The sequence below is a fragment of the Streptomyces graminilatus genome (assembly GCF_001418565.1).
Taxonomy (GTDB): Bacteria; Actinomycetota; Actinomycetes; order Streptomycetales; family Streptomycetaceae; genus Streptomyces; species Streptomyces graminilatus.
In genome coordinates this window covers 149-43,047 of sequence record NZ_LIQQ01000049.1, presented here as the reverse complement: position 1 = coordinate 43,047, position 42,899 = coordinate 149, and the positions used below count along the sequence as shown (strand labels likewise).

The 42,899-nt window shown below is 72.3% G+C and carries 32 protein-coding genes and 1 pseudogene; 15 read left to right on the top strand and 18 right to left on the bottom strand.

Translation table 11 applies throughout. The features are described from left to right. Nucleotides 1-385 precede the first annotated feature (385 nt). Nucleotides 386-835, top strand: a complete 450-nt coding sequence (locus AOK08_RS05725) for a PTS sugar transporter subunit IIA (RefSeq protein ID WP_055524261.1) — start codon at nucleotides 386-388, stop codon at nucleotides 833-835. A 77-nt stretch (nucleotides 836-912) separates the two neighbouring features. Beyond that, nucleotides 913-2,583, top strand: a complete 1,671-nt coding sequence (gene ptsP, locus AOK08_RS05720; RefSeq protein ID WP_055524259.1) for a phosphoenolpyruvate--protein phosphotransferase — start codon at nucleotides 913-915, stop codon at nucleotides 2,581-2,583. 104 nt (nucleotides 2,584-2,687) lie between these two features. Here ptsP and AOK08_RS05715 read toward each other — a convergent pair whose 3' ends face one another. Beyond that, the gene (locus AOK08_RS05715; RefSeq protein ID WP_055524257.1) at nucleotides 2,688-3,581 is read right to left on the bottom strand and encodes a hypothetical protein; all 894 of its coding nucleotides are present in this window, start codon (nucleotides 3,579-3,581) and stop codon (nucleotides 2,688-2,690) included. Nucleotides 3,582-3,650: 69 nt separating this feature from the next. Next, on the bottom strand, nucleotides 3,651-5,627 hold the full coding sequence (locus tag AOK08_RS05710) for an acetoacetate--CoA ligase (RefSeq protein WP_055524254.1): 1,977 nt from the start codon (nucleotides 5,625-5,627) through the stop codon (nucleotides 3,651-3,653). 181 nt (nucleotides 5,628-5,808) lie between these two features. Between AOK08_RS05710 and AOK08_RS05705 the strand changes: the two genes are divergently transcribed. Then, nucleotides 5,809-8,154, top strand: a complete 2,346-nt coding sequence (locus tag AOK08_RS05705; protein WP_055524252.1) for a glycoside hydrolase family 31 protein — start codon at nucleotides 5,809-5,811, stop codon at nucleotides 8,152-8,154. A gap of 18 nt (nucleotides 8,155-8,172) precedes the next feature. Here AOK08_RS05705 and AOK08_RS05700 read toward each other — a convergent pair whose 3' ends face one another. After that, nucleotides 8,173-8,706, bottom strand: a complete 534-nt coding sequence (locus AOK08_RS05700) for an NUDIX domain-containing protein (RefSeq protein ID WP_055524250.1) — start codon at nucleotides 8,704-8,706, stop codon at nucleotides 8,173-8,175. Between the two features lie 240 nt (nucleotides 8,707-8,946). Here AOK08_RS05700 and AOK08_RS05695 point away from each other — a divergent pair, with 240 nt between their 5' ends. The 4 genes from AOK08_RS05695 to glpK all read left to right on the top strand — a co-directional run bounded on the left by AOK08_RS05695 (nucleotide 8,947) and on the right by glpK (nucleotide 14,223). Further along, a complete protein-coding gene (locus AOK08_RS05695; RefSeq protein WP_055524248.1) occupies nucleotides 8,947-9,372 on the top strand; it encodes a Zn-ribbon domain-containing OB-fold protein in 426 nt (141 codons plus the stop codon). Continuing rightward, nucleotides 9,369-10,559, top strand: coding sequence for a lipid-transfer protein (locus tag AOK08_RS05690; RefSeq protein WP_055524246.1), 1,191 nt, complete (start codon nucleotides 9,369-9,371; stop codon nucleotides 10,557-10,559). Before AOK08_RS05695 ends, AOK08_RS05690 begins: the two co-directional genes overlap by 4 nt. A 134-nt stretch (nucleotides 10,560-10,693) precedes the next feature. After that, entirely contained in the window at nucleotides 10,694-12,319 is a 1,626-nt protein-coding gene (locus tag AOK08_RS05685; RefSeq protein WP_055524244.1) for a GGDEF domain-containing protein, read from the top strand. Nucleotides 12,320-12,711: 392 nt separating this feature from the next. Continuing rightward, a complete protein-coding gene (gene glpK / locus AOK08_RS05680; protein WP_055524243.1) occupies nucleotides 12,712-14,223 on the top strand; it encodes a glycerol kinase GlpK in 1,512 nt (503 codons plus the stop codon). 148 nt (nucleotides 14,224-14,371) lie between these two features. On the opposite strand, the gene AOK08_RS05675 is transcribed toward glpK, so the two are convergent. The 4 genes from AOK08_RS05675 to AOK08_RS05660 form a co-directional block, all read right to left on the bottom strand. Next, nucleotides 14,372-14,977 (bottom strand): GTP-binding protein, encoded by a 606-nt coding sequence (locus tag AOK08_RS05675; RefSeq protein WP_055524241.1) that lies wholly within the window; start codon nucleotides 14,975-14,977, stop codon nucleotides 14,372-14,374. A 206-nt stretch (nucleotides 14,978-15,183) separates the two neighbouring features. Continuing rightward, entirely contained in the window at nucleotides 15,184-15,579 is a 396-nt protein-coding gene (locus AOK08_RS05670) for a DUF742 domain-containing protein (protein ID WP_055524239.1), read from the bottom strand. Between the two features lie 9 nt (nucleotides 15,580-15,588). Next, a complete protein-coding gene (locus AOK08_RS05665) occupies nucleotides 15,589-16,029 on the bottom strand; it encodes a roadblock/LC7 domain-containing protein (RefSeq protein WP_055524237.1) in 441 nt (146 codons plus the stop codon). Continuing rightward, complete coding sequence (locus AOK08_RS05660; protein ID WP_055524265.1) at nucleotides 16,026-19,073, bottom strand: sensor histidine kinase; 3,048 nt, start codon at nucleotides 19,071-19,073, stop codon at nucleotides 16,026-16,028. The genes AOK08_RS05665 and AOK08_RS05660 overlap by 4 nt, the downstream gene beginning before the upstream one ends. Nucleotides 19,074-19,492: 419 nt before the next feature. Between AOK08_RS05660 and AOK08_RS05655 the strand changes: the two genes are divergently transcribed. The 3 genes from AOK08_RS05655 to AOK08_RS05645 all read left to right on the top strand — a co-directional run bounded on the left by AOK08_RS05655 (nucleotide 19,493) and on the right by AOK08_RS05645 (nucleotide 23,555). Further along, nucleotides 19,493-20,083 carry a hypothetical protein gene (locus tag AOK08_RS05655; protein ID WP_055524235.1) on the top strand — a complete coding sequence of 197 codons (591 nt, stop codon included), beginning with the start codon at nucleotides 19,493-19,495 and terminating at the stop codon, nucleotides 20,081-20,083. Nucleotides 20,084-20,350: 267 nt separating this feature from the next. Next, entirely contained in the window at nucleotides 20,351-21,811 is a 1,461-nt protein-coding gene (locus AOK08_RS05650; RefSeq protein WP_055524233.1) for an aldehyde dehydrogenase family protein, read from the top strand. Between the two features lie 169 nt (nucleotides 21,812-21,980). After that, nucleotides 21,981-23,555 carry an APC family permease gene (locus AOK08_RS05645; RefSeq protein ID WP_055524232.1) on the top strand — a complete coding sequence of 525 codons (1,575 nt, stop codon included), beginning with the start codon at nucleotides 21,981-21,983 and terminating at the stop codon, nucleotides 23,553-23,555. A gap of 31 nt (nucleotides 23,556-23,586) precedes the next feature. On the opposite strand, the gene AOK08_RS05640 is transcribed toward AOK08_RS05645, so the two are convergent. The 4 genes from AOK08_RS05640 to AOK08_RS05625 all read right to left on the bottom strand — a co-directional run bounded on the left by AOK08_RS05640 (nucleotide 23,587) and on the right by AOK08_RS05625 (nucleotide 31,733). After that, nucleotides 23,587-28,296 (bottom strand): hypothetical protein, encoded by a 4,710-nt coding sequence (locus tag AOK08_RS05640; RefSeq protein WP_055524230.1) that lies wholly within the window; start codon nucleotides 28,294-28,296, stop codon nucleotides 23,587-23,589. 63 nt (nucleotides 28,297-28,359) lie between these two features. Then, a complete protein-coding gene (locus tag AOK08_RS05635) occupies nucleotides 28,360-29,244 on the bottom strand; it encodes a hypothetical protein (RefSeq protein WP_055524227.1) in 885 nt (294 codons plus the stop codon). Nucleotides 29,245-29,386: 142 nt separating this feature from the next. Then, nucleotides 29,387-30,913, bottom strand: a complete 1,527-nt coding sequence (locus AOK08_RS05630) for a hypothetical protein (RefSeq protein WP_055524226.1) — start codon at nucleotides 30,911-30,913, stop codon at nucleotides 29,387-29,389. Nucleotides 30,914-31,037: 124 nt separating this feature from the next. After that, entirely contained in the window at nucleotides 31,038-31,733 is a 696-nt protein-coding gene (locus AOK08_RS05625; RefSeq protein WP_055524224.1) for a GntR family transcriptional regulator, read from the bottom strand. 131 nt (nucleotides 31,734-31,864) lie between these two features. Here AOK08_RS05625 and AOK08_RS05620 point away from each other — a divergent pair, with 131 nt between their 5' ends. From AOK08_RS05620 to AOK08_RS05610, 3 genes are all read left to right on the top strand, one after another. Then, entirely contained in the window at nucleotides 31,865-32,617 is a 753-nt protein-coding gene (locus AOK08_RS05620) for a LamB/YcsF family protein (protein WP_055524222.1), read from the top strand. A gap of 71 nt (nucleotides 32,618-32,688) precedes the next feature. Continuing rightward, nucleotides 32,689-33,306 carry a 5-oxoprolinase subunit B family protein gene (locus tag AOK08_RS05615; protein ID WP_055524220.1) on the top strand — a complete coding sequence of 206 codons (618 nt, stop codon included), beginning with the start codon at nucleotides 32,689-32,691 and terminating at the stop codon, nucleotides 33,304-33,306. Beyond that, nucleotides 33,303-34,172, top strand: a complete 870-nt coding sequence (locus tag AOK08_RS05610; protein WP_055524218.1) for a 5-oxoprolinase subunit C family protein — start codon at nucleotides 33,303-33,305, stop codon at nucleotides 34,170-34,172. Before AOK08_RS05615 ends, AOK08_RS05610 begins: the two co-directional genes overlap by 4 nt. A gap of 535 nt (nucleotides 34,173-34,707) precedes the next feature. Here the strand turns inward: AOK08_RS05610 and AOK08_RS48835 are convergent. The 7 genes and pseudogenes from AOK08_RS48835 to AOK08_RS05585 all read right to left on the bottom strand — a co-directional run bounded on the left by AOK08_RS48835 (nucleotide 34,708) and on the right by AOK08_RS05585 (nucleotide 40,840). Next, nucleotides 34,708-34,944, bottom strand: coding sequence for a hypothetical protein (locus tag AOK08_RS48835; RefSeq protein ID WP_422125724.1), 237 nt, complete (start codon nucleotides 34,942-34,944; stop codon nucleotides 34,708-34,710). A gap of 62 nt (nucleotides 34,945-35,006) precedes the next feature. Then, nucleotides 35,007-35,150: pseudogene (locus AOK08_RS48830) on the bottom strand (ankyrin repeat domain-containing protein); the annotation flags it as partial. 224 nt (nucleotides 35,151-35,374) lie between these two features. Further along, nucleotides 35,375-36,232 carry an SGNH/GDSL hydrolase family protein gene (locus AOK08_RS05605; protein WP_055524216.1) on the bottom strand — a complete coding sequence of 286 codons (858 nt, stop codon included), beginning with the start codon at nucleotides 36,230-36,232 and terminating at the stop codon, nucleotides 35,375-35,377. Further along, nucleotides 36,229-37,464 carry a glycosyltransferase gene (locus AOK08_RS05600; RefSeq protein WP_079053854.1) on the bottom strand — a complete coding sequence of 412 codons (1,236 nt, stop codon included), beginning with the start codon at nucleotides 37,462-37,464 and terminating at the stop codon, nucleotides 36,229-36,231. The genes AOK08_RS05605 and AOK08_RS05600 overlap by 4 nt, the downstream gene beginning before the upstream one ends. Further along, the gene (locus AOK08_RS05595) at nucleotides 37,461-38,585 is read right to left on the bottom strand and encodes a glycosyltransferase family 4 protein (protein WP_055524214.1); all 1,125 of its coding nucleotides are present in this window, start codon (nucleotides 38,583-38,585) and stop codon (nucleotides 37,461-37,463) included. Before AOK08_RS05595 ends, AOK08_RS05600 begins: the two co-directional genes overlap by 4 nt. A 128-nt stretch (nucleotides 38,586-38,713) precedes the next feature. Next, the gene (locus AOK08_RS05590; protein ID WP_055524212.1) at nucleotides 38,714-40,144 is read right to left on the bottom strand and encodes a HEAT repeat domain-containing protein; all 1,431 of its coding nucleotides are present in this window, start codon (nucleotides 40,142-40,144) and stop codon (nucleotides 38,714-38,716) included. A gap of 303 nt (nucleotides 40,145-40,447) precedes the next feature. Continuing rightward, on the bottom strand, nucleotides 40,448-40,840 hold the full coding sequence (locus AOK08_RS05585; RefSeq protein WP_055524211.1) for an ankyrin repeat domain-containing protein: 393 nt from the start codon (nucleotides 40,838-40,840) through the stop codon (nucleotides 40,448-40,450). A 237-nt stretch (nucleotides 40,841-41,077) separates the two neighbouring features. Between AOK08_RS05585 and AOK08_RS05580 the strand changes: the two genes are divergently transcribed. Both AOK08_RS05580 and AOK08_RS05575 read left to right on the top strand, forming a co-directional pair. Next, nucleotides 41,078-41,272: a hypothetical protein gene (locus AOK08_RS05580; RefSeq protein ID WP_055524209.1), complete on the top strand. Its 195-nt coding sequence runs from the start codon at nucleotides 41,078-41,080 to the stop codon at nucleotides 41,270-41,272. Nucleotides 41,273-41,307: 35 nt separating this feature from the next. After that, nucleotides 41,308-42,855: a P-loop NTPase family protein gene (locus AOK08_RS05575; RefSeq protein WP_055524208.1), complete on the top strand. Its 1,548-nt coding sequence runs from the start codon at nucleotides 41,308-41,310 to the stop codon at nucleotides 42,853-42,855. The last annotated feature ends 44 nt before the right edge of the window (nucleotides 42,856-42,899 follow it).

Below are 42,899 nucleotides of genomic sequence, written 5' to 3'. Positions count from 1 at the left end.
AGACCGTTTCCGGTTCCGATTCCCTCGGTGCTTTCCAGGTTTACGCTTTCGCGTTTCCCTTTCCGGCGGTTCCAACTCTATCAGCGTTTTTCCGTCCCCCTGACCACCATTCAGCAGGCATGCCGAAAAGGACCCCGGGATAGGATCTGACGAGTTGAATGCTGCCGGGCGAGGACACTTGATCGCGTCGCTCCGCCCCAGGCAGGAGAACGACTGTACACGGGCCGTCGGAGCGGACGCAAATCGATTGCGCGGCCCTCCAGGGACGCCAACCGACGTCTCTCATACGGAACCGTCACTTCATATGACATACGCTGCTCAACAGTGTGCCGTCCGGGAACAGGCAGCGACGGCCCGTTTGAATCTCCACCCCGGGAGGCTTCCCTTGACCACCGTGACGTCCCCTCTCGCAGGACGCGCCATCGGACTGGCCGCCGTGCCGGATCCGGTCTTCTCCGGGGCCATGGTCGGCCCCGGAACCGCGATCGACCCCGTCCGTGAGCCCTCGGAGGCCGTCGCCCCCGTGACCGGCGTCATCGTCTCGCTCCACCCGCATGCCTTTGTCGTCGTCGATGACGAAGGACACGGTGTACTCACCCATCTCGGTATCGACACCGTGCAGCTCAACGGTGAGGGCTTCGAGCTGCTCGTCAACAAGGGCGACACCGTGACGCGTGGTCAGGCCGTGGTGCGCTGGAACCCGGCCGCCGTGGAAGCCGCCGGTAAGTCCCCGGTGTGCCCGATCGTGGCACTCGAAGCCACCGTCGGTTCTCTCTCCGGCCTTGTGGAGAACGGCGACGTGAAGGCTGGTGACAGCCTCTTCGGCTGGCAGTGACCGCAGCCCCGGTCCAGGACCGTAAGCAGGAAGCCCAATGCGGCGGCGGGACCCGCCGCACTATCGGAGACGGTGAGATGGTGACAACGCTGCGAGGCGTCGGCGTGAGCCACGGTGTGGCGATCGGCGAAGTTCGGCACATGGGAACGGCGGTGCTCGAACCGCCTGCGAAGCAGATCCCGGCGGAGGACGCGGATCGCGAACAGGGGCGTGCCCGCCAGGCCGTGGACGCCGTGGCGGCGGACCTGAACGCACGCGGCAATCTGGCGGGCGGCGAGGCCCAGGCGGTGCTTGAGGCGCAGGCCATGATGGCCCAGGACCCTGAACTGATGGCGGACGTGGATCGGCGTATCGCGGTCGGCAGTACGGCAGAGCGCGCGGTGTACGACGCGTTCGCCGCGTATCGCGCTCTCCTGGCGGGTGCCGGCGAGTACCTCGCCGGCCGTGTGGCCGACCTGGACGACGTGCGGAATCGTATCGTCGCCCGGCTTCTCGGGGTCCCCATGCCCGGTGTCCCCGACAGTGACGAGCCGTACGTCCTTATCGCCCGCGATCTCGCCCCCGCCGATACCGCGCTGCTGGACCCGACTCTGGTGCTCGGCTTCGTCACCGAGGAAGGCGGGCCGACCAGCCACAGCGCGATCCTGGCGCGGGCTCTCGGTGTCCCCGCTGTGGTGGCGTTGCCCGGTGCGGGTGAGCTCGCCGAGGGCACGGTGATCGCGGTGGACGGCAGCACCGGGGAGATCTTCGTCGAACCCAGTGCGGAGAAGAAGGCCGAGTTGCGGGCGGCAGCGGCCGAGCGCAAGGCGGCGCTGGCAGCCTCGACCGGGCCGGGTGCCACCTCGGACGGTCACAAGGTGCCACTGCTGGCGAACGTCGGCGGGCCCGCGGACGTACCGGCCGCCGTCGAGGCGGGGGCCGAGGGTGTCGGCCTCTTCCGTACCGAGTTCCTCTTTCTGGACGACAGCAAGAACGCGCCGTCCGAGGCAAAGCAGATCGAGGCGTACCGGCAGGTTCTTGAGGCGTTCCCGGAGGGGCGTGTCGTGGTCCGGGTGCTCGACGCGGGCGCGGACAAGCCGCTGGACTTCCTGACGCCGGCCGACGAGCCGAACCCGGCTCTGGGCGTGCGCGGTCTTCGGACGCTGCTCGACCACCCCGATGTGCTGCGTACGCAACTGACGGCGCTCGCGAAGGCCGCGGAGGGGCTGCCCGTCCACCTTGAGGTCATGGCTCCGATGGTCGCGGACCGGGCCGATGCCAAGGCGTTCGCGGACGCTTGCCGCGAGGCCGGGCTCCGGGCGAAGTTCGGTGCCATGGTGGAGATTCCGTCAGCCGCGCTGCGGGCGCGCTCGATCCTGCGGGAGGTCGAGTTCCTGTCTCTGGGAACCAACGACCTCGCGCAGTACACCTTCGCCGCCGACCGTCAGGTGGGTGCGGTCTCCCGTCTGCAGGATCCGTGGCAGCCCGCGCTGCTCGACCTGGTCGCGTTGTCCGCCGAGGCGGCGCGGGCCGAGGGCAAGAGCTGTGGGGTCTGTGGTGAGGCGGCGTCGGACCCGTTGCTCGCGTGTGTGCTGATCGGTCTGGGTGTCACCTCTCTTTCCATGGGTGCGGCCTCGATTCCTTATGTGCGGGCGTCGCTGGCGAAGTACACGCTGGCGCAGTGCGAGCGGGCCGCCACTGCGGCCCGGGCGGCGGACAGCGCCGACGAGGCTCGCGACGCCGCTCAGGCGGTGCTGTCGGGCGAGTAGTCGGCCGACGACTGCCGGTCAGTCGTTCGGACGGGGTCGGTGTGGACCGTTCGTCGGGCGAGGGGTGTTCCACTTCTGGTGGGCGCCCCTCGCCCGTTTCTCGTTCAGTGCGGGTGGCCCGTCGTGGGTTGCTCTCCTCCCAGGCCGGGAGGTGTGCAGTAGTCGACGTCCGATTCCGGGGAGATGAGGTCGCCTGATTCGGCATCGGTGCAGTAGGCGTCGAAGACCTCGCCGGCCGTCAGTGGCTCGACGCCGTTGCCGCGCAGGCGCCAGCCGTAGACGCGGTCGGTGGTGCCGGGAGCGGTGGTGCGCATGACGAGACCGCCGGGGCTCCGGGTGGCGAGGCCGAGAGCGAGGACCGTGGTGAATTCGAGGGCCTCGGCCTCGTCGAGTTCTTTGGCGCCCGCGCTGTCGTCGTCCGCGTGGAGAACGGCGAGGAGTGTCTCGGCCGGTGTCGTGACACTGCAGACGAGGTGCCTGTTTCCCGGTGGAGCGGTGTCGAGGATGCGGGCAACGAGGTCGGAGGCGCGGGCGAAGGCCGCGTGTCCGATGTCCTCACCGCAGGACGCGCAGGCGCCGATCCGGGCCAGGAGTGTGGCGGCGTACTCCCAGGTCGCCTGTCGGACGGCTTCGTCGACCAGGTACGGAAGCAGTTCGGCGAGAGGCCGGCCGTCGTACGGAACGGTCGGGCCCGTGGTGGCGAGTTCCGCTGTGAAGCGGGTGCGGCTGGACGGGGCGTCCGGGTCGAGGCCGGAGGCGACGCAGAATTCGGCGTACTCCTCGGGGTCGAAGAGCGCGACGGTGGTGTGGCTGCCCTGGGCGGCGAGGCTCTTCAGGAGAGCCTCCACCTCGTTGAGGTATGCCGTGTGGTTCTGGAAGGTGAAGGTGCGGTAGCGGCGCATCGCCCGGAAGTCGTGCTCGTCGGTGAGCAGGCCGATGGTGCCCGCGATCTCTCGTCGCAGAACGCGCCGCATGGTCGAGTGGCCGGTGTTCGTCATGGTTCCCCCTGCGTGCTGTCGATCAATGCTCACTCACAGTAACGGTGGGCACTGACAACGGCCCTCGGGTCAGGCGCGCTTGCGGGCCAGCTCCTCGTAGAAGCGCAACAGGTCCAGGTTGTCGATGGAGCCGGGGTTGACGGCTTTCTCCAGAGGGCTGCCCTGGAGGAGGCGCTTGACCGGGACCTCGATGCGTTTGCCGGTGAGGGTGTGCGGGATTCCGGGGACCTCGATGACCTCGTCGGGGACGTGGCGCGGGGAGAGCTGTTCGCGGATGGTCCGCTTGACGCGGTTCAGGAGGGCCTCGTCGAGGACGGCTCCGGGGGCGAGGTGGACGAAGAGCGGCATCCAGTACCCGCCGTCGGGCTGTTCGACGCCGATGACGAGGGATTCCTTGATCTCGGGGAGCCGTTCGACGGCTTCGTAGATGTCGGCCGAACCCATGCGTACGCCCTGGCGGTTGAGCGTTGAGTCGGAGCGGCCGTGGATGATCACTGAGCCGCGCGCGGTGAGGGTGATCCAGTCGCCGTGGCGCCACACTCCGGGATAGGTGTCGAAGTAACTGTCGTGGTAGCGGCTGCCGTCGGGGTCGTTCCAGAAGTGGATGGGCATGGACGGCATCGGGTTGGTGACCACGAGTTCGCCGACCTCGTCCACGAGAGGTCTTCCATCCGGGTCCCAGGACTGGAGGTCGGTGCCAAGTCCGGGCGCCTGGAGTTCGCCGATGTGCACCGGAAGGGTCGGCACGGCTCCTGCGAAGCAGGAGCACACGTCCGTGCCGCCGCTGACCGAGGCGATCCACATCTCGGGCCCGTTCGCCGCGAACTCGTCGTGCAGCCAGCGGAATCCGTCGGGGGGCAGTGGCGATCCGGTCGTGGCGACGCACTGCACCTTGGACAGGTCGAAATCCCTGGCGGGGTGCACGTCGGCCTTGCGGCAGGCCATGACGTACGCGGCGGAGGTGCCGAAGAGGGTCGCCCCCGTGCGTTCGGCGATCCGCCACTGGGCCCCTGTGTCGGGGTACCCGGGGCTGCCGTCGTAGAGGACGATCGTCGTGCCCGTCAGGAGGCCGGAGACGAGGAAGTTCCACATCATCCAGCCGGTGGACGTGTACCAGAAGAAGCGGTCCTCGGGCCCCAGGTCGCAGTGCAGGCCGAGTTGCTTGAGGTGCTCGACGAGGATGCCGCCCTGGGACTGGACGATGGCCTTGGGGAGGCCCGTCGTGCCCGAGGAGTAGAGCACCCACAGGGGGTGGTCGAAGGGGACCTGCTCGTAGGCGGGGGCCACGTCCGCGCGCGTGAGGGCGGACCATTCCAGGGCGCCTTCGGGGGGCTCGGTGCCCAGCAGGGGGATGTGGACGACGGCGCGCAGGGTGGGCAGTTCGCGGCGGAGTTCGGCGACCGTGTCACGGCGGTCGTGCTCCTTGCCGCCGTAGCGGTAGCCGTCGACGGTGAACAGGACGACCGGTTCGATCTGCTGGAAGCGGTCGAGGACGCTGCGGGCGCCGAAGTCGGGGGCGCAGGACGTCCATACGCCGCCGACGGCGGCGGTGGCGAGCAGAGCGACCACGGCTTGGGGAACGTTCGGGAGATAGCCGCTCACGCGGTCTCCCGGGCGCACTCCGAGCGTACGCAGCTCGGCGGCGAGGGAGCCGACCTGGCGGCGCAGCTCGGACCAGGTGACCGGGCGGGGTTCGTGGGTCTCGTCGACGTGCAGGAGGGCCGGTTCGTCCGCGCGGGTGTCGGCGGCGCGCAGGGCGTGCTCGGCGTAGTTGAGTTTCGCGCCGGGGAACCATTGCGCGCCGGGCATCGAGCGTTCGCCCAGCACGCGCGCGTAGGGCGTCGAGAAGCGGACGTCGAACCACTCGGTGACGGCTTGCCAGAAGGTGTCGAGGTGGTCCACTGACCAGCGGTGCAGGGCCGCGTAGCCGCCGTCGGCGGGGGCTCCGTGCCGTTCGGCCGCCCACGCCTGGAACCTGGTGATCCGAGCCCGGGCGATGCGTTCCGGGTCGGGCTGCCAGAGAGGCGTGGGGTTCGTGGTGGACATGGGGCGGCTCCCGGACTGTGCGCGTGACACGACTGCCTCGGACCATGCCATCTGATCGACTCGGGCACCAGGGCGCGCCGCGCGGGGGCCGTGTCGTGGAGATGAAAATGTGCCCCCTACCAGGGTGAACGGCTGCTGAACAGTGCTCCTGTCGGGTGAAGTCGGTGGCAGGCTGAGCAGCATGGATGGTCGTGACCTGGTGCGTTCGGTGAAGGCGGTCGGTTCGGCGGGTGCGGCTCAGGGGCTGCGTACCGTGCGGGCCGCCTGGCGCCGCAGGCGTGTCGACGCCGCCGGGTTGCCGCCGCGGGGTACCGAGCGCGCGCGGGTTCCCGGGCCCGTCGAGAGCGTGGAGCCGGGTCCCGGTGGTGGTGTCGTCCGGTTCGCGAGATCCGAGCTGCGGATCGCTGTCGCCGTCAACGGGGCGGTCTTCTGGGGCTGGGACGGGGCCGGTCCCGAGCCGTCGTACGCGCTCGCCGGCAACGGTCCGGAGCCGGATCCCCGTGCCTCGCTGGAGCCGGACACGGACGGTGGCTGGCGGGTCGTGGCCGAGCGGGTGACGGTCGTGGTGTCGCGGCACGGTGCGGTGGAGGTGCTGACCCCCGGAGGGGTGAGTCTGCGGCGAGAGCTGCCGCCCCGCTGGTGGGAGCCCGTGGACGGTGGCACGAGCCGCTGGACGCAGCGTTCCGAGGTGGCCGCGGACGCGCGGTTCTTCGGGCTCGGCGGGCGCGCCTCGGGGCCCCGGCTGCGCGATGGGACGTACCGCCTGTGGAACACGGATCCCCGTCGCGCCTTCGGTCCCGGCGAGGATCCGCTGTCCATCACCATGCCGGTGCAGCTGGTGGTGGCCGACGCGGCGACCCATCTGGTGTTCCAGGACACCTCCTGGGACGGGACGGTGACGCTGCGGGAGGGTGAGGAGGGCGCGGGTTCGGGGCATGACCGGGCCGGCACGTCCGAGCTGCGGATGGACGGCGGGCCGCTGCGCTGCTGGATCATGGTGGGCACTCCCGCGCGCGTGCTGCACACCTGGGCCACGCTCACGGGTGCGCCCGCTCTGCCGCCCTCGTGGGCGCTGGGCCACCATCACGCGCGGCGGGGTCTCGGCGGCGAGCAGGAGGTGCGGCGGATCGTCGCCGGCCACCAGGAGCGCGATCTGCCGCTCGACGCTGTGCATCTCGGCTCCGGCCACTTCGACGGGCACCAGGTGTTCACCGTCGACGGGGAACGGTTTCCGAAGCTGCCGACGCTCGCCGAGGATCTGCGGCGCGACGGCATACGGCTGGTGTCGGTCGTCGAGCCCGCGGTCAGGGCCGAGGCGGGCAACAGCGTGTACGACAGCGGGAACGCCGAGGACGTCTTCGTACGGGACGCGTCGGGGCGGCTCGTACGGGGGGTCGCGGGGTCCGGGGAGTCGGTCCTTCCCGACTTCACGCACGCGCGTGTGCGTGCCTGGTGGGGCCGGCTGCACGAGGAGCGGCTCGGGCAGGGGTTCGCCGGTTTCTGGCACGACAGGGACGAGCCCACGTCCTTCACCGCGTTCGGGGAGCCGACCCTGCCGCGTTCGGCCCGCCATGTCCTGGAGGGGCCCGGTGGCGACCATCGCGAGGCGCACAACGTGTACGGCCTGTGCATGGCGCGGGCCGCCTACGAGGGGCTGCGTGAACTGGCCCCGGAGGAGCGGCCGTTCATATTCTCCCGCTCCGGCTGGGCCGGTATGCAGCGTTACGGAGGGGCGTGGTCGGGGACAGTGGCGACCGGCTGGCCGGGGCTGCGGGCGTCGTTGTCGCTGGTCATGGGCCTCGGGCTGTGCGGGGTGCCCTACTCGGGCACCGATGTGGGCGGCTCCGGCGGGAGCCCGTCGCCCGAGCTGTATCTGCGGTGGCTCCAACTGGGCGCCCACCTGCCGCTGTTCCGCACGCGTGGGGAGCCCTGGGAGTTCGGTGCGGACGTCCTGGCACACGCGCGCGTGGTGCTCGCCGAACGCCGGCGTCTGATGCCGTACTTCATGACGCTGGCGCATCAGGCGCGCCTCACCGGTGCGCCCTATGTGCGGCCGTTGTGGTGGGGTGCGCCCGAGGAGCGGTCGCTGCGCGAGTGCGAGGACGCCTTCCTGCTGGGTGACTGTCTTCTGGTGGCGCCGGTGCTCGGTCCGGGGGCGGACCGGCGTGCGGTGCGGCTGCCGCGCGGGCGCTGGTACGACACGGTGACGGAGCGGGCGTACGAGGGGCCCGGGCAGGTGTTGGTCGACGCCCCCTTGTCGCGGATTCCGGTTCTCGCGCGCGCGGGTGCCGTGGTGCCCGTGCGGGGCGACGACGGTGGCCTGGAGCTGGAGGTGTGGGCGCCCGCCCGCGGGCGTACCGGGGGCGGGCTGCTGGTGCTGGACGCGGGTGACGGGTGGGCGGAGCCGGAGGTCGAGCGGTATGTCACGCGTTGGGAGGGGCGCCGGGTGGTCGTGGAACGGGACGGGGAGGACGGCGTGGTCGAGCCGTCCCGCCCCGTGCGTGTGCGCGGGCTCGGCGGGTCCTGAGGCGGGTCCTGAGGCGGCTCAGTAGCGGCCCTCGAACCAGGCGCGTGCGGCCACCGTGTGCAGTGGGAAGGCCAGTTCCTCGGGCCTGCGCAGCAGATGCCAGCCGTCGGTCTCGTCGGTGGCCGCGGACTGCGGGAGTTGGTCGGCGGGGCGTTCGGGCAGGGTTCCGAAGAGCAGCAGGTGGCCGTCGGGCGAGCTCAGCGCGTCGACGAGCCGGACGTCACGGCTCGCGGCCTCGATGCCTGTCTCCTCCCTCAGTTCCCGGACGAGGGCCTGTCGCCAGTCCTCGCCGTGGTCGACGTATCCGCCGGGCAGGGCGGTGCCTCCGCGCGCGGGGGCGATGGTTCGGGTGATGACGACCAGGGCGGTGCCCTTGGTGTCGTAGACGGGCTGGAGTGCAACCGCGACGGGCAGCGGGTTGCGGTAGGCCACGGAGCCGCAGGAGGGGCAGGTGCGGGGCCAGCCGGAAACGCCCTCTCCGTAGGGCGCTCCGCAGCTCGAACAGTGGGAGCCCGGCGCGGAGTTGTCAGTTGATAGTTGTTTTACGGACACGCGGCGGACTGTATCCGATCATGCGGACGGAGGCCTTCCGGGGCACCCGGGACCCGAGTTGCGGTAGAGGCGGCCGGGACCACCCCCGTGGACCCCGGCCGCCTCTACCGATACGACGACGCACGAAGGGCGTGTTCGGTTCTGTGCGACGGCTGCCCAATTCGATGGGGCCGTGCCACACTTCTGACGTTCCGTCAGATCCGGGTTTCTGGAGGGGATGTGGCACGCGTCCGTACGCCTGTGGTCGCCGGGTGGTTCACGGAGGACGGGGACGGTTTCCGGCTCCTCGGCACCCGATGCTCGGCCTGCGCCTCGGTCTTCTTCCCCCGTGAGGACGTCCACTGCCGCAATCCGGGGTGCCCGGGCGGCGAGTTGGACGAGGTGCCGCTGTCCACGCGCGGGCGCGTCTGGTCGTACACCGACGGCCGGTACCGACCTCCGTCACCCTATGTGACGGATCCGGAACTTCCGTGGGAGCCGTACGCGTTGATCGCTGTGGAGCTGGAGTCCGAGCGGATGGTGGTGCTGGGACAGGCGGCTCCCGGGGTCACCGTCGCCGATCTGACGGTGGGCATGGAGGTGGAGGTCGTCCCGGGGGTGCTCCACGAGGACGCGGAGACGACCTGGACGACCTGGCACTGGCGGCCGACGGGGGCGGTGGGATGAGCGGAGATGTGGCGGTGCTGGGTGTGGGCATGCACCCCTGGGGCAAGTGGGGGCGCGGCTTCGCCGAGTACGGCGCGAGTGCCGCGCGCACGGCACTCGCCGACGCGGGGATCGACTGGCGGGCCGTCGACTCGGTCGTGGGCGCGGACACCGTGCGCGGTGGCTATCCCGGGTATGTTGCGGGGGCGACGTTCGCCAAGGCGCTGGGCTGGCAGGGTGCCCGGGTGACCAGCGTGTACGCGGCGTGCGCGTCCGGGGCGCAGGCGGTCGCCGTCGCACGCGCGCAGATCCTCGCCGGGCTTGCCGAGGTGGTGCTCGTCGTGGGCGCGGACTCGGCACCGAAGGGGTTCTTCCGGCCGGCCGGCGGGGACCGGTCCGACGATCCGGACTGGCTGCGGTTCCGGATCCTGGGGGCGACGAATCCGACGTACTTCGGGCTGTACGCGCGGCGGCGAATGGCCGTGCACGGTGACACTCTGGAGGACTTCGCGCAGGTCAAGGTGAAGAACGCCGCTCTGGGGGCCCTCAATCCGAACGCCCGCTACCGCAGACGCGTCACCGCCGACGAGGTCGCCGCGTCCGCGGTGGTCGCCGATCCGCTGCGGCTGCTCGACATCTGCGCCACCTCGGACGGCGGAGCCGCCCTGGTGCTCACCGGCATGGAGTTCGCGCGCCGGCACGGGGTGGCGGAGCCGGTGCGGATCCGGGCGGTGTCCACGGTGACACCTCGCTACCCCACCACCGTGCTGGACCTGCCGGACATCGCCACGGACTCGGCGATGGCGGTGGAGCCGGCGGCCGGGACGTTCCGGGCGTCGATCGCGCGGGCGGCCTACGAGGAGGCGGGCATCGGCCCCGAGGATCTCTCCCTGGCCGAGGTCTACGACCTGTCCACGGCTCTGGAGTTGCAGTGGTACGAGGATCTGGGCCTGTGCGGTGAGGGTGAGGCGGCGAAGCTGCTGCGGGAGGGCGCGACAACCCTGGGCGGGCGCATACCCGTCAACACCAGCGGCGGCCTCGCCTCCTTCGGGGAGGCCGTGCCGGCGCAGGCCATCGCTCAGGTGTGCGAGCTGACCTGGCAGTTGCGGGGCGACTCCGGTGACCGGCAGGTCGCACGGGCCAGGGTGGGCATCACGGCCAACCAGGGCCTGTTCGGGCACGGTTCCTCGGTGATCGCGGTGCGGTGAGGCGCGGGCGCCGGGGCGGATCGCACGGGTGTGCTCCGGCCCGAAACCTCCACGCTGTGTGACCAACCCGGAATCATGCGTGAACACCTCGTGAACTGGGCCCAGGGGAAGGGCGGGGGCGCGATCATGCTCCCGTGCCCTCCTGGACGGACGCTCTCCGTTTCGCGTTCCAGCCGGTCGTCAACCTGACGACCGGCGGCGTGGCGGCGCTGGAGGTGCTGGCCCGGCCCGAGAGCGGAGACATCCTCGCGCGGGCTCGCCGTGACCCCGGACTCGACGGCCGGCTGGCCGCCTTGGCGGTGCGGGCGGCGGCCGGCCGTGGGACGCCGCTGCCGCTCCACGTCAACGCGTTCGCCGGCACCCTCGCCGATCTCGGCGGGCTCGCAGACCTGTACGACGCCGTACGGGAGGCGGGCCGGCTGCCGTGGGAGGTGACGGTCGACATAGGCCCGCCCTTCACCCATGTGCCGCAGCGGGCGCTGCTGGAGGCGGTGGCCGTGCTGCGGAGCCAGGGCTTCCGGATCTGTGCGGACGGCGTCGGCGACGGGGACGTACCGCTGCGGCTGCTCACGGATCTGGCCCCCGACCTGGTGAAGCTCGACGCGTCCCTGCTGGCCCGCCCGGCGGCGGTGCGGGCGATGCGGACGCTGTGCGAACACCTGGGCGCGCTGCTGTCGGTGGAGGGCGTGGAGACCGAACTGCAGTGCGCCGCCGCGGTGTCGGCCGGGGCTCAACTGGCCCAGGGCGAGTTGTTCGCCCCGCCGGCCAGACTTCCGGTGGTGGACGTGTACGTACCGCCGGTCTCCCCCGGGACGGTCGCAGCGCCTCGTTCCGGGCCGTCGGTGCGGCAGTTCGTGCGGCCCGCCGCACTGCTGCCGGCGGACGCGTCGGCGGGCCGGGTGCGGGCGCTGCTGACCGGGTCGCCCGATGTGTCCGGGGTGGTGCTCGTGGACGAGGGGGGTGTGCCCGTCCGGTCGGTGCACCGGTCCCGGTTCCTGCTGTCGATGTCGGGGCGCTACGGGCATGCCCTGTACGCCGACCGGCCCGCCGCCAAGCTCTGCGACCCGCCGCGCACGATCGGCGCCGACGCGACCGCCTGGGAGGTCCTGGACGTCCTCGCGGACGGTGACCTGGACCGTACGTCCGACGACGTGGCGGTTGTCGACCGGTTCGGGCGGTGCGTGGGCGTCGTACGGCTGGCGGATCTCGTACGGGCGCTCGCCGAGAGCCGGGTCGAGGAGGCGGCGGGACTCAATCCGCTGACGCGGCTGCCCGGTTCGGACGCGATCACCTGGGAGGTGGACCGACGGATCGCGGATGGGCGGGAGTTCGCACTGAGCTGGCTGGACGTCGACCACTTCAAGCGGGTCAACGACGGCGCCGGGTTCGCGGCCGGTGACGAGCTGATCCGGTCGGTGGGGCGGGCGTTGTCCCAGGCGGCGTCCGGCGACACGCGCGTGGGGCACATCGGAGGGGACGACTTCCTGGTGCTCGCGGACCCGGAGGGCCTCGATCCGCCGGCGTCGGCCGTGCTCGACGCGCCCTGGTCCGCCGGCGGACACGCCGTCACGCTGTCCCTGGCGACGGTCCTGTGCGTGCCGGGCAGCGTCATGGACCACCGGGAGGCCGCCGCGTTCCTCGCACCGCTGAAGCAGGCGGCGAAGTCCCTCGACGGGGCGAGCTGGGTGATCGGACGGGCGGGCCTGCCCGGGCACGAGATCCGGCGGGGTTCTCGGGTGAAACCAGCCCAGGCGGGGTGAGCCCGGCGCGACGAGCCGCCTCGGCCGGGAAGCCGCCGCGGGATGCCCGCCACCGCGTCTCCCGGTGAACGCGCGCCGCGAAACCATTGCCGTCGCCGACCTTGACGCCCACAGGGAGCCGCAGAACACTTCCGGTGTCGGTCGGCATCGCCGCACATTCTCGGCGTATTGGGACAACGCGCCGTGCGGGCCCTCCTGAGCCACGGGCCCTCCCCCGCGCGCGATTCGGCTGCCGCAGCACGCTCGTCACGGACACCGGGTGGGCGCGGGAGACCCCCGCCCCCGGCCGAAGCAGCCATCGCAACGCACTCCGCGAGGCCGTCCGGGGCCGGATCGCACCGGGCACGGGCCCGGGGCCGCGGACTTCCGGAGCCTTCCACGAAGGGGACGTCATGACGGACAGGTTCGTCGCCGCGATCGACCAGGGCACCACGTCCAGCCGCTGCATCGTCTTCGACCGGGACGGCGCGATCGTCGCCGTCGACCAGCGCGAGCACCGCCAGATCTTCCCCAGGCCCGGCTGGGTGGAACACGACGCCACCGAGATCTGGTCGAAGGTCCAGGCGGTGGTCGCGGGCGCGCTCGCCAAGGCCGGGCTGCGCGCCGACGAGGTCAGCGCGCTCGGTATCACCAACCAGCGCGAGACCACGGTCCTGTGGGACCGCGCCACGGGCAAGCCGGTTCACAACGCGATCGTCTGGCAGGACACACGAACGGCGGACCTCTGCCGCGAACTCGGGGGCGCCGACGGGCAGGACCGGTTCCGCGAGCGGACCGGGCTGCCACTGGCCAGCTACTTCTCGGGCCCCAAGGCGGCCTGGCTGCTGGACAACGTGCCGGGGCTGCGCGCCCGCGCCGAGCGCGGCGAGATCGCCTTCGGCACCATCGACTCCTGGCTGATCTGGAACCTGACGGGCGGCACGGACGGCGGACGGCACGTCACCGATGTGACCAACGCCGGCCGCACCATGCTGATGGACCTGGAGACCCTCCAGTGGGACACGTCCATCCTGGCCGCGATGAACGTCCCCGAGAAGATGCTTCCCGAGATCAGGTCCTCCTCAGAGGTGTACGGCACCGCGGTGGGCCCGCTCGCGGGCGTCCCTGTGGCCTCCGCGCTGGGCGACCAGCAGGCCGCTGTGTTCGGCCAGGCCTGCTACGACGTGGGGACGGCGAAGAACACGTACGGCACCGGCAGTTTCCTGCTCCTCAACACCGGGACCCGGCCCGTCCCCTCGAAGAACGGTCTGCTCACCACGATGGGCTACAAGATCGGCGGTGAGCCTCCCGTCTACTGCCTCGAAGGGTCCATCGCGGTCACCGGGGCGCTCGTGCAGTGGTTCCGCGACCAGCTCGGCATCATCCGTACCGCCGACGAGATCGAGACGCTCGCCGCGAGCGTCGACGACAACGGCGGCGCGTACATCGTGCCCGCGTTCTCCGGCCTGTTCGCGCCCTACTGGCGTTCCGACGCGCGCGGGGTGGTCACCGGTCTCACGCGGTACGTCACCAAGGGGCATCTGGCGCGCGCGGTGCTGGAGGCCACGAGCTGGCAGACGCGGGAGGTGGTGGACGCCATGTTCCAGGACTCCGGGGTGGCCATCACGACCCTGAAGGTGGACGGCGGCATGACGAAGAACGGCCTGCTGATGCAGCACCAGGCGGACGTCCTCGGGGTGCCGGTGATCCGGCCGAGGATCTCCGAGACAACCTGTCTGGGAGCGGCTTACGCGGCCGGGCTGGCGACCGGGGTGTGGAGCGGCCTCGACGAGCTGAAGTCGCACTGGCGCGAGGACGTCGAGTGGACACCCGCCATGGAGACGTCGGTCCGCGACCGTGAGTACCGCAACTGGCGCAAGGCCGTGGAGAAGAGCTTCGGCTGGGAGGACGACGGCCGGGGCTAGAGCCTCCGCCCCAGGGCACCTCCACGCGCGCGTGTGCCTCGCCACGCGCGAGTACGCGCCTCCACGCGCGTGTGTGCCCGCAAGGACCGCGGCCCGTACCCCGGTCGGCGGGGGTACGGGCCGTGCCTGTGGGCAAGGAGACGGGCCGTCAGGTGGTGACGGGCGCGCGGCGGTCGGCCGCGTACGACATCGCGTGCTTGACGACTCCGATGAGGACCTCCTTGACCGACTCCCGGTTGCGCGCGTCGCACAGCACGAGCGGCACGTTGGGGTCGAGATCGAGCGCCGCCCGGACGGACTCCGAGGGATAACGGGCCGCTCCGTCGAAGCAGTTGACGCCGACCAGGAACGGGATGGAACGGCGCTCGAAGTAGTCGACGGCGGCGAAGCTGTCCTCCAGGCGGCGGGTGTCGGCGAGGACGACCGCGCCCAGCGCGCCGGTGGCGAGCTCGTCCCACAGGAACCAGAAGCGGTCCTGTCCGGGCGTCCCGAAGAGGTACAGCACAAGGTCCTCGCGGAGCGTGATCCGGCCGAAGTCCATGGCCACGGTGGTGGTGTTCTTGCCCTCCACCCCTCTGGTGTCGTCGACCGGACGGCCCGCCTCGGTGAGCAGTTCCTCCGTGCGCAGCGGTTTGATCTCGCTGACCGCGCCGACGAGGGTCGTCTTGCCCGCGCCGAACCCGCCGGCCACGAGGATCTTGAGCGTGACGGGCTCGACCGGGGGCTTGCCGCGCTCAGAACGCCCGAAGATCATCGGTCTCTTCTCCTGCTTGTTCGGGGTCGGTCGGCGGTGGGCCGTAGCCCCCGCCGCCTGGGGTTTCCACGGCCGTACGGGCGGCCTTGGCGGACTTCCGGGAATCGCCGCGGAGTTCCGCGTACGCCTGTGACATGGGTGAGGATCCCGCCCCGATCGGCCCGATGCCGTCGGCCTGTCACGTCTCCACTCCGCTTCCGCGCCGCTCAGAGCGCCCGGAGGCCGTCGATGACATCACGCAGAATATTCTCGTCCACCAACTGGGCGGGGGGCACGGGACGCGTCACATGGACCATTTCCTCGTCCACGAGGTCCCCGATGAGGACCCGCACCACGCCGATGGGGAGGTTGAGTTCGGCAGCGAGTTCGGCGACCGACTGGGGGGCGTCGCGGCAGAGTTCGACGATGTCCACGTGTTCCGGGGACAGCGTGTGATCCGCTTCCGGGTCGTCCGCGTGCGCCTCCGTGACCACCACCGCGATCAGGTCCAGGCGGTGCTGGGCCGAGTGGCTGGTGCGGCCTCGTGTCATGGCGTACGGACGAACGACAGGTCCCGCCTCGTCGTCGAACCAGTGGCTGCTGGGCTGGCCGTCTCCGCTCATGTCATCCCACTACCCGCCCGCGGGCAGATCGGTGCGCGGAGCAGCCGCCAGATGCACACCGACACGCTTCACCAGGAGGGTCATCTCGTAGGCGACCTGGCCCACGTCCGAGTCGGCGTCCGAGAGCACGGCCAGGCAACTGCCGTCCCCGGCCGCCGTCACGAACAGAAAGGCGTCGTCGAGTTCGACGACCGTCTGACGGACGCTGCCGGCGTCGAAGTGCCGTCCCACGCCCTTGGCGAGGCTGTGGAATCCGGAGGCGACGGCGGCCAGGTGCTCACTGTCCTCCCGGCTGAGGTCTCTGGAGACCCCGGTGGGCAGTCCGTCGCCGGAGAGCACCAGCGCTCTGCGGATGCTGGCGACCCGGTCGACGAGGTCGTCGAGGAGCCAGTTGAGCTCCCCCGCCGCCTTGTCACCCTTGGTCTGGCCGATCGCCTTCGGTGCGGTCATCGACCGTCCCCCTTACTCGTTCCTTGCGCTGTGCCGCCCTGGGCGTTGTCGCCCCCGGCGTTCTCGTCACGTCCTCGCTGCCAGCCGCGCTGTAGCGAGGCCATGCGGCTGCGGACCTCGTCGGCGTCGCGGTCGAAGGGGTCGGCCCCGTCCTGGGGACGTGGCTTCGTCCGTTCCGCGCGCCGCTCGGGGCCGTCCCTCAACTGCGGGGCCAGGTTGGCCTGGCGTACGCGGCGGGGCAGCCCCGCCGTACCGGACTCGGCGGGATCGGCCGCCGCGCCGGGACGGGCGGGGGTCCCGGCGGAGCCGCCGCGTCGGCCGCGCTGCGGGAGTGCCGGTGCCTCCGGTGGCAGGCCGCCGCCGAGGCCGTTGCGGCCGGTGTCCGCCCAGCCGCCGACGCCACGGGCGGGCGCGTCGGTACGGCCGCCGGCGGACCGGTCCCCGAAGAGCGGGGCAGGCATGTCCGTTCGGTCCGGGAAGCCTCTGGATCCCGTCGGCTCCGTACGGTCGTCGAGGCCCCGGCCGGTGGTTTCCCCTCTGCCCTCCCAGCGCCGCACCGATGACTCCGTACGGTCGCCGAAGCCTTCGCCGCGGTCCCCGCGATCCGCTTCGCGGCGGATCGCGGTCTCGCCCCGGCGGCGGGCCGGGAGCGGGGCCAGTGTGTCCTGGCCCGCCGGGACCGCACCGTCCGCGGGCTGCTCGTCCAGCGCCTGCTGGCCGCGCCGGGACGGCTGTTCGGTGACCGGACGGCCGTGGGAGCTGACCAGCTTGGGGGTGCGGCGGCGCGGCAGTGTCGCGGGGTCTCCCGGCCGGCCGGCCGCGCCGCCGGGAGCGCCCCAGCCCACGGAAGGCTGCTGGTGCCGGTCGCCGGGCAGGCCGGTCGTCTCGCCCGTCGTCGCGGGGGTCGGGCGGTGCGGCCGGGAAGGTACGACGTGGTCGCCGTCGGCGTCGCCGAAGGGCCCGGAGAAGTCGCTGAGGGCGTCCAGGTCGACCGGCGCCCCCAGTTCGACCGGCCCGTCGATGAGCGAGGCGGGCAGGCCGGGCAGGCGTACGGGGGCGGCGGAGAGCGCGGCCCGGCGGCCCTCCTCGAACTCGGCCTCCTTGGAGGGCTGGGCGCGGTCGAGGCGGAAGCCGATGCCGTTGGTGTCCGGGATGTCGTCCGTGAGGAGTGCGTCGGGGACGAAGACGACAGCCGTGGTGCCGCCGTACGGGGACGGCTGGAGGGAGACCCGGACGTTCTGCCGCTGGGCGAGCCGGCTGACGACGAACAGGCCGAGCCGGTCCGTGTCGGACAGTTCGAACTCGGGTGTCTCGGCGAGCCGCAGATTGGCGTCGAGCAGTGCTTCGGCCGCCATGCCCAGGCCCCGGTCGTGGATCTCCAGGGTGAATCCGTTGGCGACCCGTTCGCCCAGCACCTGGATGGCCGTGTGCGGGGGCGAGAACACCGTGGCGTTCTCCAGGAGTTCGGCCACGAGGTGGGTCAGGTCGGCGACGGCCGGTCCGGTGACGGCCATCCTCGGCAGCCTGCGGACCTCGATGCGCTCGTAGTCCTCGACCTCGGCGACGGCCGCGCGTACGACGTCCATCAACTGGACGGGTTTGCGCCACTGCCGGGAGGGGGCGGCCCCGGAGAGGATCACCAGGCCCTCGGCGTGCCGGCGCATACGGGTGGTCAGGTGGTCGAGCCGGAACAGGTCGGCGAGTTCGTCGGTGTCCTCGGTCCGGCGTTCCATGGTGTCGAGCAGGGTGAGCTGCTTGTGCAGGAGGACCTGGCTGCGCCGGGCGAGGTTGACGAAGACCTCCGAGACCCCGGAGCGGAGTTCGGCCTGTTTGACGGCGGCCTCGACGGCGGCGCGCTGAAGGGTGTTGAGGGCCTGGCCGACCTCGCCGATCTCGTTCCTGTCGTACTCCAGGCGCGGGACCTCGGTCTCCACGTCGACCTGCTCACCGGCCGACAGCCGGCGCATCACGCTGGGCAGCCGGACACCGGATGCCTCGTGGGCCTCCAGGCGGAGTTGCCGCAGGTCGCGGATGAGGGTGCGGCCGATGCGCACGGACAGGAAGACCGAGACCAGCAGGGCGACCAGTCCGAGGACGCCGGCGACGACGGCCTGGACGATGACGTCCGTGACGACCGGCTGGATCCGGTCCTGGTAGCGGTCGGCCGACTCGTCGTTGAGCGTACTGAGTCCGTCGAGGACGTCGCCCGCCGTGGTGTCCCAGCTCTTGGCCGTGACGCCCCGCGGCCTGCCGGACTCGGTCCCGATGACGGCCTGTTCGGCCGCCCGGAGCGGTGCGGTGGAGGCGCTCTTCCAGAACCGCTCGTACCGGCCGCGGTCCGCCTGCGGGAGCAGTGGCAGACTCACGTCGTACATGACGGTGCGCTGTGCCACGAGGTCGGAGACGGCACGCGACTCGTCGCGGGTGACCTTGCCGGCGACCAGGGCCGAGCCGAGCAAGGCGTCCTCGCGGGAGAGGAGTTCACGGGCGCGGGCGATGTTGACGAGGGCGCGGGCCTGCTTGTCCATCTCCAGGTTGTCGATGATGTGGAGGTTGGCCAGCAGGGCGTAGCAGGGGTCGACCAGATTGCTGTAGAGACGGAGGGCCTGGGTCCGGGTGACGGTGCCCTCCTCGATGCCGCGGCGCAGCGCGCCGATGCCGTCGAAGGCCTCCAGGACCGCGGTGAGCCGCTCGCTGTCGCTGTCGCTGATCGAGTTGCGCACACCGGCTTTGTCGGCGTTGTCGCGGATCTTGGCGATGACGTCGTCGGTGGCGGTGCGGCTGCGCCGCAGGGCCGCCAGCGCGTCGGAGGCACGGGGATCGGCCAGGTAGACGAGGGTCTGGCGGCGCTCCTGCTGAAGCACGCGTACAGCGTCCTCGGTGGGGTAGCTGACCTTCTCCACGACCGACGACACATTGAACAGGTCGGCCGCCTCACGGCCCGTGAGCACCGTGGCGAAGCCCCAGATCGCGGTGAGTGACACCAGCGGCACGAGGAGCAGCGCCACGATCTTCCGGCGGATGGACTTCCCGCGAAAGCGCATGGACTCCCCCAGCTTGCCCCCGACGACTCGGGGGTACACATGTGCGTCAATAATCGGCGTGAGCCTACTACTGACCCAGGGATAACTCGAAGACCAGTCTGCGGTCTGAACTGCTGTTCTATGGGCGAGACATGGCGAGTTGTCCGATCATTACGGGAGATTGCCTCCTGCAATCCGGAGTCGACATCGTGACGGCACCCACCGGTCAACTCGGGCGTTTGGCTGGATTTTTTCGTTTTACGGGAATCTTCGAGACACGTCGAGCGTCTTTGTACACGGGAGTTGGGTGGCGGGGCCGTCGGAGGGTCCGCATCCCGCGTCCAGGCGGCGTAAAACAGCGTAAGCCGGGCAACCACTGGGGAGCCGGTGTCATCGACACCGGGACGGGCGGTCTGCTGGGCGGTGGGGAGTGACACGTGATGGGCACGGCGGAACGACGCGAAGCGCTCGGGAACGGCGTTGCGATTACGGCACCCTTGGCGGTGCACGGGGGTGTCATGGACATCGGCAGGGGCCAGGAAACAGGCGGCACCGGGGACAGCGGCGGCACCGGCCCGTCCCTCGGCTCGGCCTCCGCCCCGGTCGGGCAACGCCCCGCGCCGGTCAGGGAGCAGACGCAGTCCTCGTACCGGCAACTGTGGGTCGAGGAGCCCGCGCGTCGGCGCCGGCTGCCGGATCCGGTGCGTACGGCGGCCGTGCGGGCGGTGCTGATCATCTCCGTCACGCTGATCCAGGCGATGGTGGCCTTCCTGTGCACGCTGGCCGGTTCTTCCTGGCTGGCCTTCCCGATGACGATCAGCAGCGTGGCCAGCACGGTGGTGGCGACCTGGGCCGCACTCGACGTGTGGGTGACGCGCCAGGTCTGGCGCCAGCGCAACGGCGTGGTGTCGACCCCCAGCAGCACGGCACGGGCGCTGCGCCGCGAGCGCCGCAAGGCCCGGCGGACCGCGCGGACCGAGGCACGCATACGCAGGCAGGGCGGGGGGTCCGGGCGGCTGTCGCACCCGTGAGGGCGGTACTGGACGGTTGGCCCGAGCTGGGCTAGGCCAGGCGTCAACCCGGTGCCAACTCTGCGGCCTTGGCGAACGCGCCTCCGGGCACACGCCACCTCCGGGCACGTGGGCTTCCCGCGTGCCCCGCTCCTGCCCGCCTCGGCCCGCGATCGAGCGCCCGCGTAGGCGTGTTGAAGATCACATCTGGTATGAACCAACCTCGGCCGGTAAGACACACACCGGAAGGGCGCCTCCAGCGCGGCGCCTACCAGGAGGGACGAGAACATGCCCGAGCTCTTCATCGGCGGTACCTGGAGATCCGCGCTCGACGGGCGCACCCGCGAGATCCGCTGTCCCGCCGACGGCTCCTTGGTCGGTGTCGTCGACGAAGGGGGCGGCAAGGACACGGTGGAGGCCGTCGGTGCCGCCCGCCGCGCCTTCGACGAGGGCCCCTGGCCGGGTACGCCGGCCGCCGAGCGCGGCGACCTGTTATTGCGGGTCGCCGACCTCATGGTCCGCGACAAGGCCGAGTTGGCCCGCGCGGAGTCCCTCGACACCGGGAAACGGCTGGTGGAGAGCGCCTACGACGTCGACGACGTCATCAACTCCTTCCGCCACTTCGGCCGGCTCGCGGCCAACGAGACCGGACGGGTCATCGACACCGGCTCGCCGAGCGTGGACAGCCGAGTCGTCCACGAGCCGGTCGGTGTCTGCGCGCTCATCACCCCGTGGAACTATCCGCTTCTCCAGACCGCGTGGAAGGTCGCCCCGGCGCTGGCCGCCGGGAACACCTTCGTCCTCAAGCCGAGCGAACTGACGCCGCACACCGCGATCCACCTGATGCGGCTTCTGGAGGAGGCCGGCCTGCCGGCGGGCGTGGCCAACCTCGTCCTCGGCGCCGGTCCGGAGGCGGGCGCCCCGCTCGCCGACCATCCGGACGTCGACCTTCTCTCCTTCACGGGCGGCCTCCGGACCGGCCGCCGCCTCATGGCCGCCGCGGCCGGAACGGTGAAGAAGGTCGCGCTCGAACTCGGCGGCAAGAACCCCAACATCGTGTTCGCCGACGCCGACTTCGACACGGCCGTCGACATGGCGCTCACCGCCGTCTTCCTGCACTCCGGACAGGTCTGCTCGGCCGGGGCGCGGCTGCTGGTGGAGGACCCGCTGCACGACCGGTTCGTCGACGAGATCGTCCGGCGGGCCAGGCGGATCCGGCTCGGCGGCCCGTTCGACGAGGGGGCCCAGACCGGCCCGCTGATCTCCGAGGCTCATCGTGCGAAGGTCGACGCGTATGTCGCCCGGGGCGTGGCCGAGGGTGCGGTGCTGCGCTGCGGCGGGGCGCGTCCCGAGGGGCTCGACGACGGCTTCTACTACTTGCCGACGGTGCTCGACGAATGCGACGCCCGGATGAGCGTCGTACAGGAGGAGTCGTTCGGCCCGGTGCTCACCGTGGAGCGGTTCACGGACGAGACGGAGGCGGTCCGGCTCGCCAACGACACCGTGTACGGGCTCGCCGGCGCCGTCTTCACCACCGACGAGGCCAAGGCACGGCGGGTCGCGGCCCGGCTGCGGATCGGCACGGTGTGGATCAACGACTACCACCCGTACGTCGCCCAGGCGGAGTGGGGCGGCTTCAAGCAGTCCGGCCTCGGTCGCGAGTTGGGGCCCTCGGGGCTCGCCGAGTACCGCGAGGCGAAGCACATCTACCGGAACACCGATCCCTCGCCGCAGGGCTGGTTCGCCTGACGCCCTCGTGCGCCTTCCACGCACCGTTGGTGCGTCGGTCCCCTTGTGTCCGTCGGTCTCCTTGTGTCCGTCGGTCCCCTTGTGTACGTCCCGAATGTGCGCCCCCCTTGTTCCCGGCACCCGCACCGAGCCGCTCCCTCCCACTCCCCGGTCCCCCAGGAGTCAGCTCATGGCAACCACCGATCGGCAAACAGGCCCAGGGCACACGGACGACGCCGAACTCGCCGAGTTCGGGTACCGGCCCGAGCTCAAGCGCACCCTCGGCAGCTTCCACACCTTCGCGGCCGGGATCAGCTACATCTCGATCCTGACCGGCACCTTCCAGTTGTTCTACTTCGGCTACGGCAGCGGCGGTCCCGCCTACTGGTGGTCGTGGCCGATGGTGTTCGCCGGCCAGTTCATGGTCGCGCTCTGCTTCGCGGAACTGGCCGCCCGCTACCCGGTGGCCGGCTCGGTCTACAACTGGTCGAAGAAGACAGGCAATCCGCACCTGGGGTGGCTGGCCGGCTGGATGATGCTGATCGCCTCGATCGTGTCGATCGCGGCGGTCGCCCTCGCCTACCAGCTCACGCTGCCGCAGATCTCCCATGTGTTCCAGATCGTCGGGGACGGCACCGGCAAGTACGACGTGGCGACCAACGCGGTGCTCCTGGCCGGAGTGCTGATCCTGTTCACGACCGTGGTGAACGCCTTCGGCGTCAAGCTGATGGCCACCATCAACACGGCGGGCGTCTTCATCGAGCTCGTCGCCACGGTTGTACTGATCGTGCTGTTCGCCGTGCACATCACGCGCGGTCCACAGGTCGTCGTGGAGACGAACGGCACGGGCGCGGGCCACGGCGCCGGCTATCTCGGCGCGTTCCTGGTGGCGTCGCTGGCATCGGCGTACGTCATGTACGGCTTCGACACCGCGGCCTCGCTCGGTGAGGAGTCCCTCGATCCGTCCCGGAACGCGCCGCGCGCCATCATCCGGGCGATCGTCGCCTCCTTCGTCCTGGGCGGGCTGATCCTGCTCCTCGCGCTGATGAGCGTCTCCAGCCTCAAGGGCGGGCAACTGTCCACGGACGGCCTGCAGTACGTCGTACTCGACGTGCTCGGGCCGACGGCCGGCAAGGCGATGCTGTGGTGCGTGCTGATCGCGGTCACCGTCTGCGCGCTGGCCGTGCACACGGCGGCGATCCGGCTGGCGTTCGCGATGGCCCGTGACAACAACCTGCCCGCGTCCGCACTCCTCGCGAAGGTCAGCCCGCGCTTCCGGACTCCGGTACTGCCCGCCGTGATCGTCGGCGTGCTGGCGCTGGCGATCCTGGTGGTCAACATCCGTCAGCCGCAGATCTTCACCGTCGTCACCAGCATCGGCATCATCATGATCTACCTCGCCTATCTGGGGGTCACCGGGCCGATGCTGGTGGCACGGCTGCGCGGCAGGTGGCAGCCGGCGGGCGACGGCAAGTTCTCGCTGGGCCGCTGGGGCCTGCTCGTCAACGTCGGGGCCGTGGTCTGGGGCGCCGCCATGACGGTCAACCTGATCTGGCCGCGGGCCTCGGTCTACAACGCCACCGCACCCTTCCACTGGTACCTCCGGTGGGGCGCCGTGCTGTTCGTCGCGGTCATCGCGGGTGGCGGCTTCGCCTACTACTGGTTCGTCCAGCGGCACCGGACAGGTGTGCTCGCCGGACACCGCCTCGAGGGGAACCCGGCGTCCTCGCCGGGCGCTCCCCTCGCCGCACCGGCGACCGACTGACGCAGATCGGCCGCCCATGGACAGCGGCTCCCTAAGCGGTTTCCTCCGACGGAGTTGACGGCGTTGTCTGTGCCGGTCGTTTGAACATTCTGGTCGCCGTGATCTCGCTGTGCACCGCGTCCCCCTCCCCGGCGGGGGCCTGCTGGGGCAGCCCGGGCCGGAGGTGTTCCTCCACGCGGATGTACTTCAGCCCCGCGCGGAGGTCCGCGTCGTTGCGGAGGCGGATGACGAGGGGGAACTCGGCGAGCGCGGTCGTGTCGAACAGGCCGGTGGTGTAGAGGAGTTGCACGCCGAGCGCGTCGGACACGGCTCGCTGGAGCTCCAGCAGGTACGTGGCGTTGGCGCGCCCGATGGGGTTGTCGAGGAAGAGGGTGCCGGCGTGCCGGTGCTTGTCGCGGCCCCGGTCGTTGCTGCGCAGGGCGGCCATCGTGCAGTACAGGGCGATGGCCGCGGTGAGCAGTTGGCCGCCGGAGAAGACGTCACCCATCTGTCCGACGGGCACGCGTTCGGCGCGCAGTACGGCGTCGGGCTTGAGGATCTCGACGGCGATGCCCTTGGGCTGGAGGGCGGCGGCGACTCCCCTCAGGAGCAGGGACATACCGTCCCGGCGCAGGTCGGAGTTCTTCTTCACGGCCGACCGGGTCGCCTCGTCGATGACCTCGCCGAGCCGCTCGGTGAGCGTCGCCTGGTCGGGCTCCTCGAACCGGATGCGCAGGAACTCCTGCCCGGACCACTCGCCGAGCCCCTCGGGCAGCCGGGACAGCCGCTGCGCGGACCGCAGGGTGGCCAGCGAGGACTCCACCAGCCCGCGCAGCCGGTCCACGATGGAGTCCCGGTTCCGCTCCAGTTGCGCCAACTCGTCGGTCAGGACCCGGAGTCGGGGAGCGAAGGCGTCCGCCCACTTCTGCGCGTGCTCCGGCAGCGACGACGCCGGCAGTTCCCGGATCTGCTGGCGGGCGGGGGTGCGCACCGCTTCGTACCGCGTGGAGTTGGCGTGCCGTACGAGGATGTCGCTCGCCTCGCGCACGGCGCTCTCGGCGGCCGACAGGTCGGTGGCGCAGCCGCGCAGGGAGCGGCGGGCCTCGGCGGCCGACTGCCGTGCCTCCTCCGGGCTGCCCGGGTAGGGCTCCTGGGCCGCCTGGTCCTCGTCGGAGGCGTGCTCGCGCAGCAGGTCGCGGAGCATGGCGGCGATCTCGTCGAAGCCGGAGGCCGCGTCCTCGGCCGCCCGGTGGGAGCCGAGGAGTTCGGCGTGCGCGTCCCTCGCCTGGGTCAACACCTCGCTGCGGGAGGCGAGTTCGGCGGTGGCGGTGCGCAGCAGGGCCTGGGCGTGCTCGGCGTCGCGCGGGACGAGTTCCTCGGCCAGCTCGGTGTGTGCCTCGCCGTCCTCGGGCGCGTGCCGCTCGGCCTCGCCGCGCAGTCGCCCCAGTTGCTCACTGGCCGTGGACACCCGGGTCTCCAGGAGCTGCACGAGTTCCTCGGCCCGCGCGGAGGCGGCCTGCCGGGACGGTCCGTCGGATCCGTCCGGCGACTGGAGCATCTGTTCGGCGCGCGTACGCACCTTGTTGCTCAGCCGGTCCAGCTCCGCACGGCCGGCGCTCTCCTCGCTCTCGGCCCGTGCCTGCTCGGCGCGCAGGTCGGCGCCGACTCCGACCTTCTCGTAGAGCTGGGAGGCGGCCCGGTAGGCCTCGCGGAGGGCGGGCAGCGACGACTTCGCGGCTTCCTCGTCGGCGTCCGGTACGTCGTCGGGGGCGCCCGCGATCTCCGCGCGCTCGGCGCGCAGGGCGCGGGCCGTGCGGCGCGCGTCGTCGGCGGCGCGCTGGGTGGCGCGCCGGTCCTCGTCTGCGGACCTGGCACGCTCCAGCAGGGCCTGGGCGCGGGCCTCCGACTCGACGGCCTCGTCGGCCAGTTCCCGCACCTTGACCTGCCAGGCGGCGCGTTCGCGCAGCCGGTACGCCAGTCCGGCGAGCGCGTCGGCGGCGCGCCGGGCCCGCTGGGCGGCCTCCTGGCGCTCGTCCCGGACCCGGGAGGCCTCGCCCGCCACTTCGTCGGCCTCGGCCCGCAAGGTCCGCGCCTCGGTCAGCTCGGCCTCGGCCTCCTCGGCGAAGGCACGCGCGTCGTGCGCGCCCTGGGCCAGCTCGACGAGCCGCCCGGCCGGACAGCCCGTACGCCAGGAGGTGAGCCGTGCGGCCAGTTCCCGGTCCTTCCCGAGCCGCGCCGCGAGCGTGCGGATCTCTTCCTCCCGCTCGCTTGCCCTGGCTCGCAGCGCCTGCCGTTCCTCGTCGGCGGCGTGCTCGTCGTGCATGGCCGGGTTCGGCGGTACGAGGAACACCTCGCCGTCGTCCGGTCCGGGGGCCGGGGTGGGGGCGAGGAGGGCGGCGGCCGTTCCGACCGCGACGGCCGACCGGGGCAGCAGGGCCGCCTCGGCGAGGGCCTCACGGGCACGCGCGTGTGTGCCGGGGTCGGTGATGATGACGCCGTCGACGAGTTCGGGGCGGGCGGCCAGCACGCGCGCGTGGTCGGCGGGGTCGACGGCCTGGGCGAGATAGCGCCAGCCGGGCAGCGCGGGGATGCCGTGCTCGCCGAGGAACTCGACGGTGGCCAGCACGTCGGGGCCGGGCGGCAGCAGTCCGCCGTCGCCGAGCGCGCCGAGGATCCGGGCGTCGTCGGCGGCGCCGGTCCGCAGCTCGAAGAGCTGCCGTTCGGCGGAGGCGACACCGTCGTCGAGCAGCTCGCGGAGTTCGTCGGCGAAGCGGTCCAGTTCCTCCGGGGTCAGCGGACCCTCGTCGAGGGCACGGGAGGCACCCTTTCCGGCCGCCTCGGCGCCGGTGCGCTCGCCCGCACCCGCGCCCTGCTGGTGCGGCAACGCGGCCCGGCCTCGCTGCCGCGCGCTGCCCGCGGACGGCAGGCTCAGCAGGTCGGCGAGCCGTTCCTCGCCCGCCAGGGCCTCGGCGGTGCGCCGCTCCCCGTCGTACACACGCTCGGCCGCCGTGGCGGCGTCCGCCGCGCGGGCCGCCGTCAGCTCCGCGCGGGACTCGGCGGACGCGGCCTCACGCGCGTGCTCGGAAGCCCGCCGGGAGGCCTCGCGGGCGGTGTCCCAGGCTTCGACGGCCGTCTTCGCGGCGTCGCTGGCGGCGAGCGCGGCCCGGGCCGGATCCGCGTCGGGGGCGCTGTCGTCGAGCCAGCCCGCGCGCACCGCCTCGGCGGTCTCCTGCTCGACCTCGCTGAGCCGCTGCCGGAGGTGCCCGACCTCGCTGCGGGCGCGCTGTGCCTCGGTGGCCGCGCCGGTCGAGTCCCGGTGGGCGGTCTCGCTGATCTCCTGGAGGGCGGCGGACCGCTCCTCCTCCTCGTTGGCGAGCGCCTCCGCGCCGTCCGCCGCCGAGTGCAGGGCCCGTACGAGGTCGACGGCGGCCTTGGCCCGGGCGGCGAGCGCGGGTGCCGCGTCCCGTTCGGCCTCGCGGATCGCGACGGCCACGCGCGCGGAGCGGTCGGCGGCGGCGCGGTGCCGCAGGACGACCTCGGCGGCCTGCCAGGCGGAGTGCATGGTGCGCGCGTCGGCGAGTTCGCGCTTCTGCGCGGCTGCCGTCTTCTCCGCCGCCGTGAGTGCCAGCGAGGCGTGCCGGAAGGCGAGTTCGGCGGCGATCAGCGCGCTGCGCTCCCGGCCGCCCTCGCAATGGGTGACGGCGTACGCCGCGGCGGTGACCCGCTGGGCGAGTTCACCGGCCCGGACCCGTTCCCGGACGCCCCGCGCGGACAGCCGCCGGGCCAGGGTGCGCGTACGGCGTTCGGCGCCCGCGTGGACCTCCCGCGCGCGCGAACGGGTTTCCGCGGCCTCCACGATCCGGCCGAGGAGGTCCACGGACCCGGCGGTGAAGTCCCGTTCGGCGATCAGTTCGGACCGTCGGCCCAGCTTGTTGCCGAAGCCGCCGACCAGGTCGGCGAGCCCGTCCGTGTCCCGGGTGTCGGTGACCGCGCGCAGCAGCAGGTCGGTGAAGTCGGAGTCCTTCTTGACGGCGAAGAGGCCCGCGGCCTCACCCTCGTCGGCGTTCATCTCCCGCTGGTAGCGGAAGAGTTCGGGGTCGAGGCCCAGCTCCCCCAGATGCTCGATCCAGCGGTCGTGGATCTCTTCCCAGTGCACTTCGAGATGCGGATACGCCTTGCCCGCCTCGGTGATCGCGTCCCGGAAGCCCTTCATCGTCCTCCGGCGCCCCCGGGCACCGGAGGCACCTTCCACCGGGGGCCGTACGGCGGTGGACTCCGCGACGGGAAGGTTGTCGAGGCTGAGCCCAGGGCCGGGCCGGAAGGAGTACCAGGCCTCGGCGAACTTCCGCGGATCGTTGGAGACCTGCCGCCCCCGCCACTCGCTCGCCTTGCCGACCACCACCAGCTCGCCGGTGAGCGTGTGCTGCCACTCCAGGGCGACATGCCCGCAGTCGTCGGCGAGCAGGAACTTCCGCAGCACACCGGAACTGGCGCCACCGAGCGTGTTGCGGTGCCCCGGCAGCATCACCGAGAAGATCAGCTTGAGGAGTACGGACTTGCCGCCGCCGTTCTCCAGGAAGAGCACGCCGGCGGGCGCGGGCCGACGCGGCGGTCCGACGGGCTCGTCCTCGAAGAACTCCGCCTGGATGGGCGCGGGGTCGGGCACCGGCTGGCCGACACCCCGCAGGTCAAGCACGGTGTCGGCGTAGCGCGCACCGGCGGGACCGATGGAGTAGAGGCGGACCCGGGACAGCTCGTACATGGCGGGACTCTCGTAGTCGTAAGGGAGTTGTCGGGTTGGGTGTGCGGGGAGCCGGAGCCGCCGTCAGGAGTGGTGGAAGGGCAGTCCGGCGTCGGCCACCAGGTCCAGGTCGTCGGTGTCCTCGGCGGGCAGCAGCGTCGGTGTCCCGTCGGTGACCGGCACGATGCCCAGTTCCAGCAGTTCGGCCATGGCGGCGTTGCCCGCCATGTCCCGGACCTGGAGCTGGTAGCGGGCCGTCGTCCGGTACGTGCCGCCGTTGTCGTCGCCCGTGCGCTGGAGGAAACCGGAGTCGGTGAGGAACACGACGGCCTTGCCGACGATGCCGGTCGTCGAACCGGCCGGTCTCCGCGCGTCCTTGGTGGCCCCCGTCGCGCTGCGCCGCATCCAGATCCGCCAGGCGGACTCGAGTCCCGGGGCGTCGCTGACCGGGTCGGTGTTCTCGCCCTGTGCCTCGGCCCGCTCCTCCAGCCGCCGGCAGGCCTGCCGTACGAAGGCCTCGACCCCGTTGACGGTGACGCGCCCGATGTAGCCGTCGTCGGCGAGATCCTCGGGGCGCGGGAACGCCATGGCGGCGACGGCGAGATGGGCGAGCCCGTGCAGGAAACGGTCCGAGCCGTCGGCGGACGTACGACGGGCGTAGTCCCCCATCCGCACGGCGAAGACGGAGTCCTCGGCGGCGGTCACCGCCATCCCCGCGCGCGGGGACACCTCCAGCACGACCAGCCCCAGTCCGGCGGCGACGGCGTCGGCGAGCCGGGCGAACGCCGGGTCCTCGCGGTACCGCCGCAGCAACTCGGCGTACTCCTGGTCCCGCGCGGCCTGCAACTTGGCCTGAAGCCCGAAGGCGACAAGCCGCGCGGCGTCGGCGGCATCGGCGGGAGTGATGACAGCGGCGGCGGCCGGCGCGCCAACAGTCTCCGGCTCGCTCCGGTCGACCGACTCGTTCACGGCTGGGGCTCCTTGGGGTTCTGATAATCGGACGGGCGGACAAGCGCCCCTATGGGGGCGCGGGGCTGTGACATGTGCGGCTCCGCCGCGCGGGCGCGACAACCCACGACGGACCCGCGCCCGAGCGACATCCTCAGCCACATCACGCCGCCTCCAACCGCCCCGCGGCCATCCCCACCGCGTCCAGCAACGCCATCCCCACGATCAGATCCGCACCACCGAACTCCGGATCGTCCAGCTCCGTCCCGTCGTCGACGGCGAACAACAGCTTCTCCTCGCCCTGCCGATAGGCCGTCCCGACCGGCGGACTCGCCGCGTGCACGGCCAACAGGGCGACCAGATAAGGAAGTTCCGGATCCAGCAGGCGCGCCTGCGCCAGCAGTCCCGACAGCCGCCGGGGGGCGTCCGCCGGCAGATCCAGCAGCTCCATCGCCGCCGCCAGCTGCTCCTCGCTGAAGCGGCTGTCGTCCGGCGTGGCGATCAGGTCCGGTTCCGGCATCTCCGCCCCGAGATGCTCCCGCTCCACCGGAGGTGTCAGCAATATGTCGACCAGGTCGCCGACCCGGACCGACACCGGCGTACGGAATCCCGTCCCGCGCGCGAAGAACGCGTCCGTGACCCGTACCGCCTCCGCGAGGGGCAACGGCAGCACCGGGGCCATCAGATGGCCGTACAGGTCCGTACCCGAGGACGTCATCGGGGTCGCGAAGGCCTGCCGGTCCTGCTCCGCGCGGAACAGCGGCCCCGCCTCCAGGAGCCGGGACTGGAGCAGCGTGTGCCGCCGGATGCAGTCCTTCACGATGTCGACGAGTTCGGCGGCGCGCCGCTTCTGCTCCGGGTCCTCGGACTCGTCACGGGCCTTGCGGATGTTGGTCAGGATCGCGTTCTCGTGGCGGTACCGGTCGGCGACGTGGTCGAGTGCCTCGGCGATCATGTCGGGGACGGTCTGGAGCCAGTCCACCGCGCGTACGTTCCGCCGGGTCGCGTCCAGCGCTCTGCGCAGGGTCTCCGAGTACTGCACGGTCCGGTAGCGGGCCTGCTCCGCGGCGAGCTGGGCGTCCGCCAGCCGGCCCCGGCTGATCAGCACCTCCAGCTTGACCTCGGCGGCGATCTGGGCGCTGGTGACATCGGTGTCGAGGGCACCGACGAGTACGTTGACCGCCTCGTCCGTCGTACGGAGGTAGACGCCTCCGCCGTACCCCGGGACCTCTTCGATCAGCTTGAAGTCGTAGTCACGGCGTACATATGTGCCGTCCGGCGCGAACGTGCCGTACACGGCGCGGAAGCCGCGGTCGACGCTGCCGACGTTGATCAGGTTCTCCAGGACCCAGCGGGCGACGCGCTCGTGCTCGGTGCCGGGCCGCCGCGGGGCCTGGGCGGCGATGCGCGGGACGAGGCGGGCGACGATCTGCTCGTGGTCGGCGCCGGTGTCGAAGTCCATGTTCAGGGTGACCAGGTCGATGGCCGAGAGGGCCACCTCCGCCATGCCGTACACCGAGTACTCGCCCGCGAGATTCGCCTTGCGCGCGTCCAGGTCGTGGAGCGGGGCGGTGCAGGCGAGCGCGCGCAGCCGCCGCGCCAGTCCCTCGTCGGCGGCCGGGCCCGGAGCGGGGCGCGGCCCCGCGCTGAGCTGGGGCGGAACGCTGTCCGTCGATGCAGGCGAAGTCACGGTGCACAGACTAGGTCCTCGGTCTGACAACGGCCCAAACGACTCAGAAGCGACCCGCTGTCCGCCCGCCACCGTGCCGTTCGCGACCTGCGCGGCAGCGCGGGTCCCCCGAACCCCGTACCGCCTACCCGTCCGCGCCGACCCGCCGCCGGTACACCTCGACCACCCGTTCGAGCGAGTCGTCGAGATAGACCGAAAGCAGCCCCTCGGCCCGCTCCCGGTCGCCCGCCTGGAGGGCCCGGAGTATCTCCTCGTTGCGGGCGAGGTAGGGCTCGTGCAGCCGTCGCGGGTCGTCCGCGAGGTGGAAGGCGAGGCGCAGCTCGGCGAAGACGCTGCGCATCAGTTCGTCGGTGCGCGCGCTGCCGGCCAGCGCGACGAGTCGGCCGTGGAAGTGGATGTTCGCCGTCCCCAGCTCTTTCCAGTCACCGTCGCGCGCCGCGCGCCGCCCTTCCTCGACGGCGGCGGCGAGGTTCTCGAGGGCGTACGGCGGCTCACCGAGGCCGCGGACCACGGCGCACTCGACGAGGGCGCGGGTGCGGTAGATGTCCTCGACGTCCTCGACCGTGAGAACCCGTACGAAGACGCCTCTGTTGAGCTCGTGGATCAGCAGGCGTTCGTGCGTGAGCAGCCGGAACGCCTCGCGCAGCGTGTTGCGGGAGACGCCGAGGGCCCCGCCGATGCTGTCCTCGGAGAGCCGGGTCCCGGGCGGGAAGTACCCGTCGGCGATACGGCTCCGGAGGATGTCCGACACCCGCTCGGCGGTGCTGGTGCGCCCGAGGAGCGCGCGGTCGTCGGCCAGTCCCGTCAACTGCTCTGCCATGCCCGGAATTCAATCGCAGAGAAGGGAACGAAACAACACGAGCATTGAAGGATCGTTCAACGATCCCCTACGGTAGTAACGCGACGAGCAGTACCGCGTCGCCCGACCCGAGCGTGACAGGAGTCCGGAAGATGATCGACCTCAACGCCGACCTCGGCGAGGGCTTCGGTCGCTGGCGGCTGACCGACGACGAACAGTTGCTGTCCGTCGTCACCAGCGCCAACGTGGCCTGCGGCTTCCACGCCGGGGACGCGGTCACCATGCGGCGGGTGTGTGAACTGGCGGCCGAGCGCGGCGTACGGATCGGCGCCCAGGTCTCCTACCACGACCTCGCGGGCTTCGGGCGGCGCGCGATGGACGTGCCGCCCGACGAACTGGCGGCGGAGGTGGCCTACCAGATCGGCGCCCTTGAGGTCTTCGCGCGCGCGGCGGGCACGCGCGTGTCCTACGTCAAGCCGCACGGCGCGCTCTACAACCGCGTCGTGCGCGACGCGGAGCAGGCGGCGGCGGTGATCGCCGGCGTGCTTCTGGCAGGCAAGGGGCTGTCGGTGCTCGGGCCGCCCGGTTCGCGTCTGCTGGAGCTGGCCGGGGCGGCGGGCCTCCCGGCCGTCCCGGAGGCGTTCGCCGACCGCGGGTACACCGAGGAGGCCACGCTTGTGCCGCGCGGCCAGGACGGGGCGCTGGTCACCGACCCGGAGTCCGTCGTGGTCCGTTCCGTGACCCTCGCCCGGACGGGCGTCGTCGCCTCGCATCTGGGGACGCCCCTGGCGATCCGCGCCCGCTCGCTGTGCGTCCACGGCGACACGCCCGGCGCGGTGGACCTGGCCCGCCGGGTCCGCGAGCGCCTTGAGGCATCGGGCGTCCGTGTGGAGGCCTTCGTATGAGCGGTACGAGCGGTATGGGCGATACGAGCGGTACGAGCGGGGCTGGTGGTACGAGCGGCGCTGTGCGCGGGATGAGGGCGCTGCCCGTCGGCGACGACGCTCTGCTGGTCGAGGTCGCCTCCGGCGAACAGGCCCAGGCCCTGCACACCGAACTGCTGCGCCGCCGCGCGGAAGGCACGCTGGCGGTGAGGGAGATCGTCCCCGCGGCCCGGACAGTCCTCCTGGACGGCCTCGCCGATCCCGCCCGGCTGGCTTCCGAACTGGCCGCCTCCGAACTGCCCCCGGCGCCCCCTCCCAGCCAGGAGGTCATCGAACTCACGGTCCGCTACGACGGCCCGGACGTCGCCGACATCGCCGCCCTCTGGGGCGTCTCCGAGGAGGCGGTGGGGCGCATTCACGCGGCCACCGAGTTCCGGGTCGCCTTCTGCGGTTTCGCGCCCGGCTTCGGCTACCTCACCGGGCTCCCGGCGCGCTACGAGGTGCCGCGCAGGGCCACTCCGCGTACGTCCGTGCCGGCCGGTGCCGTGGCACTGGCCGGCCCGTACACGGGCGTGTACCCGCGTTCGTCGCCGGGCGGCTGGCAGTTGATCGGTACGACGGGCGCGGTCCTGTGGGACCACACGCGCGTGCCCGCCGCGCTGCTGTCGCCGGGCACCCGGGTCCGTTTCGTCCCGGTGGGTGGCCCGTGACCAATCGTGCGCTCACCGTCGTACGGGCGGGGGCGCTGACCACGGTGCAGGACCAGGGGCGTCCTGGGCACGCCCATCTCGGGGTGCCCCGGTCCGGCGCCCTGGACGCGTCCACCGCGGCGCTCGTCAACCGGCTGGTCGGCAACCCGTCCGGGGCCGCTGTCCTGGAGACGACCCTCAACGGCTGCGCGCTGCGCCCGTGCTGCCCGGTCACCGTCGCGGTCGGCGGCGCGCACTGCCCGGTCACCGTGGACGGCCGCCCGGTGGCCTGGGGTGCCGCGGTGCGGGTGCCCGCCGGCGCGCTGCTGAACGTCGGAACGGCCCTGTCCGGCGTACGCGGTTACGTGGCCGTCTCCGGCGGAGTCGCCGTCGAGCCCGTGCTGGGCAGCCGCTCCACCGACCTGCTGTCCGGCCTGGGCCCGCCGCCGCTCACGGACGGCGCGACGCTGCCCCTGGGGGACGTGATCGGCGGGCACGCACGCGTGGACGTCGTTCCGCAGCCCGCGCCCCCGGCGGAACTCGTGCTCCGGGTGACCATGGGACCGCGCGACGACTGGTTCACACCGGCGGCGCTGCGGGCCTTCACCGCGTCCACGTACCGGGTGTCGTCGGCGAGCAACCGCATCGGGCTGCGCACCGAGGGCCCCGCCCTGGAGCGGGCCCACTCCGGTGAACTCCCCAGCGAGGGCATGGTCCTGGGCGCGGTCCAGGTCCCGCCGGACGGCAGACCGGTGGTCTTCCTCGCCGACCATCCCACCACCGGCGGCTATCCGGTGATCGCCGTCGCACGCACCACCGACCTGCACGCCGCGGCCCAGGCGACACCGGGCACACCGGTCAGATTCGTACCCGCGCGCCGGCGCTGAGCCGCCCAGGGCCGGTCGGGCTCCCGACGCCGGTCGGGGCCGTCCTGGCCGGTCGAGGCCGTCCTGGCCGGTCGAGGCCGTCCTGGCCGGTCGAGGCCGTCCTGGCCGGTCAGGGCCGGTCGAGGCCGGTCAGGGCCGGTCGAGGCCGGTCAGGGCTGCGGAGGCCGGTCAGGGCTGCGGAGGCCGGTCAGGGCCGTCGGAACCGGCTAGGGCCGTCGAGGCCAGTCCGAGCCGGTCGAGGCCAGTCCGAGCCGCCCAGGGCCAGTCGGGACCGGTCAGGGCCGTCGAAGCCCGTCAGGGCCGGCCCAGGCCTGTCGAGACCGGTCAGGGCTGTCGAGACCGGTCGAGTCCGTCGGAACCGGTCAGGGCTGCAGAGGCAGGTCGAGGCCAGTCCCAGCCGCCCACGGCCAGTCTGCGCCCCCGGGCCGCCGAGAGGCCGAGAGGCCGAGAGGCCGAGAGGCCGAGAGGGATCATGCCCGGGGCGCGGGCTCCGGTGCCACCGGCCGCTCCACGGCAGGGTCCGCGACGGAACCTTCTACGAACCCCAGCCCGCCACGGCAGACGGCGTCCAGGAGGAAGTGCCGTCCCCAGCCGGAAGGTGAACAGCCACGTCATGGTTGGCGATCCGCCCCGCCGGCGCCCTCTGGCTCACGCCATGAACGTTGTCCCGGTCAGGGTCGGCACCGGCACCCAGAAGGAGCCGAACCGTCCTGCCTTCGTCCCGCGAACAGAACACCGCCCTCCACAACGGCGTATTGCCATGACGGTCCACGGCATCGACCGCCGCACCCGCGGCCAGCAGCACTTCGACAGCAGCGGGCACCTGCGCCTGAGCGCCAAATGCAGCGGAGTCCAACCCTCGGCATCGGCAGCCCCCGAGTCGTCGCCCTCAGCCAAGAGCGCCCTCAGGCCATCCACGTCTCCGCCGCCGGCCGCAGAGTGCACCGCGGTCCGCCCCGACCGATCCCGATCCGCCATACCGGCCATCCTCACCCGGCTTGACGAAAGAGACAGGGGCACCCCTGGCGGGCGCCGGTGTCACGTCCCCTCCGCCTCGCCGCCAGGCGCAGCGGAGCCGCGTGCGCCCGTGCCCGTTCGGCGCCGTGGCCGTCCGCCCGCCTGCCCGGTCGGTCGGTCGGTCGGTCGGTCGGTCGGTCGGCCAGTCGGCCAGTCGGCCAGTCGGCCAGTCGGCCAAGGCAGATCTACGCCACGTCCGGCTCCGCCCGGTGCTCCGTCACCGTCAGGGCGGCCAGGGCCGCGGTGACGGCGTGGGACGCGCCCAGGTCGAGGCGGGCGCTGGTGCCCCGCGCGCGGTGGCGGATCTCCTGGGCGGCGAGTCTGAGGAGCTGCGGCAGCAGGTCGGTGCACCGCCGGGCCACCCAGCCCGTGCCCGCGGTGGCCAGCCAGCGCAGGCTGGCCGAGCGGGTGGGCGCGGGCTGCTCCGGCTCGGGCGACGGACCCGCCCCACCCGCGACGCCCGCCTCCGCGAGCAGCGCGTGGAAGCGGACCGCGAGCTGCCGGTGGCCCCGCTCGCCGGGGTGCAGCCGGTCCGCGCTCCACATCTCGCGCCGGCTGAGCCACTCGCCCTCGGCGGCGTGCAGATGCACCGCCCCGTAGCGCTCGGAGAGCGCGTGGACGACGGTGTTGACCGCCCGCTGCCGCCGGGCCAGCGGGTTCGCCAGGACACCGGGCAGCCCCAGCATCGCCCCGGGGTCGGGCAGACACGCCGTGAGCAGTAGCGCGCCCCGGCCGGTGAAGGCCGCGTACACCTCGTCCAGCCGGGCGGCCACCGCGTGGATGTCGAACGTACGGCGCAGGGTGTCGTTCACCCCTATGACGACGGACACGACGTCCGGCTCCAGGTCGAGGCCGGCCGGTGTCTGCTTCTCCAGCACGTCGCGCGTCTGTGCCCCACTGACCGCGAGGTTGATGAACTCCACCGGGGCGTCACCGAACCCATCGGCGAGCAGGGCCGCCCAGCCGCGCCACGCGCCGTCCGAGGGATCGCCCACCCCCTCGGTCAGCGAGTCGCCGAGCGCCACGAACCGCAGCGGTCTCATCCCACGCCCTCCGGTACGACAGGACGTACGGGCGCCTCACCGGCGGGGATCTCACCGGCGGGCTTCTCACCGGCGGACGCCGGCACCGCCGCGTCGTGCGCCGCGAGGAACGCCTCGACCGCGGTCGACCAGCCGAAGCACTCCGCACGCGCGCGTGCGTTCTCCCGGCGCTCCCGTTCGGGCCGTCCCAGCAGCAGCCGCACGGCGTCCGCGAAGGACTCTCCGTCGTCGGCGGCGACGGCCCCGGCGGACCCGATCACCTCGGGCAGCGCGGAGGACGCGCTGACGACCACGGGCGTACCGCAGGCCATCGCCTCCAGCGCGGCGAGCCCGAACGTCTCCGCGGGGCCGGGCGCCAGGCACACGTCGGCGGACGCCTGGAGCCCGCCCAGCAGCGCTCGGTCGGCAACGTGTCCGAGGAAGGCGACCGGCAGCCCGCGTTCGCGCGCCCGCTGCTCCAGTCGGCCCCGCAGCGGCCCGTCCCCGGCCACCACCAGCCGCGCCCGCTGTCCGCGCCGCAGGAGCGCCTCCAGTGCGTCCAGCGCCGTACCGGGCCGCTTCTCGACGGACAGCCGGGAGCACATCACCAGGAGGATCTCGTTCTCGCGCGCGTGATCGGCCCGCAGCCCGGGGTCCCGCAGCGACGGGTGCCGGTGTACCAGGTCGACGCCCAGGGGAGCCCGTACGACATTGCGCGCCCCGATCCGCACGAACTCCCGCTCGGCATACTCCGTGGTGCACACCACGCGCGCGTAGGTGTGTGCCGTACGGACGTTGAGTGCGTCGGCGGCGCGCCGGGAGAGGTTCTCCGGCAGGCCCCAGGTGCGCAGGACGCCGTCGGCGGTCTCGTGGGAGACCATCACCGCGGGTACCCGGGCCCGGCGCGCCCACCGGCCCGTCCACCTGAGGGTCGTCCGGTCGGACACCTCCAGCCGGTCCGGCGCCAGTTCCTCCAGGAGCGCGGCGACGCGCCGCTTGTCCGTGAGGACGCGGTAGCCGCCGGTGCCGGGCAGCAACGGGCCGGGCAGGGTGATCACGCGCCCCTGCTCGGTGTCGCGGTCGCTCGTCCGCTCACCGGGCACGATCAGGACGGGGTCGTGCCCGGCGGCGAGATATCCGGCGCCCAGTTCGCGCAGCGCGGTGCGCAGGCCGCCCGAGGCGGGGGCGACGAAGTTCGCCAGCCGGACGATGCGCAGCGGTCCGGTCGTGGCTCGTGGTGTTCCGGTGTTCACGCTGCCACCACCGTCCGCGCGGTGAGGATGTCGGCGTAGTGCCCGACGAGCTGGTCGCCGACGGCGGCCCAGGTGCGGCCCTCGACCGTCGCCCTGGCGGCGGCGCCGTAGGCGGCGCGCAGTCCCGGGTCACCGGCCAGTGACCACACCGCGTCGCGGACGGCGACGGCGTCGCGCGGCGGGACCAGGAGACCGGTGCGTCCGTGGGCGACCAGGTCCAGCGGTCCGCCGGCGGCGGGCGCGACGACGGGCACACCGCTCGCCATGGCCTCCTGCACGGTCTGGCAGAAGGTCTCGAAGGGGCCGGTGTGCGCGAAGACGTCCAGCGAGGCGAAGATCCGGGCGAGTTCGTCGCCGGTGCGGCGGCCCAGGAAGACCGCTCCCGGCAGTTGCTCGCGCAGTCCCGGTTCGCTGGGTCCGTCGCCCACGACGACGACCCGCACGCCGTCCAGCCCACAGACCCCGGCCAGGAGTTCGACCTGCTTCTCGGGGGCGAGCCGGCCGACGTAGCCGACGATCACCTCGCCGTTGGGGGCGAGTTCGCGGCGGATGGCCTCGTCCCGCAGTCCGGGGCGGAACCGCGCGGTGTCCACTCCGCGCTGCCACAGCTTCACCCGGGGCACGCCGTGCGACTCCAGGTCGTGCAGGGCCGCGCTGGAGGGCGCGAGGGTGAGGTCGGCGGCGGCGTGCACGGAGCGGATGCGGCGCCAGGCTGCCGCCTCGCCCGCGTGAACGTATGTGCGGGCGTATCCGGCCAGGTCGGTCTGGTAGACGGCCACGGCGGGGATGCCGAGCCGGGCGGCGGCGGCCATGCCGCGCACGCCGAGGATGAAGGGGCTGGCCAGGTGGACGATGTCCGCGCGGTGCTCGGTGATCGCGGCGGCGACGCGTCGGCTGGGGAGGGCGACGCGGACCTGGGGGTAGCCGGGGAGCGGCAGGGAGGGGACACGGACGACGGGGCACGGCGCCGAGGCGTCGGGCCCGTTGCCGACGGCGGTGGCCGGGGCGACGACGAGGGGAACGTGACCGCGGTCGACCAGGTGCCGGGCGGTCTGGAGCGCGCAGTGGGCCACGCCGTTCACATCGGGGGGAAAGGATTCAGTCACGATGACTACACGCATAGGGGTGTTGTCGCCGTACGGGACGTGCTCGCGTCAACGTCGATCTTTCCGGCCGGGAAACGTCCCGTGAGCGTTGCGCACCGCCCCCTCCCGGGTCGGCGCGCGTCCACACGCTCATGATCCCCGGGTCATCCCCCGTTCATACGACGGGTGCTGTCGGGCCCGATCCGGCTTCGTACGGCTGTCTGGACCTCGGCCTCCTCGGCCGGGTCGGCGGCGAGTCTGCGCAGTTGGTCGACGACCCTGGCGTCACCGGTCTCGGCGTGCCGGGCGGCGACCTCGCGGGTGGTCTCCTCGCAGTCCCACAGGCATTCGACGGCGAAGCCGGCGGCGAAGGAGGGGTCGGTGGCGGCGAGGGCACGGGCCGCCCGGCCGCGCAGATGGGAGGAGGCGGTCTCCCGGTAGATGTGGCGCAGGACGGGGGCCGCGCAGACGATCCCGAGCCGTCCCGTGCCGTCCACGAGGGTCCACAGGGTCGGCGCGTCGGGCCCTTCGCCCCGTACGGCCTCCCGCAGTGCGCCGAGGACGAGGTCGCTGTCCCGGGTGCCGCCCAGACAGGCGAGCATCCGGCCGGCGGCGGAGCCCAGCGGGTCGGGCCGGTGGACCCACCCGCGCGCGCGGTCGACGGCCGCAATACTGCGCATACGTTCGAATGCGGCGATGGCGGCCTCCACCACGGCGGTCGTGCCGTCGGCGACCGCGCCCTCGATCAGATCGAGGGCCTCGGGATCATTGCCGTCCGCGAGATAGCGCAGGGCCGTACAGCGGGCGCCGTCGCCACCGCCACGGGCCGCCTCCACGATCTGCGGCCGGTCCTCCGGGCCCGCCACGGCCGTCAGGCACCGCGCGGCGGGCACATGCAGCACGGCACCGCGGTCGATGCCCTGCTGAGCCCACTCGAAGACGGCCCGCACGCTCCAGCCCGGGCGGGGCCCGGACGGCCGCATCTGGCGTTGCCAGCGGTCGAAACAGCCGGTCTCCTGGGCGGCACGCACGCGCGTGGAGATCGATTCGCGCGGATCCTCGGCCCACAGCCGCCAGGGCCGGGGCTCGAAGGCGTCCCGCACGGCGGCGGCGAGTTCCGCCTCGCCCTCCGGGTCGGTGCCGAAGCGGGCGAGCACGGGGGCGGCGAGGGCGCGCAGCCCCGCGTCGTCGTCCCGGAGCGCCAGCTCGTCCAGCGCCCAGGCCCAGCTGGTGCCGGTGGCGGCGTACCTGCGCAGGACCTTCAGGGCGTCCCGTCTGCCGTACGAGGCGAGGTGCCCGAGGACCGCGAGGGCGAGCCCGGTGCGTGACTCGTCGGTGTCGAGGACGTCCTCGGGGTCGAAGAGATGGGCCTCGATCTCGTCGAGCTCGCCATGGAGGTCGAGATAGAGACGGGCGTAGTAGAGGGAGCGGTTCTCCACCTGCCAGTCGTGGCGCGGGTCGTGGAGCACGCAGTGGTTCAGTGCCGCGAGCGCGTCGGCCCGCGGTGCGGTGAGCGCGTGCAGCGTGCCGTCGCCGCGGCCCCTCTGGAGCAGGCCGAGCAGTGTTCCGCTGGGCGCTATGACCGGATCGAACATGGGAAACAGCCTCACATCAAGCGTCGACGCAACCGGGATCCTGCTTTACCTGGCCGCGTGACAACACGTCGGGGCGCCCGCCGTTTCCTGCTTGCTGTAGACCATCTTCCTCTGCCTCTCGTAGGTGGGCCCATGCGGACCGCTTCACGGCCCGCGCGGTGCGGCAACATCTGCCCAGCCATCACGTCCATGAATCACGACGTCATGATGACCCGGCTGTTCAAGCTGCCGCGACCGTATTTCCGGCGGCCCCGTTCCGCCTCCCCCGTTTTTCGTGTCCTGGCTGGTCGGTGTGTACGTCGGCTAGTGCACGCCGAACAGCTCCAGCAGTTCCGTCTTACCGAACATCCGGGCGGTGTCGACGGCCGAGGGCATGCCCGCGGCCGGATCGGCGCCACCCTCCAGGAGTGCCTGGATGACGTCCCGCGCACCCTTGAAGACGGCCCCGGCGAGCGGCGTCTGCCCCCGGTCGTTGACCCGGTCCCCGTCGGCTCCGCGCGCCAGGAGCGCCCGGAGCGCGTCGGCGTGGCCGTGATAGGCGGCGAGCATCACCAGGGAGTCACCGCGGTCATTGGTGAGGTCGGCCGGTACGCCCGCGTCGACGTACGCCACGAGCGCCTCGGTCTGTCCCTGCCGGGCCAGATCGAAGATCTTCGTCGCCAGCTCCACGACCTCGGGGCCGGGGGCTTCACTCATCGGCCTGACCGCCTCTCGCTACAACCGTTCGGGTGAATCGTCAGAGTACTGGCTTAACAGCCGCATGACCCGACACCTCAGCAGCAAAGATCAGCAAGCCTCGTTGACACCACACAGGTAAGCCATGCGAGTGAAATACGCGGAAATTCACCCAACTGCACCTTTTATCGTATGGATACATGCTGTGATCCTGGAAGAACTCATGGTGACTGTCCCCCACCACACCAGGAGATCCTCATGATCCTCTCCATGTCAGGCGTCGTTCTGCTCGGCATCATCGTCTTCCTCTTCTTCAAGAAGGACGGACTCAAGGCGTCGCACGCCTTCGTCGCCGCGCTGTTCGGCTTCTACCTCGCGAGCACCGCCATCGCGCCGAGCATCAAGGCCGGCGGCGAGAGCCTGGCCAGCCTGCTCGGCGGAATCAAGTTCTGACACCCGTCCCGTCCACACCCACCCAGGAGACAGCAGTGGCCCGGCGCCCCCTCCCCCGCATCCTGAGCAACGGCAGCGCACAGATCGCCCGGAGCCGGGAGCTGGCCCGGACCGCCGCGGACAGCGCCACCGACGTCCTGCACCCGCTGATCACGATCAGCCGGGGTCTTCGCCGACTGGCCGCGGCCGGGCGGCGCAAGTGGGCGGACACGCCCAAGGACAGGCGCGGGCCACTGCTGTTCCTGGTGGCCTCGGTGGTCCTGGTCGTCGCCCTTGTGCCGTACGGCCCGCTGCTCGCCGTCATCTCGGTGATGGCGGCAGCGGCCTGGCACGGCCGGGACCGCTCCGGCGCGGAGCCCGAGGGGCCCGACGAGTCCCAGACCCAGCGCCTCCAGTCCCTGTACGACGCACTGGTCCCCTACTTCTCGATCCCCGACGACCCCGCCCCGCTCTACGCCCACGGCGGCGACTGGGACAAGGTCTTCCCCGCGTACGAGTTCGACGGCACCGGCCGCATCTCGCACCTGGTGGTGCGCTACCCCGCGTACTTCACCGACGGCGAGGCCGACTCCCGCGCACGGATCGAACAGTTGCTGCACGCCAAGTCGGGCCGGGGCCGCGAGTACCACTTCGCGTGGGACGAGGAGGGCAACCAGCTCTCCGTGACCGTCCTGCCGCCCCTGCCCACCGACATCGCCGCGCAGCGCTTCGTCACGTCCCCCGGCGAGACGGTGCTCGGCTTCACGGACCCCACCCAGGTGCAGCGCACGCTCCCCCTCAGCCACGGCGAGGACCGGCGGGACGTCCCGCCGGTCGTCTGGCGCACGGGGCCCCGCTCCACCGAGCCGCACCTCCTGGTGATCGGCGAGCCGGGCAGCGGCACCACGACACTCCTGCGCTCGATCACCCTCCAGGCCCTGCAGTACGGCGATGTCCTGATCGTCGACGGCAGCGGCACCGGCGAGTACGCGTGCCTGACCGGCCGGGACGGCGTACTGGCCGTCGAGTGCGCCGCGTCCGGCGCCGTGGCGAGCCTCGAATGGGCCGGGCGTGAAACGGAACGCCGGCTGATCGCCGCCAACCAGGCCCGCCAGGCCGGCCGGCCACTCCCCGACGACATCCGCCGTCCGCTCTGGATCCTCCTCGACCGGCCCGGAGCCCTCGCCCACCTGGCCGCCGCCGACGGCGGCCCCGACCCCCAGTCCCTGCTCCAGGTCCCCCTGCGGCACGGCCGGGCGGCGAACGTCACGGTCGTGGTGGCGGAACAGTTCGACAGCGCGGACACCCTGAGCGACGCCGTACGACAGCACACACGCGCGCGTGTCGTCCTCGGCCCCGCGTCCGCCACCCAACTGGAGGCGGTCCTTGGCGCGCCCCCGCACACCACCCGGGTCCCGGTCATGCCGCCGGGCCGCGGCTACGCCCGTCTGGGCACCGGCCCGGTCCACCGCCTCCAGGTCCCGGCCACCCCGGACCCGCACGACGACGCGACGAGCGAGGCCCAGCGCCAGGCGGTGCTGGAACTCCTGCCACCGCGCTCGGCCCAGACCCTGGTGAAACAGGAACAGGAAACAGTGGCCTAGCCACGCCCCCGCCGCGCGCACGGCTCAAGCCACTCAAGCCACTC

Coding starts and splice junctions, on each gene's coding strand:
- AOK08_RS05665 (WP_055524237.1), bottom strand. CDS start 16,029: ATGACCGCACCGAAGGCGATCGGCCAGACCAAGGGTGACAAGGCGGCG.
- AOK08_RS05705 (WP_055524252.1), top strand. CDS start 5,809: ATGGATGGTCGTGACCTGGTGCGTTCGGTGAAGGCGGTCGGTTCGGCG.
- AOK08_RS05640 (WP_055524230.1), bottom strand. CDS start 28,296: ATGTACGAGCTGTCCCGGGTCCGCCTCTACTCCATCGGTCCCGCCGGT.
- ptsP (WP_055524259.1), top strand. CDS start 913: ATGGTGACAACGCTGCGAGGCGTCGGCGTGAGCCACGGTGTGGCGATC.
- AOK08_RS05660 (WP_055524265.1), bottom strand. CDS start 19,073: ATGCGCTTTCGCGGGAAGTCCATCCGCCGGAAGATCGTGGCGCTGCTC.
- AOK08_RS05670 (WP_055524239.1), bottom strand. CDS start 15,579: ATGAGCGGAGACGGCCAGCCCAGCAGCCACTGGTTCGACGACGAGGCG.
- glpK (WP_055524243.1), top strand. CDS start 12,712: ATGACGGACAGGTTCGTCGCCGCGATCGACCAGGGCACCACGTCCAGC.
- AOK08_RS05620 (WP_055524222.1), top strand. CDS start 31,865: ATGATCGACCTCAACGCCGACCTCGGCGAGGGCTTCGGTCGCTGGCGG.
- AOK08_RS05590 (WP_055524212.1), bottom strand. CDS start 40,144: ATGTTCGATCCGGTCATAGCGCCCAGCGGAACACTGCTCGGCCTGCTC.
- AOK08_RS05710 (WP_055524254.1), bottom strand. CDS start 5,627: ATGTCCACCACGAACCCCACGCCTCTCTGGCAGCCCGACCCGGAACGC.
- AOK08_RS05655 (WP_055524235.1), top strand. CDS start 19,493: ATGGGCACGGCGGAACGACGCGAAGCGCTCGGGAACGGCGTTGCGATT.
- AOK08_RS05580 (WP_055524209.1), top strand. CDS start 41,078: ATGATCCTCTCCATGTCAGGCGTCGTTCTGCTCGGCATCATCGTCTTC.
- AOK08_RS05625 (WP_055524224.1), bottom strand. CDS start 31,733: ATGGCAGAGCAGTTGACGGGACTGGCCGACGACCGCGCGCTCCTCGGG.
- AOK08_RS05675 (WP_055524241.1), bottom strand. CDS start 14,977: ATGATCTTCGGGCGTTCTGAGCGCGGCAAGCCCCCGGTCGAGCCCGTC.
- AOK08_RS05605 (WP_055524216.1), bottom strand. CDS start 36,232: ATGAGACCGCTGCGGTTCGTGGCGCTCGGCGACTCGCTGACCGAGGGG.
- AOK08_RS05715 (WP_055524257.1), bottom strand. CDS start 3,581: ATGACGAACACCGGCCACTCGACCATGCGGCGCGTTCTGCGACGAGAG.
- AOK08_RS05615 (WP_055524220.1), top strand. CDS start 32,689: ATGAGGGCGCTGCCCGTCGGCGACGACGCTCTGCTGGTCGAGGTCGCC.
- AOK08_RS05585 (WP_055524211.1), bottom strand. CDS start 40,840: ATGAGTGAAGCCCCCGGCCCCGAGGTCGTGGAGCTGGCGACGAAGATC.
- AOK08_RS05645 (WP_055524232.1), top strand. CDS start 21,981: ATGGCAACCACCGATCGGCAAACAGGCCCAGGGCACACGGACGACGCC.
- AOK08_RS05650 (WP_055524233.1), top strand. CDS start 20,351: ATGCCCGAGCTCTTCATCGGCGGTACCTGGAGATCCGCGCTCGACGGG.
- AOK08_RS05595 (WP_055524214.1), bottom strand. CDS start 38,585: ATGCGTGTAGTCATCGTGACTGAATCCTTTCCCCCCGATGTGAACGGC.
- AOK08_RS05690 (WP_055524246.1), top strand. CDS start 9,369: ATGAGCGGAGATGTGGCGGTGCTGGGTGTGGGCATGCACCCCTGGGGC.